This window comes from Catellatospora tritici (assembly GCF_019083965.1).
GTDB lineage: Bacteria > Actinomycetota > Actinomycetes > Mycobacteriales > Micromonosporaceae > Catellatospora > Catellatospora tritici.
Window position 1 is genome coordinate 115,344 of the sequence record NZ_JAHRCY010000019.1, and the last position, 52,413, is coordinate 167,756.

Below are 52,413 nucleotides of genomic sequence, written 5' to 3' on the forward strand. Positions count from 1 at the left end.
GATCGGCGGTGGTGCGCGCGTAGGCGTCAAGGTCGTACAGGTAGCGGGTGGTCGCCTCGCCGAGCAGCGCGTGCGGGTCGGCGTACGGGTCGGCCAGGTGCGCCAGGATCTGCGTGGTCGGCGGGTCGGCGACCACCCCGGTCAGCGTGTCGCCCTCGACCAGTTCCGGCTTGCCCATCGTGGCGATGGCGGTGACCAGGCCGAGCGCGTCGAAAAGGACCGCGCCGCGATTGCGGTTGGGGTCCATGGTCAGCGCCGGTTGCAGGGTGCGGTAGTCCAGGCTCGACGAGTCCAGCGTGGTGTCGTCGGGGGCCCGGGTACCGGCGGTGGTCCGGTTGCCCAGCGCGTCCTCGGTCTCCTGCACGAGCAGCCCGTAACCGTCGTAGCGGACCCGGTGCGCCTGCCCGAACGCGTCGGTGAACCGGGGCGGCCGGAAGAAGTGGGCCTTGGCGTAGGCGAGCTCCTGTGCCGGGGTGTCGGTAGCGGCCGGGCTGTAGCCGCTGCGCCCGGACGGGCTCCACCACTGCCCGGCCGGGTCGGTCACGGGGAACCGACCGTCGGCGATTCGGTCGGCGCCGCGCACGTAACCCGCCTCGGCCGACAGCAGCGCGGCGCGGGCCGCCGGGTCGGTGGGGACCAGGTGTTCCGTGGTGCCGTCGGGGCGCTCGCGACCGAACACGTCGTCGAGCAGGTCGTCGGTCAACGCCAGCCGGTAGCCCTCGTACGGCAGCGCCAGCGGTCCCGCCTGCCCCAACGGCAGCACGGCGGTCAGGTCGTCGGCGCGGTACAGGATGCGGCTGTGGTCCAGCAGCCGCCGCCACGGCTGCCCCGGTGTGGCCCCGGTGCCGTCGACGTCGGGGTAGGGCAGGTCGTGCGCGCCGTCGGCGGCGACGGCCAGCAACGCGGTGAGCTCGGCGAAGCCGAACAGGTTGGTCAGGTGCGGCAGCGCCGCGGCCGGGGCCGCGCCCACGATCTCGTAACTGCGCAGCTGGTACGGCACGGGCCCGCGCCACGCGGTCGCGGTGTCGGCGGGTGCGGTCAAGTCGTACTCGACGGCGCTGATGTGCACCCGGGCCTGCTCGTCGCGCAGCGCGGTGCGGGCGTGTTCGGGCAGTTGCGGGCCGGTGCCGACAGCGAGGCTCTCCGGGGCGCGGTAGCGGCGCGGGTAGGCGACCGCGGCGCTGCGCAGCACGTTGCCGAAGCCGTCCACGGCCAGCGTGAACTCGTGGGCGACACGCGGGTCGGCGCGCAGCACGGTCTCGGCGCCCTGCGCCACCGGGAACAGCGACCGCTCGTAGTGGAACGTGACCGCTTCGCGCGGGTGGGCGAGCAGCACCGCGTGGCGCAGGCCCGGCAGCATCGGCTGCAGCAGCTCGACGGTGAAGTCGCGCTCGGCCACCGTGTACGGCCGGTCCTGCGCGGCGGAGCCGTCGAGGGCGTACACCTCCTGCCGCAGCAGCGAGCCCTTCAGCGCCCGGCACGCCTGCCGGGTCTCCTCGGCGGTCCACGCCCGCGCGGTGCGGCTGCCGTCGGGGTGCAGCACCCCGCCGGACAACACGGTGTCGGGCAGCAGCATCGCGGCGAGCCGAGCGTCGGTCTGGCCGGGCGCCGCGAGCTCGCCGGGGTCGCCCTCGCGCCAGTACTCGCGCGCGTACTGCGCCGAAACCGCCGCGCCCTCGACCCAGCCGCCGGTGTGGTACCAGGTCTTGGTGTAGACGGGCGGCGCGGCGACCACGGGCAGGCCGTCCGGACCCACCACGTCGGTGGTGGACTGCTCGGTGTCCCACTGCTCGACCATCCCGAAGCCGCGGAACTCGCGCTCGACCCCGTCGAAGTGGCCGTGGTGGTAGGCGTAGCGGGTGGTGTAGACCTGCCGCCCGATCAGATCGTGCACCTCGGACCGGTCGACGACCTGCACCGGGAAGGGCAGTCGGGTGACCCACGGCCGTCCGGCGAGTCGGTCGGCCAGGTAGAAGGTGGTCGAGGCGGTGTAGTGCACCCGGGTGACCGCGCCGGTGCTGTTGGCCATCTCCACCAGCAGGTGCGGTTTCACGCCCCCGGTCAGGTCGAGGTGGCGCAGCGGCCGTCGGGCGTCGCCGGGCAGTGCCGAGGTCCAGACCAGGCAGGTGGTGCCGGTGCCGAACAGGTCCATCGCGCCGACGTCCGCGAGGGCGCCGTCGGCGACCGGCAGGGTGGTGAGCGTACGGGCCGGGGCGAAGCCGTTGCCGGACTCGTTGAGGTGCACGCTTACGCCGTCGCGGCCGAGGTAGATGAGGTCGGTGACGCCGGAGCCGTCGACGTCGGCCAGCCGCACCCGGCGGTGGTCGAACAGCTCGGGGTGGTCCAGCAGCGGCGAGCCGTCCATGACGACTCGGGCGCCGAAGCGACCGTAGCCGAGGTTGGGCCAGTAGCTGACCTCGCCGTTGCGGATGCGGACCAGGTCGGTCAGGCCGTCGCCGGACATGTCGGCCAGCAGCACCTGCTGGGTACGGTCGGCGAACACCACCCGCGGGCCCCGGTCCTCGTCCAGTGCCGTGTACGCCCGCCGCGCCGCCCCGAACCCGTCCTCCCCCCGCGCCGGATACCACGTGTACACGTCGGCGTCGGTGATCAGCACGTCGGCGCGGCCGTCGCCGTCGAGGTCGACGAAGCGCAGGTTGGGGTCGTCCCAGTCCAGCCGGGGCAGCTGCCCGAACGGCCGCCAGGCGGCCCAACCGTCACCGTCGCGCTCGAAGAACCCTGGTGTGGGGCCGCCGAACTCGACCACGTCCTGGGTGCCGTCCCCGGCCAGGTCGAGCAGGCGTCGGGTGCGCAGCCCGGACGGGCTGGGCAGGGTCGCGACCGGCACCGGCCGGTCGAAGCGGCCGCCGCCGAGGTTGTGCTTGTACCACCAGCCGCCCGGCGCCTCGGCCAGCAGCCCGGACAGACCCTCGCCGTCCAGGTCGGTCCAGCGCAGCCCGGCCTTCTCCGGCGCCGCCGGGACCCCGGCGAGGCTGTCGGGGTCGGTCTCGCGGATCGGCGCGTCGAGCACGGCCTGGCTGTAGCCGAACGTCACCGGCGGCAGCGAGCGGGTCAGGTACCCGGCGCCGTCGCGGCGGTGTCCGTGCTGGACGGCACGGGCCAGGAAGGTGCCCAGCGGGGCGCCCCGGGTGGCGGCGTCGGCGGGGGCCACGGTCCCGGCCGGGCCCCGGTAGGTCAGCTCGACCGAGCGGACCAGGCAGTCGCGGCCCACGCCGGGCTCGTCGGGGAAGTGGTGGAACATCAGCACCCGACGGCACAGCCGGTACTGCCGCACCTCGAAGCCGGGCCGGTAGGTGGAGAACGGGTCGTGGCGGCAGGTCCAGTCGCCGGTGTCGGCGGGGGTGGGCCGGTCGGGGTCGTGCTCGCCGTAGTCGAACACCACCTCGAACAGCCAGTCCTGTGCGGACAGGTCGGGCTGGACCAGCGTCGACACGCGGTTGCCGTAGCGGACGCTCTTGAGGTGCCGGTGTGCCCCGCGGGCGGCCTCCGTGCGGTGTCGCTCGTGCACCTTGCCGACCGGCGCGCCCGTGCCGTCCTCGGGCAGGTAGGTCCACACCGCGGCGTTGCCCTTGGCGTCCCAGGTCTGGCAGACCAGCCAGGAGTAGATCCGGGACGGGTCGGCGGGGTCGTGCACCCGCGACGCGCTGTCCAGGCCGTACACGGTGGTGACGTTGTCGCGGGTGACGCTGCGCCAGTGCACGTCGCCGGAGTCGGCGGTCCAGCGCTCGATCCGGGCGAACAGCCCCTCGACGCGGGGCCGGAACCGATCGACCGTGTAGCCCGCCCCGGTGCGCGTGATCGGGGCCCAGTCCGCGTCCGGGTCGTGCGCCGGGACCAGGTCCTCGGCGTCGGAGATGAGGAAGACATCCTCGTCGGTGTACGTGGGCAGGCCCTTGTCGGTCTTGCGGGTGATCGCCGGGACGGCCACGCCCCAGCCGAACCCGAACGGGCCGTTGCCGCGCCCGGAGTCGTAGGCCAGCGCCAGGCTGGGGCCGAAGCCGTCGCGGCCGGGGCTCAGCGGCAGCGGGACGGTGAACGTGCCGGTGCCGGTGGCGGGGTTGGCGGCGAACTTCTCGCCCATGCCCCGGATGGCGCCGCCGCCCTTGGGCAGGGTGATCGCGGGCGCGGTCGGCAACGGTGGCAGCGACGGCCCGGCCGGGGCGGCGTGCTCACGCGGCGCGGGGGCGACCTGCGGCGCGGCCACCTGCTTCGACTCCATGCGACCCTTTCCGACACCCGTTCGGACCAGCGCCTAATTGGAATCACGGCAGGTGACCAGCGGCAACGTCGAGAACCTGACAGCACACGGTGACCTGTGCGGACGTGAATGGGACGGGGATCCGTCAACACGTAAGGTGACGGCCGAGCAACGCGAAGTGGATCTCGTGAAGAGAATCTACATCTGACGCTCACGCATCGAAATTTATTGACATTCACGGCCGTCGCACAGTACGGTCGCGCGCAAGGTCCACCCCATACCCCGAGGGGACGCCATGCGCGCCACCACCCTGCGCTTTCTACTGGCCGCGACCCTGGTCGCAGCCGCCTCGATCACCGCGAACCCGATAGCCGCCGGCCGCGCCGACGCCGCCGCGCTCCCCGCCGACAAGGGTCCGGTCGGCTGGGAGATCTACCGCCGTCTCGACCGCCTGCCCTACCTGGCCGCGGGCAGCCAGACGCGGCAGTTCTCCAGCTTCGACCGCGGCGGTTCCAACAACGACGGCTTCGGCGGCAACTGGTCCTGCCTGCGTCAGTCCGGCGGCTGCGTCATCGCCGAGGACAGCGGCCCCGGCGAGGTCCAGTCGATCTGGTTCACCCGCGACAGCGGCGACGTCACCAACACCGGCTGGATCCGCATCGAGCTCGACGGGGTCACCGTCGTCGACACCGGCCTGCAGCACCTGGTCAACGGCGGCCTCGGCGCACCGTTCACATATCCGCTGGTCACCAACGCGACGCAGACCTCCGGCGGCGTCACCGTCAAGGTGCCGATGCCGTACCGGCAGTCGATGCGCATCACCACCCAGAACAATCCGCTGTTCCACCACGTCGGCTACCGGAAGTTCGCCGACGCGAGCGGGATCAGCACCTTCGACCCGGCCGACCAGGCGCAGGACGTGCTGACCACGCTGCGCGCGGCGGGCACCCGCGACCCCAAGCCCGCCCAGGCGGGCGCCACCACCAGCGCGACCACGGTCAACGTCCCCGCGCTGGGCTCGGCCACCCTGGCCACCCTGTCCGGGCCGCGTGCCATCAGCGCGCTGCGCCTGCGCGTGCCCGACGGCACCGCCACCGAGGCGATCCTCAACTCGCTGCGGGTGCGGATCACCTTCGACGGGCGGCAGACCGTGGACGCGCCGGTCGGCGAGTTCTTCGGCTCGGGCCTGGGCGAGCGGCAGGTCCGTTCGCTGATGTCGGCGATGGACACCGCCTCGGGCGGCTGGTACAGCGCCTGGTGGCCGATGCCGTTCCGCTCGTCGGCCACGGTCAGCCTGGCCAGCACCGGCGGCGCGGTCTCCGGGGTGCAGGCCGAGGTCACCTCGGCGCCCGACAGCGCCTGGACCGACCTGCTCACCACCACCGGCAGCGCGGGCTACTTCACCACCCAGTCCCGGCGCGCCGAGACCGTCAACGGCAAGGACTGGATCTTCGCCGACCCGGCGGGCCGGGGCCGGTTCGTGGGCGTGTCGCACACCATGCGCGGCCACATCACCAGCGGCAACACCCGCAACTACCTGGAGGGCGACGAGCGCGCGTACGTCGACGGGTCGGCCGGCCCCGCCTGGTACGGCACCGGCACCGAGGACTTCTACGAGTCGGGCTGGTACTTCAACCGGGGCACCTACAGCGGCGTGTTCACCGGCAACCCGGGTCACCTGCTGCGCAGCGGCACCTGCGCCGACGAGTGCGACGCGACGTACCGGCTGATGATCGGGGACGCGATGCCGTACAGCTCGGCGCTGCGCTTCGGCATCGAGCACGGCCCGTTCGCCGACATGCCCGCCGAGTACAGCTCCACCGCGTTCCTCTACACCCAGCCGACCTACGGCAGCGCCCGCAGCGACACCGTGGTCACCGGCGACGCGGCCAGCCGCTCGGCGCACTCGTACACCGACAGCGGCACCCAGACCACGCTGACCTCGGTGTACGAAGGCGACGACGACGGCACCTCGATCAGCGGGGCGGTGCGCTCCGGCAGCGGCCCGGTCTCGTTCCGGGTCACGATCGACCCGAACAACCAGGGCGTACGGCTGCGCCGCAGCGGTGACCAGCTCCAGGGCTACCAGCAGGCCGCCGTGAAAGTCGACGGCACCGCCGCGGGCACCTGGTCGCAGCCGCTGGCCAACGACCGGCAGCGCTGGCTCGACGACGAGTTCGCGCTGCCGCCGACCCTGACCGCGGGCAAGAGCAGCATCACGGTCACACTCACCCCGGCCGCCGGGTCCCCGGCATGGACCGCCAGCCGCTACACCGCGCTCAGTCTGCTGCCCGGCTTCACCGACGCCAGCACCCCCGGCGCGGTCACCGGCCTGACCTTGGGCGGCTCCCGGGTGCACGCCCTGGCGCTGAGCTGGACCGAGCCGGTCGACAACACCGGCATCGCGGGCTACCGGGTGTACGCGGCGCAGACCTCCGACGTGCCGCTGACCTCGGGCAACCTGCGCGCCACGGTCACCGCCCCGACGTGGCGGCACGGCCCGCTGCGGGCCGGGCAGACGTGGTACTACCGCGTCGTGGCCGTCGACGGGGCGGGCAACGCCGGACCGTCCTCGGCGGTCGCGGGCGGCACCACGAAGGCCCGCACGGTCAGCGACGTCAACGGCGACGGCCGCGACGACGTCGTCGACTTCACCCGGGGCACCCTGGCCGACGTGTACACCGGCCTGTCCACCGGCAGCGCGTTCGGCGCATCCGCGAAGTGGAACGACTTCTTCGCCGTCGACACCGAGCTCCCACTGACCGGTGACTTCGACGGCGACGGCCGCGACGACATCGCCACCTTCACCCGGGGCAGCACCGCCGACGTGTACGTGGCCCTGTCCAGCGGCACCTCGTTCGGCGGCGGCGTCAAGTGGCACGACTGGTTCGCGGCCAACACCGAGGTCCCGGCCGTGGGCGATGTCAACGGCGACGGCCGCGACGACATCATCACGTTCACCCTGGGCTCGACCGGTGACGTGTACGTGGCGCTGTCCACGGGCAGCTCGTTCGGGCCGGGCGTGAAGTGGCACGACAACTTCGGCTACGGCACCGAGGTCCCGTCCGTCGGTGACGTGGACGGTGACGGCCGCGACGACATCCTCACCTTCACCCGGGGCAGCGGCGCCGACGTGTACGCGTCGCTGTCCGACGGTTCCCGGTTCGTGCAGGACGCCTGGAAGTGGCACGACAACATCGCGCCGGGCACCGACCTGCCGGGCCTGGGCGACGCCGACGGCGACGGCCGCGACGACGTCATCACGTTCACCCGGGGCAGCACCGCCGACGTGTACGTCTACCGCTCCGGCGGCGGCAGCTTCGCCAACGCGGTCAAGTGGCACGACGGGTTCGCGATCGGCACCGAGACCCCGGGCGTGGCCGACTTCAACGGCGACGGCCGGGCCGACGTGGCCACGTACACCGGGGGCACCGCCGCCGACGTGTTCGTGTCCCTGTCGGACGGCACGAAGTACGTGCAGTCGGGCTGGAAGTGGTCCGACCAGTTCGCCCCGGACACCGACCTGCCCCGGCCGAGCCTGTACCAGCCCTGACCCAGAGGACGCACTTGTAGTGCGGTTTCGGGGAAAGTGCGGGAATTCAGGCTCGCATTCCTGCACTTTCCCCGAATCTGTCAACCGATGCCGTCGACGGCGGCCTTGAGTGCGTTGATCGACGGGTCCCAGGTGAAGGTCAGGACGGGTATGCCGGAAGCGGCGGCATTGCTGTCACCACCAAGGACCACCGCCTTCGGCTTGCCGGTGCCCTGGGGGACTACGAGGTACCAGTTGCCCTTCACGTTCGCGATGAACACTTCATCTACCTCCTGGTCGGGCGGGTTCGGGGTGACGACGTCTCCGACGTGGGTCTCGAAATCCACCGTCGCGGCGTAATTCGTCGGATTGCCGGTGTTCAGCCAGAGGCTCGTGTGCACATGCGGCCCGACACCGGAGTCGCTGCCGTTCGCCGAGGCGCCGGAGTATGCGATCGTCTGGCCCCGTGACACGCGCTGACCGGTCGAGACGGTGATCCTCGACAGGTGCAGGTACCTGACGTAATTGCCGTCATCAAGGGCCACCCCCACGACGCGGCCGGTCGCGCCGGAGGTGTCGGCCTTCACGAGACGGATCGTGCCGGTCGAGGCGGCCGCGACAGGAGTGCCGGTTCCGACCGCGTAGTCGGTGCCCGGCTCAGCCGAGGGCGGCGTCCGGTTCCGATGGTCCTGCCAGGAGCTCGAAATCCGGACATTGCCGCACGGTCGCTGATAGCTGCCGGCAGCCTGAGCGGAGCCGGGCAGCAGCGCGAAGGCTGCCGACACCCCGGACGCCGCCAACGCGGCGCTGGTGATGAACCCCCGTCTCGACAGTCCCCGCAGGTACGCGATGCCGTCGAGATCCTCGGGCCGCAGACCGTCGTGGCCGACATCCCGTGGCGGGTCGGGCCTTCCTTCACTGAGGATCATCAATGCAACCTAAAGCCGCTCTCGGTCGAGGGCAAGGGTCAATTCAAGACCGTTGACGGGCTGGCGCGGATCGGTCGATCCGGCAGCGGGCGGCGGCACCCGGAGACGGCGCGGCGACCGTCGTACCCAAGCGGGCACGCCGGTCGCCGACATGGTGCCTCAGCCCAGGATCGCGGCGCGCTGGGCGACCGGGGGCAGGTCGAACGGGCGGTGCGGCAGGGTCTGGTACCAGTACGCCGTGGACGAGAAGTCGTCGGAGCGCTTGTTGGGGCTGGCCGTGCTCGATGGTACCCGGATCGACTCGGTGAAGGTCACCAGGTCCTCGATGTGGAAGCGGTACAGCGAGATGTCGCCGCTCCAGTTCTGCCCGCCCGGCAGCGTGATGCCGTGATAGGGCGCGTGGTGCTCCTGCGTCGGGCACCACGCGGTGCCGAAGTAGTCCTCGGTACCGGTCCCGTGCAGGCTCGGCGGCCACTGCTCCCCGTCGATGAAGATCATGTCGTCGCCCTCGCCGTACCAGTTCCAGTCGCTGGTCTGGCGCAGGTTGCGGATGTTGAGCACGCAGCCCACGTAGTGGCCGCGACCCACCGCGTCGAGGATGACGTGCTGGCGATGCTGGTGATGGCGAAGAACGTGCTGGCCGGTGGGGTGCAGGCGACGGGCCGCAGGCTCGGCGCGGTGGGGGCGGAGGCGGTGGCCGCGACGCTCGCGGCCACCAGGGCGACCGTGAGCACGGCCGGCAGGAGCTGGGATTTCAGGCGCATGGCACCCTCCCGGGGACGGTTGTTCGGCGTCCGGAGGCGACCGTCTGCTCAGGACGGTCCAGAAAACACGGTGTGAGCAATCGATTTCTTGCCGGGAACGTACAGCGACCGAATATCATCGTCAAGCCACAGCTGTCGCGCGGTGGAATTCTTCGCAGCGCAGGAATTCGATTTCTCCTGCTAGGCTGCGCACCAGCCCGACAGCCGTAGCGACGCCGTCACCGAGGATGATGTCGACCGGCACAGGTGTTCACGGTCGAGAGCGAGGAACGATGGCGACGATCTACGACGTGGCCAAGCTGGCCGGGGTCTCGGCCGCCACCGTGTCCCGGGTCGTCAACGGCCGGGCCAGCGTCGACGCCATCCTCGCCACCCGGGTCCAGCAGGCCATGCGCGAGCTGGACTACCGCCCCAACGCGCTGGCCCGCAACCTGCGGCGACGCCAGACCAGCATCTGGGCCGTGATCATCTCCGACATCGGCAACCCGTTCTTCACGTCGATGGTGCGCGGTATCGAGGACGTGGCCCAGGGCGCCGGCTACTCGGTGGTGCTCTGCAACAGCGACGAGGACCCGGCCAAGGAGGCCCGTTACGTCGCGGCGGCCCTGGAAGAGCAGATGGCGGGCGTGATCATCTCCTCGGCGGGCAAGGCCGCCAACGTCAACCGGCTGCTGGAGTCCTCGACCCCGGTGGTCGCCATCGACCGCGAGGTGCGCGGCGCCGCGGTCGACACCGTCATGGTCGACAACGAGCACGGTGCCGAGCTGGCCGTGGAGCACCTGATCGAGGCGGGGTACGAGCGCATCGCCTGCATCAGCGGCCCCCGCAAGCTGCCCACCGCCCAGCAGCGTCTGCGCGGCTACCAGCGCGCACTGCGGGCGCACCGGCGCTCGGCCGACGAGGACATGGTCCGCTCCGGCGACTACCGGCAGGAGGGCGGCTACCAGGCCATGGCCGCGCTGCTGGACGAGGGCGGGCGGCCCGACGCGATCTTCGCCGCGAACAACCTGATGACCATCGGGGCGCTGGAGTGCCTGGCCGACCGAGGCATCAGCGTGCCGGACCAGATGGGCGTGGTCGGCTTCGACGACATCCCGTGGGCGCACCTGGTGCGACCGTCGCTGACCACGGTCGCGCAGCCGACCTACGAACTGGGCCGCACCGCGGCACTGCTGCTGGCCGAGCGGATCGCCGAGCCGTCGCGTCCCCCGTCGACGGTCACCCTGCGTACCGAGTTGAAGGTGCGCGCCAGCTCCACCCGGTCGACTGTCTCCTGAGGACGGCCATCGCCGCGATGAGCTGCGGGGATTAAACATCCGGTGATCCGGTCATCGGGTCTATGAAAATCATTTACTTGACGGCGCTTCCGAGTGGTTGATATTTTCGCCAGCACGAAATTCATCGCCATCCATCACGCGCCGCACCGAACGCGTCGGTCCGCGCGCTAGGCACACCTCGAATCACCTGGTCACAGGCCGTCCTAACCGGAGCGGCCAGCCGAACCTGCCCGCACCGTGGCGGGCTTCCCCGAACCAGGAGTGGCCATGCGACGTAAGCTCGCGATCCTCCTCACCCCCGTACTGATCGCCCCCATCCTCGCGGCGGTCGGCCTCGCCTCCCCGGCGTACGCCGCCTGCACGTCCATCCCGGCCACCGCCGACCCGTCGGTCCTCGTGGTCGTCTATCGGGTCGGCAAGGCCAACAACGTCAACGACAAGGTCCTGCTCTCGGGCTTCGAGACCGGCTGGGTCGAGTCGCACATGAACAACCTGCCGTGCGGCGACAAGTCCTCGCTGGGCGTGTTCCAGCAGCGCTGGGACTACGGCTGGGGCACCCCCGAGCAGATCATGGACCCGGTCTACTCGGCCACGCAGTACTACGTCCGCGCGATCGTCTGCGACCGGGACCACCCGGGTTACACCACCGGGCAGGTCGCCCAGTGCGTGCAACGCTCCGGCTTCCCCGACCGCTACGACCAGGTCCAGGGCACCGCGAGCGGCCTGCTGGCCACCGCCCGCCGGGCCGCCGAGATCCACGCCAACTCGCCGACCGACTTCAACGGCGACGGCAAGGACGACATCGTCACGTTCAACCAGGGCACGCTCGCCGACGTGTACGTCTCCCCCTCCACCGGAACCGGTTTCGCCGGCACCTCGGTGAAGTGGAACGACTTCTTCTCCGTCGGCGGCGAGACCCCGCTGACCGGTGACTTCAACGGCGACGGCAAGGACGACATCGTCACGTTCACGCACGGCAGCGGCACCGCCGGTGACGTGTACGTCGGTCTGTCCACGGGCACCGGCTTCCTCGGCGGTGCCAAGTGGAACGACTGGTTCGCCCCCGGCGCCGAGATCCCCGCCGTCGGCGACGTCAACGGCGACGGCAAGGACGACATCATCACGTTCACTCACGACGCCCGCGGCGACGTGTACGTCAGCCTCTCCACCGGCACCGGCTTCGCGCCCGGCGTGAAGTGGCACGAGTTCTACGCCCCGGCGGGCGAGTACCCGGCCGTGGCGGACGCCAACGGCGACGGCAAGGCCGACCTGATCACCTTCACCCAGGGCGCGGCCACCGCCGCCGACGTGTACGTGGCGCTGTCCAACGGCTCGTCCTTCGGGGCGGGCGTGAAGTGGCACGACCTGTTCGCGGTCGGCAACGAGCTGCCGCGCGTGGGCGACGTCAACGGCGACGGCAAGGCCGACATCGTCACGTTCACCTGCAGCGCCGACGCCGATGTCTACGCCGCCGTCTCCAACGGCAGCGCCTTCGTCGGCACCACCGTGAAGTGGAACGACTTCTTCTGCGTAGCAGGCGAGTTCCCGTACCTGGCCGACGTCAACGGCGACGGCAAGGACGACGCGGTGGTCTTCACCAAGGGCGGCACCAACGACGTCTACGTCGGACTGTCCACCGGCACCGGCTTCGTCGGCGGCGCCAAGTGGCACGACTTCTTCGGCCTCAACGGCGAGACCACGCTGTGACCCGCTCCACCCGATCCGCGACCACCCCTCGCGTACTGGAGGAATCCGTGACACCCCTGCCCATCCGGCGGGCCCGAGCGGCCACGCTGCTCAGCGCCGCCCTCACCGGCGCGCTGCTGCTGTCGGCGACCCCCGCCGCCGCCAAACCGGCCCCGGCCACCAGCCTGGACGCCGTGTTCACCGCGACCGCCAAATCCTACGGCGTGCCCCGGGACCTGCTCGTGGCCGTCGGCTACGGCGAGACCCGGCTGATCGACCACGACGGGCTGCCCAGCCAGGACAACGGCTACGGGATCATGCACCTGGCCAGCAATCCGCGCAACCACAGTCTGGAACTTGCGGCCCAGCTCACCGGCCTGGACCAGGCCACGCTCAAGAGCGACGCCAGGGCCAACGTCAAGGGCGCGGCCGCGGTGCTGCGCTCGTATGCGGACAAGGCGGGCCTGACCGCCGCCGACCGGGCCCGCACCGCCGCCTGGTTCTCGGCCGTGGCCGAGTACGCGGGCGCCAGCAGTGACAGCACCGCCAAGCTGTACGCCGACTACGTGTACCAGGTGGTCCAGCAGGGCGTGACCGTCCGCACCGTCGGTGGCATCGTCACCACGGCACCGGACAAGGTCCGCCCGGAGCTCGGCCGCTTCGCCAAGATCCAGATGGCGGGCGAGCAGTCCACCGCCGCCAAACCGCTGAGCGCCCCGCAGGGCGTGGCCGCCCTGGCCGCGCCCGTCCCGCAGTACCCGGGCGCGCACTGGGTGCCCGCCAACGGCGGCAACTACGCCGCCGGGCGCTCGGCGGCGATCACCACCGTCGTCATCCACGTGATGCAGGGCTCCTACGCCGGCGCGATCAGCTGGTTCCAGAACCCGTCGGCCGGTGTCAGCGCGCACTACCTGGTGCGTTCCAGCGACGGCGACATCACGCAGATGGTGCGCGAGGAGGACACCGCCTACCACGCGCGGTCGGCCAACTCGTACGGCATCGGCATCGAGCACGAGGGCTTCATCGACAACCCGTCGTGGTTCACCGACGCGATGTACCGCTCGTCGGCGAACCTGACCCGCTACCTGTGCGACAAGTGGGGCATCCCGAAGTCGCGTACCAACATCAAGGGTCACAGCGAGATGCCGGGCAACGACCACACCGACCCGGGTCCGAACTGGAACTGGAACTACTACATGTCGCTGGTCACCGCCGGTGGCAGCGGGGTGACGCCGGGCGGCTCGCCGACCGACTTCAACGGCGACGGCAAGGACGACATCGTCACGTTCAACCTCGCCAACCTCAACGACGCGTACGTCGCGACCTCCACCGGCTCCGCCTTCGCGGGCACCTCGGTGAAGTGGAACGACTTCTTCGGCCTCACCGGCGAGAAGCTGCTCACCGGCGACTTCAACGGTGACAACAAGGACGACATCATCACCTTCACCGGCGGCACCCTCGGTGACGTCTACGTCGGCCTGTCCACCGGCACCGGCTTCCTCGGCGGCGCCAAGTGGCACGACTGGTTCGCCCCGGGGGCGGAGGTCCCGGCGGTCGGCGACGTCGACGGCGACGGCAAGGACGACATCATCACCTTCACCCACGACAGCCTCGGCGACGTGTACGTGGCCCTGTCCACCGGCACCGGCTTCGGCGCGGGCGTGAAGTGGCACGAGTTCTTCGCCCCGGCCGCGGAGTTCCCGGCCGTCGGCGACTTCAACGGCGACGGCAAGGACGATATCGTCACCTTCACCCAGGGCGCGGCGACCGCCGCCGACGTGTACGTGGCCCTGTCCAACGGCACCTCGTTCGGCGCGGGCGTCAAGTGGCACGACCTGTTCGCGGTCGGTGCCGAGAAGCCGCGCGTCGGCGACTTCAACGGCGACGGCAAGGACGACATCGTCACGTTCACCTGCAACGCCGACGCCGACGTGTACGCGGCCCTGTCCAACGGCGCCGGGTTCGTCGGCACCACGGTGAAGTGGAACGACTTCTTCTGCATCGCCGGGGAGTTCCCGTACACCGGTGACTACAACGGCGACGGCAAGGACGACATCATCGTCTTCTCGAAGGCCGCCACCAACGACGTGTTCGTCGGACTGTCCACCGGCACCGGCTTCCTCGGCGGCACCAAGTGGCACGACTTCTTCGGCCTGAACGGAGAGGTCACGTTGTGAGAACGGCCCGGCTCCCGATCGCCGCGACCATCGCGGCGCTCGTACTGGCCGGACTGGGCGGGGCGGCTTCGGCCGCCCCGCCCGGGGTTTCCGCTCCCGACGCGGCCGCGGCCGCGCTGGCGGTCACCGGCCCGGCCGAGCGGATCGCCAAGCTCACCGGCCCCGGCTCGATCAACGCCACCGACGCGAAATGGCAGCTCAAGGCCACCGACCTGGGCATCATGTGGGACAACGGCAGCGGCCAGATCCTCACCGTCTTCGGCGACACGTTCGGCAACGGCTGGACCGGCCCCGGTGGCGGCGTCGGCAACGGCGCCACCATCGACTGGCGCTGCAACACGCTGGTCCGCAGCGCCGACCACCAGCTCGCCGACGGCATGACCTTCGACAGCGGCGACGTCTACGTGGCCCTGTCCACCGGCACCGGCTTCAGCGGCACCACTGTCAAGTGGAACGACTTCTTCTGCACCACCGGCGAGTTCCCGTACCTGGCCGACGCCAACGGCGACGGCAAGGACGACGGCAAGGACGACATCGTGGTGTTCACCCAGGGCACCACCAACGACGTCTTCGTCGGCCTGTCCAACGGCAGCTCGTTCGGCGGCGGCGTGAAGTGGCACGACTTCTTCGGCCTGACCGGGGAACGGACGTTCTAAAGATCCCTCAACTTGCCGGGCAATCGGGCGTATCTTGCACTCGCATACGCCCGATTGCCCGGCAACTCAGACGACCTTGGTCCAGGCTCGCGGCCGGAATACGCGAGCGAACGGGGACCGCGGTCGACCACCGCAGGCGGGCAATGAGGCCCGCCTGCGGCATCATGCTTTTCCGGGGGTACGACCAGAGGTTAAGGAGCCGGGCATGGACACGGTCGTGGTCGGGGTGGACGGCGGCGGCACCCGCACCAGGTGCGTGGTGGTGGACGGCGACGGCCGGGTGCTGGGCCGGGCCGAGGCCGGAGGCGCCAACCCGAACAGCTCCCCCGACCCCGTCGGCGCGCTGGCCCAGGCCGTAAGCGGCGCCGTCGCGCAGGCCGCCGAGGTCGAACCCGGGGTCGCGAAACGAGTGGCGGCGGGGGTGTTCGGGCTGGCCGGGGCCGGTGGGGCCGGGCACGCCGACGCGCTGGCGCGGGCCACGGCCGCCTGGCACGCGGCCGGGCTGACCGGGGCGCCGGAGGTGGTCGGCGACCTGGTGGTCAACTTCGCGGCCGGTACCCCCGAGCCCGAAGGGCTGGTCCTGGTCGCGGGGACTGGGGCGATCGCGGGGCGGATCGCCGACGGCGCGGTGGTGCGCCGCTGCGACGGGTACGGCTGGCTGGTCGGCGACCGGGGCTCGGGCACGTGGCTGGGTCGCATGGCGGTCACGGCGGCGCTGGACGCCCTCGACGGGCGCGGCCCGGCGACAGCACTCACCCGCACCGTGTCCGCCGCGTTGCTGGGCGACCCCGTGCCCGCCGATCAGGAGGCGGGCACCGCTGAGGCACACGCTCTCGCGCAGCGGCTGGTGCGAGCGGTATACGGATCCCCGCCTGCCGCACTGGCCAGGCTGAGTCCGGTCGTCGACGCCGCCGCCCGAGCCGGTGACCCGGCAGCCCGGATGATCGTCACGGAAGCCGCTGACCACCTGGCCGAATCGGTACATGCCCTGGTGCCGCGCCAAGGCGAAGCGCTCGTCCTCGCCGGGGGCATCCTGACCAGCCCGACTCTGCTCGCCGAACTGGTCACCGCCGCCTTCGCCGAGCCGCGATCGTCCGGAGCCACAGCTACGGCTGGGCCGGGCGAGTTAGGGGCGGCGATGCTGGCGCTGCGGCACACCGGCCTGTCCCCGACAGCCCTCGCCCGAATCCACGCCGACCTGCTCTGAAGCTGGATATCAGGGCCTGGCTGCCGAACGGTTAACCAGTAGAACCCGCACACCGTCAGATTGGAGGACCGCCAAGAGTTGGTGGGCATGCCCGAAACGCCTGCCTGCCGGATCGGTGCGGCCCTCCCCTACTGCTCGCTCGCGGTTGTCGATGCCACGGTGCTCGAGCACGCCGCTGGCACGCCGGTGACGAGCGACAAAAGTACTTGATCGCTTCCGTGTCAAGCAACGATCATGGTTGCTTGACCTTGGTCGGCATGGCCTGCTAGCTGCTAATATTGTCCTCCATCGTTCATTTTGGTTCATGGTCGTACGTCGGCGTAGTCACTCAGTTAGCCACTTACCGTGGTGTCGGTGCCTATCGGTTCGTGCCGCCTCGCCGGTCAGTCATGGACGCGCCGAACCGCTGTCACCGCGTGCGGCACTGCAGATCGCACAATGGCCTCCACCCGGCGCATCTCGATCTCCAGCCCGGACACAAGCGGACCCGTCTTCAAGGACAGTAGCCGTGCGGCCTCAGGCAGCGACAGCTTCAACTCTCCACGCAACCGCTTCACCAAGCGGACTCGATCTTCGTCGGGCACGGTGACGTGCAACTCAAACCATCCGCACTGCTCACGCAGCATGCCGTAGTCATCTACGCACACGGTCATGCCGAAGTTGGTCTCTTCCCCGCCCCCCGCAGCCAGCGCAGCTCACAGAGGCGTCCCAGCGGATACGAACACCATCCAGCAAGCCGGTCAGGTCGTACCTCGCGGTGCCCCCGCAGGCCGGACAAGCGAAGGCACAGGTTGCGCTCTGCTGGTAAGCCATCATGCCCTTGCCTCCTGTGCTGCAAACCCTAGTCCAATGCTGCCGTCCCACCGCTGGTGTGGGCTGCGGGCGCCGAACGCCAGCAGGGAAGGGCCCAGACTCCGGCGTACAGGTCGACTCGTCCGTCGCCCTCCAGATCAGGGCTGACGCTACCCACTCTGAACTGGCAATTCGCCTGGCGGCGTCGGTCGCCAACCGTCGTCGGTGGTCATCGTTTGACGGCCCCGCGACAGCCCAGGACATAGCCCGACGGCCCAAAGGCGGCCCAGCGGGTTGCATAGGACGCGGAACCCAGTGGTGGTAGCCCCATCCAAGTCGCGATGATGTCCGAATGGGACACTCAGACATGAAGCGATTCGGCTTGGCCTGCTGCTTGCTACTTGCGCTGTCGGGCTGCACCAGTCCTACCCCTGCCCCCGGCTTGGCAAGGCCTAGCGCGATGGCGTCGTCCCTCAGCCAGTCACCGTCCTAAAGCCCATCCCCAGTTCAATCTCCGTCCCTGCTGTCCCAGGCGATACAGGTAAACTGCACAAATCCAAGCGGAGCTGGCGAGGGCGCGGTCAATCTGACGAAAGTCTCGCTTAATGCTGCGGGCGATCCCATAGCGGTCACGTTTCAGTGGCGGGGCGACATCCCCACGACGGGCACCGTGCTCTGGTCGATCTCGGCAAGCAGCGCGGATGGGAACAAGATGCGTCAGCTCGGCTACACGACACTCGACGGGCAACAAATCGCGCATTTCATGTTCGATTACACGTCTGCACAACAGACAAATCTCGGTGGTACCGCCCAACTCGGCAAATCGAAGCTCACGGTTTCATTTCCTGCGGATACCGTGCGCGACCTCGGGCCTAGCTGGGAGTGGTATTCCGTGTTGAACATCGACGGGCTGGACGTAAGCGAGTGCCAGCCCTGAGGTTTGCATTGACGGCCAGCAGTTCACGAACTACAGGTAGGCCTGGTCCGACAGAGCTGCCAGGACTGCCCGTCACCCATCGTGAACTGGGCAAGTTCTGGCATCGTCGGTCATCGTTTGTTGGTCTCGGCCGACCTCAGACGGCCTGGGGACGGCCTGGCGGGGACGCCGGTGACGGCCCGACTCGCCAGCGACGACACGAAGAGCACCGTCAATTCATCCTTCACGGTGCTCTTCGCGTTGGACGCGCTCCGCACCTCGATGCGAACTACCCGCAGCCTGGTTGTTTGGGGTCGCATGCGCGGTCAGGACGGTTCTACGGTTCCGGTGCGGGTGGTCTCGGTCGCTGTCGTTGCTGTACTCCGCTGCTGTGTGCGCCACGAGGCGCCGGGATGCCGAGAGGGATCGACCCCTCTACCATTCGTCCTGGCGACTACTGCTGATCGGAAAGGGGTGACGCATATGCAGGTGCTACTTGCGGAGACGAGCGGCGAACTCGAGCTGTCGGGCACTCGCCACGAACTGCTGGCACTGTGTGCCGCCACGCGGTCGGTGAGCTGGGTCGGTGAGCTGGACACCGCTGTCGATCCGTCGCCGTACACCAAGGCGCTCCACCGGATCAGTTCGAACCGGACCGAGGGCAAGGTTGTCATCTCGTTGTCGGCCGATGTCGATGGTCTCGACATCCAAGGCGGTGCCGAAGCGCTGGAGGTACTCATGTTGAACATCGAAGCGCTCGCCACCGCGGATGATCCGGATAGCCATGCACACATCGAGTATCACGATGATCACGTCTATCTCTCGGAGCAGTCGAGCCCACTGGTGGTGGCGCTGCTGAACGCTTGATCGGGAGGCGAGCAGGTATCGTCGCGGCCGCCGGCACGGGAGGAGCCGCAGAACCGGTCACCGCGTCGTAGATCTGGGTGGTCGCCTCCACGGCCGGGACCGCCTACACCCCCTCCTGCCAGATGCCGATCCGATACCGTCCTCGCATGGTCTTTGAGCGGGGGCAGACGATCGTTCGCCGAAACCTCTACCCGGACGGCCGGGTCGGTTCGGTGCTGTGCGGTCGGGTGGTCAGCGACGACGAGCAGGGCTTGGCACTGTGGGTCGAGGCAGGCTCACAGGTCATGCGCAGAGTCAACGGTTCCGGCCAGCCGACCCGACAGCTCTCGCTGCTCGAGTCGCTGCGGATGACGACGACGCTCGGCCCGAGCACCTGGGCGCCCTTCCGGACGCTGATGCTGATGCCACCCGGTGCGGCCCACTCGGTCTGGTGGAGCTGGGAAGCGAACGGCGGGTTCGCGGGCTGGTATGTCAACCTGGAGCGCCCCGTGACCAGGTGGCTCGGCGGCGTCGACGTCTACGACCAGGAACTCGACCTGCTCGTCTATCCCGACGGCCGCTGGTCGTGGAAGGACGAGGAAGCGTTCGCCGAGTACACCGGCCATCCGGCGTTCTGGGACGAGGCCGAGGCCGCCGAGGTCCGGGCGGAGGGGGAACGGCTGCTCGCCCTGGCCCGCGCCGGGGCAGCCCCCTTCGACGGCCGCTGGTTGGACTTCCAGCCGGATCCGGCCTGGCCGCCGACGTCGATTCCGCACTGGTGGGAGCTCCCAGCGGACGCGACCTGCTGGACCCCGGAGTACTTCCGCGCCGGTGAGGGCGAGCACTGACAAACCCGCCCCCACCGGCACCGACCGCTTACTTGTCCTTGACGATCGTCCACGGGCGCATGAGGTCGTCGTCCTCGTGTTCGAGCAGGTGGCAGTGGTGGATGTAGGTCGCCGGGAACTCGGTGCCGCTTCCCGGTATCGACGCGATCTCACCCGTCGGCGGATAGATGTCCGGGATGATGATGCGGGTGACCGTCTCCGGATAGGACTTGACCGTGTCCTTGAATGACCCCGCCTCGTCCGGGTCCGGCGGAATCGGCGGGCCGGTGAGGTAGTTCGCCAGCACCGGCAGGTCCGCCGGTTTGCGGCCACCGGCGATCCATTTCTCGTACGCCGCCTGATAGCCCGCCGCGTCGATCGGCTGCCTGTTCAGCACCTGGAAGTTGACCAGGTGGACGTGCATCGGGTGGGCGTCGTGATTGGGGTTGATGTACTCCCAGATCTCGGTCGAGCCCGCCTTGATGAAGTCCTGCGACGGCTCCATGAACGGCACCGCGTTGAACGTCATGGTGGTGAAGATCTTGTCCTGGTACACCACCCATTGCCGCCGCCGGGTGTTCGGCTTCGGGTCGATGGGCGCGACCTTCGGCAGGTCGAGCTTCTCCGCGGGTCTGGTCCCGTCCCCGCCCGCGGACAACCGCTTGGTGACCTGGAACTGCATGATCTCGGAGATCTCGGGCCCGAGGCCGGGTACGCCGGGGTAGTGCACCGGCGCGTGGTAGTTCGTCAACGTGATCTTCGTGCCCATGGGCAGCCCGCTGAAGTCGACGAGCAGGTCATAGCGTTCGGCCGGACCGATCAGGAAGTCCAGCATCCGCAGCGGGGCACGGAAGCCGCCGTCGGTGCCGATCAGCCAGAACGGCAGCTGGGGCTGGTCCAGCACGTCCCGGGGGCCGTCGAACCGCAGTCGCCAGAAGCGCTCGTTCGAGGCGTTGAGCAGGCGCAGTCGGTACCGTCGCGGCTCGACGGCCAGGAACGGATACGCCTTCCCGTTGACGACCGGGGTGTCCTCGCCCTCCCGTTCGGTCATCGTGTAGGCCAGCGAGCCGTCCCGGTGGAACGTCCGGTCCTGCAGGATCAGCGGGACCTCGAACTCACCCTCCGGCAGCCCCAGCCGCTCGTCGGCGCGGTCCCGGACCAGGTAGAGACCGGCGAGCCCCGCATAGACGTTGAGGCTGGTCATCCCCATACCGTGATCGTGGTACCACAGCGTGGTCGGGCGTTCGTGGTTGGTGTAGGCGAAGATCGCTTCGTTGCGCTTGACCCGGCCCGGGTCGAGGGTGGAGTAGCTCGCGGCGTGGATGCCGTCCGGGCTGAACGACTGCAGCGGCATCCCGTCGGACTGCGGCGCCGTGAATCCGCCGTGCTGGTGCACGACGTTCCACACGTTGACGTTCTCGGGAAAAGGCGGCTCGGCCTGGTACGGAGGCGGAGGGGTCGGGGTGAGCTGGGGGTCTCCGCCGCGAATGGCGTCGATCACGCTCTGGAAGATGTGGGTCGTCGGCAGCTCGTTGCGGTATTTGACGACCGTCGGATGGTCTCTCAGCACGCTGATGGTCGGCCCGAGGTAGCCCATGCCGATCGGCTTGTGCCGATCATGCGGGTTCGTGGCCCAGTAGCCCCACACCTTCGCCGGACCGAGGTCCCGATGGAACCGCCACCAGCCCGGCCGCATCGTGAACTCGTAGTAGTCGGCGCCCGGATAGACGGAAGGATCCGGAATGGCCGTCAGCGGAACAGGCAGCGGGTCGACGAACTTCTTCAGCCGTGGGGTCTGCGGCACCGCCGTGTCGGACCCCGTCCCGTGACCGTGACCCGGCGGATGCCCCTGCGCGGGCAGAGCCCCCGCTGGCAGCATGGCCGCACCACCGACGGCACCGGCGGCGAGGAACTGCCTTCGTCCAACCATCTTCTCCAGCTCTCACTCGGCTCGGTCGACTCCAGCCGCGCCGTGTGTCGGTCGACAACCGCGGTTGGCGCCGGTGTGAGCCTATGGGCCGTTGAGCTGCGGTTTCAGCTGCGCCACGCTGGCAAACGCCGAGTTTGTGCTGGTCGCGGCGGTATCTCGACGCGACCCGTGCGAGTGTGCCGCGCCCGCCTCGTCGGCTGCGAAAATCGCTGTCTGTTGGCGGATCATGGTGATAGACAGCCCGAGTGCAAAACATCCTGCAGTTTCCCGATCTACTGCGGTTGATCGACGAACGGTCTTCCGCCTTCCGTGCCGCGATCGCCGCCGCGCCCAGCCTCGACGTACAGGTGCCGACCTGCCCCGAGTGGACGCTGTTCGATCTGGCTCGGCACATCGGCGAGGGGCGCCGCTCCTGGGCCGCCACCGTCGCCGCAGGGCCTGCCGCCCTGGCCAAGGTCACGGCGGCAGGTGCCCCGGCCGCACCGCGCGAGCGCGAGGCCCTGGTGGCGTGGCTGGCCGAGTCGACGCGGCAGCTGCTGGACGCACTGCGCGAGGCCGGGCCGGACCGCGGTTGCTGGACCTGGTGGGACACGTCCCAGTCGCCGCAGACCTGCGGCGCCGTCGCCCGGCACCAGCTCCAGGAGATCGCCGTACACACCTACGACGCTCAGCTCACCGTAGGCGACCCGCGGCCACTGCCCACCGAGGTGGCACTCGACGGTGTCGAGGACTTCCTGTTCACCTGCTGCGCGACGACGAGCGCCTGGCCGCACGAGCCCGCCACCGTCGACTACCACGCCGCCGAGGGCCGCTCCTGGCGTCAGCGGCTCTCCGCCGACGGTTCCCGGACCACCCGCCTACCCGAACCAGGCACACCGCCCGCCACCGCCACTGACGAGGCCCCGGACGCGGCCACCGTCTCCGCCCTCGGCACGGCCAGTGAACTGGTCCTGGCCATGTATGGCCGCAACCCGATGGACTCCCTGAAGCTCGACGGCGACCCACGCCTGTTCGACCTGCTCATAGCCTGGGAGCCGGAGTAACCAGAACGCCCGCTGTCCTATTGCTGAGGGTCGAACAGTCGCCAGTGCCCTTCGGAGACGACCTCGACCTTTCCGTCGGTCACCTTGAGGGCCGTCTCATTGTCTATCGCGTACGCCCGCGTGGGCATGGTGGCGGCCCACTTCTCGGCGTTGGCCATGGAGTTCTTGGGCATGCCCGGGTAGTCCAGGTGCGGGAAGATCGAGAAGTCGACCATGCCCAGCGTCTTGTCGCCGCCCCCGGGTGGGCTCCAGCGGACGAAGTCGGCCCCGATGCTCGGGGTCATCACCATGCTTCCGGCGCTCAGTCCGACATAGACCGTGTCGCGGAGCGTGGGCAGCAGCGCCGCCAGGCCGGACTCGCGCATCCAATGGCACAGATACATGGGGTCGCCGCCATCGACCAGCAGGGCGTCAGTCTCCCGGACCATGGGGACCCACAGTTCCTCGCCGATGGTGGGCAGCGCCGTGAGTTCGAGGACCCCCAGCGACTTCCAGCCCAGCTGAGCCATGGGTGCCCGGTCTTCCAGCCCGCTGATCACGCGGCGTGCCTGGACGGCGCCGCCCGCCTGGGCGTGCAGCGCGGTCGGAACGATCAGGGCACTGGAATCGGCGATCGGCTTGCCGAGCAGGTCGACCAACGCATCGCGGATCTTGCCGTTCTTGATACCCGAGTCTGTGAGAAGAAGCTTCATCGCATCCCTTTCCACCCATCTCGTCACCCTGCCCGGCGAGGCTACCCACCACCCCCGACATCCACATCCGCCCGTTCTCACCGGCCCGAAGATCGCCCCGTACGGTCGGATCGTCGGCTGAGAGCGTGGGTTTCGGCCGCGGACGACGAGCAACGATCGAACCAGCCCCGAAGATCACTGTCTGTGGACACGTCACCGCACAGCCGTCCGCGTTGCCGAAAGTTCTCCAGGTCCGGGTGCAACCGCCGCACCGGTCCAGGCGTCAGTGGTGCGCTCATGACGGCACCGGCCGACCTCAGGAGGACATGGACATGGCAGGCATGGGGAAACCCCCGATCGCAGGGCTGTGGCTCGGCGCGATGACCACGGCGATGCTCACCGGCTGCGCCGGGCAGGCCGCTGACGGGCCCGGCGCGGCACCGTCGAACACCGCGTCCGGCGTCGCGGCGGGCCCGACCGCCGCCCCGCCCAGTGCGGCCGTCAGCCCGTCCGCCGGACCGGCGGCGAGCCACGGCGTCCCTCAGCCGAACCAGGCGTTCCAGCTCCAGGCCGTCGACCGGGTCGAGGATCCCGTGCTGACGGTCACCGCGAGCGGCCGGATCGGCACCTACCCGGGCGGCGCGGACACCGGCGAACGCGAGCAGTTCACCCTCTCCCCACTCTCGCCCGGCGCGACCACGTACCTGCTGAAGACGGCCAGGCTGCGGGTCGGCGGCGAGCCGCTGTGCGTCGGGGTGGACGGCGGCCGGCCGCACACCACGGCGTGCGACGCCGCCGACCGGGACCAGCGGGTGACCCTCGTCCCGGGGCCGGGCGGCACGACGTTCGATCTGGTCGTCGGCGGCTTCAACGTCGAGGTCGGGCAGGCTGGCAAGATCTCGCTGGTACGGCGGGACGGCACCGGCGCGCGGACGGTCTTCCGGTTCGTGCCGACGGGCACCGTGGGCCAGTGGCCGTAGCGCGGACCGGAATGGACGACGCCGAGCAGTTCGACGCCTTCTACGCCGACACGTCGTGGCGGGTGCTCGGGCAGTTGTGGGCGATGACCGGCAGCCGGGTCGAGGCCGAGGACGCGGTCGCGGAGGCGTACGCCAGGGCCTGGCAGCGTTGGCGCGAGGTCCGTGCCTGCGACAGCCCGGAGGCGTGGGTACGCCGTACCGCGTCGCGCATCGCGGTCAGTTCCTGGCGCAAGGCCGTCAACCGCCTCCGCGCGCACCACCGCGCCACGCCCGCGCAGGACCTGGCCGGGCTCGGGCCCGACCACGTGGCCCTGGTCCATGCCCTGCGGCAGATCCCGGCCGACCAACGGCGGGCGGTGGTGCTGCACCACCTGGTCGGCCTGAGCGTCGCCGAGATCGCGGCCGAGGTCGGCTCCCCACCCGGCACGGTCAAGGCATGGCTGCTGCGGGGGCGTCGTGCCCTGGCCGCCTGGCTGACCGACCCGGCCGAGCACGACGACACCGAACCCCGGCGACAGCCCCGAGGAAAGGAGAGCAGAGATGGCTGAGCAGCGCGGCGAGGATGAGGCGGGGCTCGGCCAGAGTCTGGCGGCCCTCGCCGAGCACGGCGCCCGGATCGGACGACTGAGCCCGGCCGAGCAGGTCCGCCACCGGGGCGAGCGGCGACGACGCAACGCCCGGCTGGGCACCGTGGCGGCCGGTGTCGCCGTGACCGCCGTGACGGTCGGGGTGTTCGCGCTGCGGGGGCAGCCCGGCGGGCAGGGCGTTCCGGTGGCGACGGCGCCCCCGCGGAGCTCGCCGTCGGCCGGGCCGTCGCCTTCGGTCACCCCGAGGGTCGACCCGTCGGCGGTGCCCGGATCCGGCGTTCCGACCCGCGATCGGGCCGTCTGGCTGCAGGCGACCGCGACCGACGGCTATCCCCTGCTCACCGCCCTGCCGGACGGCACGGTGGCGACGGTCACGATGGACGAGGCGACCGATGGCGCCCTGTTCGCACTCGTCCCGATCTCCCCCGGCGCCGACGAGTACGTCCTGAAGACCGGCACCGTGGCGACCTGGGGTGAGCCGGGCTGCGCGGCGCTGGCGGCGACCAGCGTGACCATCGTCGCCTGCGACGTGGCACGCGACGAGCAGCGGGTGACCCTCGGCCGGGGCGGGCCGCCGTTCGAGGTGCTGCTCGGCGGCCGGGCGTTGGCGGTGACCCGGACCGGTGTGACCGCTGTCGCGCCGGGTCAGGGCACGCCGCTGACGTTCATCGTGCGGGGCAAGGCCCAGGACCCGTTCGACTAGGTCTGCCGGGCTTCGGTCCCGCCTCGCGCGGGGCGGGGCCGTCACCCGGGCGCCGGTTTCGTCGAGGTGATCCTTCGGTCCCGCCTCGCGCGGGGCGGGGCCGAAGCCTCAGGGTGGTCAGCGCGGGTCCGGGTCGGCGAGCCTGAGCAGGCGCTGCTTGCCGGGTCCGGCGACGATCTCCGTGGCCAGGGCGTCGGCCCAGGACCAGGTGCCGTGGGTGTCGATGATCCAGTGCACCCGGAACTGCCGGACCAGCTCCCGGCGGCGGGCCTCCGGGGTGCCGGGCGCGGTCAGCTCGGCCAGCGCCGCGTCGCGTTCCAGCAGGTCGGTGAGCTGGCCGGGCAGCGGGTGGGGCCACGGCGGCGTGACGAACCGCACGCCGTGGGCGAGCAGGTTCCGGTCCAGCCCCACGGAGTCGGTGACGACCACATCCCCTGGGCTGAGGCGGTCGGTGAGCCAGGAGGTGCGGTCGGCGAACCGGACACTCTTGCCGTCCGGGACCATGACGACGGCGTTGAACTGGTAGTGCGCGCCCAGGGCGCAGCCCACCACGACTGCGGTGGCCCACGCGTAAAGCGCGATGGTGCGCGGGGACCGGGCGGGACCACCGCGGGTCGAGAGGGCGTCGGTCAGCTCGACCGCGAGGGCGACCTGGGCCGCCACCATCACCAGCGGCCAGGCGCGGCCGGTGGACCAGTGGCCGGTCAGCCCGCCCACCGCGACCACCGTCACGGCGAGGACGAACACGCACGCCAGCGGGTCCAGCAGTCGGCGGCGCACCCGGAGGGCGAGCGCGGGCAGGCAGAGGGCCAGCGGGAGGGCGTACACCGACCACAGGTGCTGGTAGAGCGGTCGGTGCACGTCGTCGAACCCGCCGACCGCACCCCCGACCTCGAGCATCGAGTAGTACGGCCAGGCCAGGATCAGGGCCGCGGCGGCGGTGATCGCGGTGGCGACGCGGGCCGCCCGCAGGCCCCGCAGCCGGTGCAGCATGAGCCCCACGGCGGCGATGGCGGCTTCGAAGCCGGTGAACTGGTGGATCAGCGCGATGGTGCCGAAGAGCAGGCCGATCAGGGCCCAGCGGCCGAACCGGGCATCGTCGGGCGTGCGCACCAGCAGGGCGAGCCAGAGGAGTGTCAGACCGAGGGCGACCGTGCTCGGGTACGGCATGATGTACGGCAGCCCGCGCAGGTTGAGGAAGCCGCTCCACGACGGCGTGCCCGCCCCCCAGAGCAGCAGCAGGACGGCGACCGCCAGCACCGGCGCCCACCTGCTCGGGGTGAACGCCCGGACGAAGCAGCGGATGCCGTAGAGCAGGAACGCCACGCAGGCCGGCGCGGCGACGGTGAGCACCGTGACGGCCGTCGCGCCGGTGAGCCGGGCCACCAGACCGAGCAGCACGGTGTACGGGGAGTAGTACGGGCTGCCCAGGTCCGCGTCGATCATCGGGTCGCCGGGGTTGAGCAGGTCCTGCCGGAGCCGTTCGACGACCGCCGCGTGCAGGCCGAAGTCGCCGATCCACGGCTGCCGCCAGGCGATCAGCGCGGCGTAGGCGACGAGCACGGCGGAGACGATCAGATACGGCGAGACCCGGACCCGCCGTGGCGGGCGGGGTGCCGCGGCCCGTTGCGGTGCGGCGACGGGTGGTGCTGCGTCAATGGCGGACATCTGGCTCTCCGGGGGCGAGGGGGTCGCCGCTCGGTGCGAGAGACCCGTACCGCGCCGCGAACGATCACCCTACCTAAGTGCCGAGCTTCGCGGAGGCCAGCGCCGCGTCCACGATGACCTGCGCCTGCGCCGGGGTGACCGCGCCAAGGAGCAGCGGCCCCTGCAGGCCGCTGACCACGGCGTACAGCCCGATCGCGGCCTCCCGGTCGAAGGCTCGCTCGAAGAACGTGTACGCCCCGGCGTACGCGGCGCGCATGATCTCGGCCGCGGGCGGTTCGGTCGCGCTGTAGGCGAGCAGGGCCGTGGTGGCCGCGGAGGTCAGCCGCCGATCGTCGTCGAACGGAAGCATCTCGTCGATGATCACCCGGAGCCCGACGGCCCGGTCGGTGGGGTCGGGGGTGCGGGCCATGCGGGTCCGCAGCCTGACCGCGCTGATGAGCATGCCCGCCTCGGCCAGTCTGCTGGCCCTGCGGCACATCAGGTTCGGGTCGGTGCTGAAGATGGGCCGCCTGGGGCACGGCGTCGACCGGGCGGGCCAGGAGTAGCGGATCGTCGACCTGCTGCGGATGCTCGCCTCACCTCGTGGCGCCTTCGACGAGGCATGGGCGCGTGACGTGGCCCGCCGTGGCTACGACCGGCGGCCGTTCGACCCGAGAGCCGAGCGGCGGCAGCTGGCGGCGGGGCGCGGCAGCCGGAAGACGCTCGACCTGAGCCGGATCACCGCCCCGACGCTGATCGTCTACGGCGAGGACGATCCGCTGGTGCGGCCGAGCGGGCCGAAGGCCCTGGCGCGGGCGATCCCCGGGTCACGGCTGGTCGAATACCCGGGAATGGGTCACGACCTGCCGGAACCGCTGTGGGCGGACCTCGTCGGCGAGATGTCGCGGCACCTGCCCGGGAGGTGACGCGCCCACCGGCCCTCAGCCGACGAAGTTGTTCTGGACGAAGGTCACCACCATGACGCCCTGCAGGCCGATCGCGGCGACCGGGTAGATCCGGTCGAAGGTCCGGCTGCCGCCCATCCGGGCCAGCACCAGGAACGCGGGAACGCACTCCAGGAAGTATCGCCAGACCGAGGCCAGCGGGTAGTAGTTGTGGACCGGGTTCACCACCGGCAGCAGCATCGCGGGCAGCGCGAACGCGATCAGGTAGTGCCCACCCCGCCCGAGCTTCCACGGCCCGACGACGGCCAGCGCCAGCAGCACCAGCGAGCCGACCGAGGTCACCAGGTTCACCGTGTTGCGGACGGTGTCCGGGTGGGACATCGTGCCCTCGGAGATCAGCCGGACGACCTCGCGGTAGGTCGTCCACGGTGCCTGGTAGCCATCGCGGAACCAGTGCTTCTGCGCGTCCAGGAAGGCCGTCGCGTTGCCGAGCACCCGGTGCAGGTGCAGGGCGAACAGGACGACGCCCGCGGGCACGAGCAGCGCCGCCAGCACGTCCCACCGCACGCGCCGCACCGACCAGTCGCGCCGGCGCAGATACTCGTACCCGAAGGCCAGGCCCAGCAGCAGGCCGGTCAGCCGGGTCGCCCCCGCCAGGCCGCACAGCAGTCCCGCGTACCACCACCGGCCGCGCCGCATGCAGTAGAGCGCACCCACCGACAGCGCCAGGAACAGCGATTCGTTGTACGCCGCGACCAGGTACAGCCCTGTCGGGAAGGCCAGCAGGTAGAACGCGGCCCGGCGACCGTGCTCGGCGTCGAGCAGCTCGGTGGCGAGCCGGTGCAGCAGGATGAGCGCGGCCAGGCACGCGAGCACCGACACCAGCATCGCGGCGTGGAAGGTGGTCAGCGTGGTGACCGTCCGCACGGCGCGCACCAGCATCGGATACAGCGGGAAGAACGCGGCCCGCAGCGGATCGGGCTGGTAGCCGGTGTCGGCGATGGGCAGATACCAGGCGACGTCCCACCGGTTCCAGGCGTCGAGGGCGCCGCCGAGTCCGGTCGGCGGGTTGCCCGCCTTGGCCGGGAGGTCCTGTACGGGCAGCCAGGCGACATAGGTGGTGACGGCGTACAGCAGCAGGCCTGCCGCCCAGGTCACGAGTCCGGCGCGGGCCGACTCCCGCCAGCCCGACGCCACCGAGCGCGCCGGTTCGGTGGCGTCGGGCCGCTCGTCGGCCGCGGCCGCGCTCGCATCGACCTCTGTCGCTTCAGGCATGTCCGCGACGATAGCGGCGACCATCTTTTTTGGACAGATACGAACGGCTGAGCGCGACGTCAGTGGTGATGGTCGTGCTCGTGGTGGTCGTGGTGCTCGTGACCCGCGTGCTCGTGACCCGCGTGCTCGTGACCCGCGTGCTCGTGACCCGCGTGCGCGAGGGGCTTGGCGGCGACCCACGCGCGGGCGGACTCGGTGGCGTCGCGCAGCTCGGCCAGCAGCACCGCCAGCTCCTCGTGCCGCATGTAGTTGGTCTCGGTGATCGAGTTGACGTGCTCACCCAGCCGGTCGGCCAGGGCGCGGATGCCGGTGAGCGCGTCGACGACGGTGGCGGTCTCCTGCTCGTTGAGATCACACATGCCGTCAACCGTACGCGCCATCGACAGCCGTGGAATCCTTCTAATGGTTATAAATCATGGCATTCTGGTGTCAGTGACCCAGCAGGGCCAGCGCGATCGTGATGGCGCCGGAGCTGATCAGCGCCACCGCCCACACCCGGTCCAGATCCAGCCACGACGACACCCGCAGCGCCCGCACCGCCAGCACCTGCAGCACGACCAGCGCGATCGCGGCCGCCACGACCACCATCGCGGCGGTGTGCACCGCCGTCGCGGCCAACCCGGTCAGCGCCGACACCTGGCCGCCCGCCGCCACGGCACCGTGGTGGTGTCCCCCGGCCGCGGTCACCGGCACCGCGACCAGCACCGGCAGCAGCGCGAGCCCGGCGCCGTGCACCGACGACATCAGGAACGACCAGCCCACCAGCTGCCGCCCGGTCGGCCGCAGCGCGCGCCAGTGCAGATGGCCCCCGGCCCGCAGCTGCCACAGCCCGAACCCGACCAGCAGCGCACCGCCGACGATCGCCACCAGCTGGGCGCCGCCGACCGACACCGCCAGGCCAACCAGGGTCGCCACCGCGAACACCGACAGCGCGTGTCCACCCGCGACCGGCAACAGCACCCGCAGCGCCGCGGTCCGGCTGCTCTCGCGCAACCCGGCCGCGACCGCGATCAACCACCCCATGCCCGGGTTGAGGCCGTGGAAAGCGCCCAGCCCGGCCAGGAGGATGTACTGCCACGCGCTCATCACACCCCCGTCCCGCAGTGACATCGTCACCGGCTGGTCGGCGTCCTGTCACGGGTAGTCGCCCCATCGATACCGCTGGTTCCCGGCATTCTGTCGGCGGCCGGGCCTACGATCTGCGGCCATGTACCTGGTCTACCGGTCGCACTACCACGGCCCGCTCAGCAAGCACGTCCGGCGGCTGCCCGACGACACCGTGCTGGACTGGTTCCGCCGCGGCTGGCACACCGAGGACCCCGAGAGGTGGACCGAGGAGGAACTGGACGACGACGTCTACGGCCTGACCTCGATCTTCGAGGCCGCCGCCGAGCACGACCTGCCCGAACCCCGCACCTGGGAGGAACTGTTCGCCCAGCTCTACGAGCACCTGTGGCTGGAGGAGGACATGCCGGCGGCGCTGCGCTTCGACGGCCACGCCCTGCGCGCCAAGACCAACGACGACGAGGCACAGCTCGCCTACTTCTTCGTCGACGACGCGGCCGTGGCCGCCGACCCGCGCCGGTGGGCGTACCCGCTGCACGAGGCCTGGCCGCTGCCCGCGCACACCCTCGAGAACCCGGACCCCGTCTTCGAGGCGGGCGCCCTGGCCCGCATCGTCGCGCTGCCAGGCGCCGACGGAACCGGCCGCACCTACGCGGTCGTGCTGGCCGACAACGACGACGTATCGGGCGACAGCATGCGGTGCCCCCAACCGCTGATCTTCCCCGGCGTACGCCTGCCCGACCTGGCCCGGTGCCTGCGCCAGACCCCGCCGCAGGACTGCCGCGACTGGCCAGACCAGCTGCGGCTGCTGCGCACGCTGACCGTCGACGGCGAGCAGACCCTCCGACCGGCGCTGGAACGCGCCAACCGCTGGTGGCGAGCGGGCGCCGACGCCCTGCTCGACGGCACCACCGCCGGTCAGCCCGTACCCGACCGGCCCGACCGGGCGCCACACCGGCGCGACCCGGAGCAGACGCTGATTGAGGTTGACGAGCATCTCGCGCAGATGGCGCTGCACGCCGACGAGTTCTTCGGCTTCGAGCAGTGGTTCCTGTTCGACGACGTGTGGGCGGACAGCCACCCGGAACTGGCCGAATCGCTACTGCGCTACGCCACGCACTGGGACCCGCGGCAAGACGTCGGCATCCTGCCCTCACCCACCGGCGCCTCCACCGCGCTGCGCGAGGCGACCGCCCGCGTCCAACAGGTGTTCGCGCCCTACCGTGGCACCGATCCGGCCGAAGCCCCGACCGTCGAACCGCTCTGCGCCGCCGCCACGGCACCGACGCCCGCAGCGCTCAAGCGGCTGCTGCCCGCGCTGTTCAGACCGGTGACCACGTCCGCCGACCCGGCCGCCGCCACGGCCCTCTATGGCAGCCTCGACCGGCACGGCGCCCGGAGCTGGCCACCGGCGGAGCTCGCCGCCGTACGCTCGTTCGCCCGAGCCCACTGGGCGGCAGTCCTGTACGGCGTGCTGCCCGGCGACCCCGGCCGGCTACTGGCCGCCCTCACCCGGCTCGAACCGGACGTCTGCGACTACCTCTCCGCCTGGGAGAACTCCGACGACGTCGGCGCGATGACGCACCTGGCCGCCTTCATCGACGCCAACGCGGCTGCCATCGTCGCGACCGAGCAACTGGCCGAACCGCTGCTTCACGACGGCTGCCCGACCGGCCTACGCCAGATCGTGGCATGGCTCGCACTCGGCGAGTACCGCCGCCGCCATCACGATCACCTCGCCGCGCACCCCGGCGACCCCACCGCACCCGCCCGGGTCCGGATCATCGACAGCTGGACCGCGATGCACTCGAGCACCTGGGCGAAACTCGCAGCGGCCGCCCGCACAGCGACCCCAGACGGCGATCACCGCGACTCGAACTCAGCTTGATCGCCGTCTGCGGTCACGACGTAGGTCCGAACCGTCCAATCTGACCGCACACGGCGATCAGGCCGGCAGCCCCACAGCGCGCCACCCGCGACCACGATCGCGGGTGGCGCGCCGGGTCAGCCCTTGACGGCGCCCGCGGTGAGGCCGTGGGCCAGGTTGCGCTGGGCGAGGGCGAAGCAGATCGCCACCGGCAGCGCGATCAGCGTCGACCCGGCCATCAGCGGCCCGAACTCGGCGCCCTCCGAGGTGATGAAGTGCGTCAGCCACAGCGGCAGCGTGTACCGGTCCGGACTGCTCGTCAGGAAGTACGCGACCAGGTACTCGTTCCAAGACAGGATCATCGTGAAGATCGACGTGGCGATGAGGCCGGGCAGCACCAGCGGCAGCGTCACCCGCCGGAACGCCTCCAGCGGCGTGCAGCCGTCGATCATCGCGGCCTCCTCCAGCTCGCGGGGCACGCCGGAGACGAAGCCGCGCATGGTCCACACCGCGAACGGCAGCGCGAACGCCAGGTACGCCACGACCAAGCCGGTCAGGCTGTCGGCGAAGCCGAGCCCGCTCAGGGTCAGGAACAGCGGGATGATCAGCGCCACGTGCGGCACCAGCTGCACGACCAGCACCGAGGCGAGGAACGCCTTGCGGCCGCGGAAGTTGAACCGCGCCACCGCCACCGCCGACAGGAACGCCACCGCCATCGCGAACACGACCGTGATCGCGGTGACCGTGGCGCTGTTGCGCAGCGCCTGCCAGAACGCCGGGTCGTCAAGCACCCGGTTGATGTGCTGCATGGTGGGGTGCAGGGGAATGAGCTGCGGCTCGGCGGCGTACATGTCGCGGCCGGGTTTGATCGCGGTGGTGGCCATCCAGTACACCGGGAACAGCCACACGACGGCCACCACGAGCCCGAGGAGGGCGTAGACGCCCCGCAGCACCCGCCTCACGCGAGATCTCCCATCCGGATGAGCTGGCGGACGTACACGACCAGCACGACGGCCAGCAGCAGCACCGTCACCAGCGCGACCGCGCCCGCGTAGCCGTAGTCGTGGCCCTGGTAGGCCTGCATGTAGGCGTAGATGCCCAGCGTCTGGTACTCCGGTTCCGGCGAGGCGTTGCGCAGCAGCCAGATCTGGTTGAAGACCTGGAAGTCCCAGATCACCGACAGCACGATCTGGATGCCGAGCACCGGCTTCAGCAGCGGCAGCGTGACCCGGCGCAGCACCTGCCACCCCGACGCCCCGTCCATCCGGGCCGACTCGACCAACTCCCCCGGCACCTGGGTGAGCCCGGCGTACGTGGTGACGGCGATGAACGGGACGGCGCCCCAGACGACCACCGCGGTGGCCACCGACAGGCCCTCGACCGGGTTGACGTACCAGTTGTGCTGCCCGAGGCCGAACAGGTGGTTGAAGATGCCGAAGTTCTGCTGGGTCATCCAGGCGAACACCTGGGTCGAGACGAACGTGGGCACCGCCCAGGCCAGCACCAGCACCGACATGACCACGCGGCGCAGCCAGGCGGGCAGGCGCTCCATCAGCAGCGCGATACCGACGCCGAACAGCATGGTGAGGGTCACCATCGCGGCGGTGAGCACCAGCGTGCGGCGCAGCGCGGCCCAGAAGACCGGGTCGGTCAGGATGCGTTCGAAGTTGTCCAGGCCTACGAAGGGGGCGGCCTCGTCGGAGAAGATCTGGGCCAGGCCCCAGCCCTGGAACGACAGGGCGGCCACGCGGGCCAGCGGGTATGCCTGCACCAGCAGCAGGATGGCCGCGGCGGGCGCGATGAGCAGGAACGGCAGCCGGGGGCGGCGCGGTCGGCGCGGCGCGGGCACCGGACCTGCGGCGTGGGTGGCGACGGTGACGGCCACGGCTTCCTTTCGTACGGGATGCGGCGGGCACGGAAAGTCCGCGCCCGCCGCACCGGGTGGATCAGCCGGCGTTCAGCAACGCCTCGATGGCCTTGTCGCCCGCGTCGGTGGCGGCTTCGACGGTCTGCTTGCCCGTGGCGATGTCCACGAGCATGTTAAGCACGATCTTGTTCTTTTCCACCTGGGCCCAGTTCTTGGCCGGTGGCAGCGTCCAGGTATCGGCGAGGCTGTCGACGTAACCCTTCATCTGCGGGTCGCTGGGGACGATGCCCTTGGTGTTGGCCAGGAAGCCGGCGTCGACGAACGCCTGCTGCGAGCCGCTGCCGAGGTACGCGGCGATCCAGGCCCGCGCCCACTCCTGGTGCTTGCTCTTGGCGGTCACGGCGACGTCGGAGCCGCCCATGAAGGCCGGCACGAAACCGTCGGCCTTGGTGGGGCTGGGCAGCCGGAAGGTGCCGATCTGCTCCTTGAGCTTGGCGTCGCCGTCGGCGCCGAAGACCTTCTTCATCTGGCCGGCCGAGTCGTAGAACATGGCGGCCTTGCCCGCGACCATGGTGCTGAACGCGGTGAGGTCGTTGATGGTGCGGTCGCCCTTGTAGCCGGCGTCCATCAGCGACTTCCAGTTCTTCAGGCCCGCGATGCCCTCGGGGCTGCTGAAGGTGGCGTCCCACTTGCCGTCGGCGCCGAGCTTGGCGGCCTGGCCGCCGGCGTCGTAGACGAACGGCATCGCCGCGTACTGGTGCTGGCCCGGCAGGAAGAACGAGCTGAACGTCGGGTCCTTGGCGTGCTTGGCGTTGAGCTTGTTGACCAGGTCCATGAGCCCGGCCCAGGTGGTCGGCGGCTCGGTGACGCCCACCTCGGCCAGCAGGTCCTTGCGGTAGATCACCGCGCGGTCGCCGCCGTAGTACGGGATGCCGTAGAGCTTGCCCTGGTAGGTCGCCGAGTCCTCCAGCGCCTTGACCCAGGTGGTGTTGTTGTCGAACTCCCCGCGGTGGGCGGTGAGGTCGCTGAACGCCCCTGCGGCCATGTAGAGGCCCATTTCGGTGGAGCCGAGCTCGATCACGTCCGGAGCGGAGCCCGCCTGCGCCGCGGCGTCGAATTTGGCCAGGTGCTCCGGCCAGGTCTGGTACGCCACGGTCACCTTGACGTTGGGGTACTTCTCCTTGAGCTTCGCGTTGGTGGCCTCGACGGTCTTGGGCCACAGGTTCTGTGCCTCGACCTGAAGCCAGACGGTCAGTTCACCGCCGGCGTTGGGGTCGTCCGATCCGGCGTCGTCGCCACAGGCCGCAACGCCCAGGAGCAGGGCGGCAGCCGCAGCGGCGGCGAGGAGTCGTGCCTTCATTCCATCAACTCCTAACAGCGTCTATAGACGAAATAGAATCAAGCCGACCAGCGTAGGATCCGCCAGGCGGACAGCGCCACGATGGCAGGAATCTCCCTATCCGTCAATCTCCATGAAGGAATTATTCGGCCGCTGATTGTGGCCAGGGCTCCCGTCAGCGAAGATGGGTCGCTGGCCGAAGTTCGCCGAGGAGATGACCGCATGACCGAGACCCAGCCCGACCACCTTGTCGCCAGCGTGCGCGCGGTGCTGCCCTCGCTGACGCCGTCGGCGCAGGTCATCGCGAGGCTGATCCTGGACGACCCCGCCACGGTGGCGCGCAGCACCATCACGGAGCTGAGCGCCAACTCCGGCGTCAGCGAGGCGACGATCGTGCGCACCGCCCGCATGCTCGGCTTCTCCGGGTACGCCCCACTGCGCCTGGCTCTGGCCGCCGCCGCGGCACGGGCCGAACCGGACCGCCTGGTCCCCGGCGACCTCGGCCTGACCGACCCGCTGTCCGACGTGATCGCCAAGGTGACCCGCTCCGAGATCGAGGCGCTGTCGGACACGGCCGCCCAGCTCAATCCGGACCTGCTGGACACGGTCGTCACCGCGGCGATCGGCGCCCGCCGCATCGACATCTACGGGGTGAGCGCGTCCGGCCTGGTCGCCGCCGACATGGCGCAGAAGCTGCTGCGCATCGGCATGTCCGGGCATGCCTTCACCGACGTGCACCAGGCGTTGACCAGTGCCCCGCTGCTGCGCAAGGGCGACCTGGCGATCGGCATCTCCACCTCCGGCGAGACGCCCGACATCATCGAGCCGCTGCGCCAGGCCGGGCTGGCCGGGGCCACGACCGTGGCGATCACCAACAACCCGTGGTCCAACCTGGCCCGCACCGCCGACCACACGCTGGTGTCGGCGGGCCGGGAGACCTCGTTCCGGCCGGGCGCGATGGCCTCTCGGATCAGCCAGCTGCTGCTGGTCGACTGCCTGTTCGTCGGCATCACCCAGCGCACCTTCGCCACCTCCGAGCAGGCACTGAAGCTGACCCGGGAGGCCGTCAGCGACTACATGGCCGAGCACCGGCCACGGCCGAGGAGCTGAGCGCTCACATTGCGAACCGACATGTCATTGGTCTGACATGTCCTGGCAATGAAAGAATTCTTCACGCATACAAACATCTGTATTGCTTTTCTCCACCCCCTCGGGGGACGATGCCAGTCGGAACCCGGGCGCCGCGCGGCAGCGGCGCCTACCAGTGCATGAACTTGGGGGACTGATGACCGACGGTCAAGCGATGACGATGCCGGTCACCGAACGGCGCCTCGCCGGGACGGAAGACCTGGACCTGCTGTCCACGCCCGACCTCGTCCGGCTCATGACGGCCCAGGACCGGACGGTGCCGGACGCCATGGCCGAGGTCGCGACCGAGATCGCCGCGGCCGTGGACGCCATCTCCGACCGGATGCGTCGCGGGGGGCGGCTCATCTACCTGGGCGCGGGCAGCGCCGGCCGGATCGGCACGCTGGACGCGAGCGAGATCCCGCCGACCTTCGGAGTGGGGCCCGGCCTGGTCCGGGCCCTCATCGCGGGCGGACCGGGCGCGCTGATCTCGGCGGTGGAGGCGGCCGAGGACTCGGTCGAGATGGCCGTGGCGGACCTGACCGGCATCGACCTCACCGAACTCGACAGTGTGGTCGGCCTGTCGGCGAGCGGGACCACGCCGTACACGGTGGGCGGGGTGCGGCACGCGCGGGCACTCGGGGCGCTGACCGTGGGCGTGGCGTGCAACTCCGGCACGCCGCTGGCGGCCGACGCCGAGATCGGCATCGAGGTCGTGGTGGGGCCGGAGCTGCTGGCCGGGTCGACCCGGCTGAAGGCGGGCACCGCGCAGAAGCTGGTCTGCAACACGCTGTCGACGCTGGTGATGATCCGGCTGCACCGGACGTACGGCAACCTGATGGTCCACATGAACGCGACCAACCAGAAGCTCTACGCGCGGGCGCACCGCCTGGTGGAGCTGATCACCGGCCGGGGCGAGTTGGAGGTCGACACGGCGCTGCGGGCCGCCCAGGGCTCGGTGCCGGTGGCAGTGCTGGTGCTGCAACTCGGCGTCGACGCCGCGACCGCCAGGCGTCGTCTCGCCGCGGCCGACGGTAGCCTGCGCGACGCGCTCAGCGCGTCCGCGTGAGGTTCTGAACAGCCTTCCTGAAACCGTCCGGCCGCATGCCAGAGCCATGCGGCCGGGCCCACCCCACGGGGCGGGGTGCGGTGCGGGGGTGGTCGACGGGACGCCGCCGACCACCCCCGCATCATTTCGCGATCAGGACTTCACGTACGCGTCCACGAAGGCCGGGTACCCGAAGATGCTGGAGACGAAGATGCCGCCGGCCTTGGAGCCGTGCAGGTAGTACGCCACGTCGACGTACAGCGGCACCGCCGGGGCGTCGTCCTCCATCAGCTTCTTGTCGAGCTTGGCCCACTCGGGCGCCTGCGCGGACGGGTCCATCGCCAGCACCCGGTCGAACTCGGCGTTGATCTTGTCGTCGTTGAGGAACGACCGGTTGTTGTTGCCCTCGTCCTTGACGGTGCGGCCGTCGAAGAGCACGGGCAGGATCGAGGCACCGCTGGGCCAGTCGGCGGCCCAGGAGTCGATGTAGAGGTCCCACGGGTTGTTCTTCTTGCTGGTCTCGTCGAGCTTGGCGTCGGCCGGGATCAGCTTGACCGTGATCTTGAAGCCCGCCTTCTCCAGGTTGGCCTCGAGCTGCGCCCCGGTCTCGGCGTCGGTGTCGAGCACGCCCAGCACCAGCTCCGGCGTCTTACCCGCCAGCAGCTCCTTGGCCTTCTCGACGTTGCCGGTCGGGCCCGCCGGGTAGGCGTCGTAGTTGACGAAACCGAGCGTCGAGGACGGCATCAGCGTGGTCATCGGCGCGGCCACGGTGTCACCGCCCAGCGACTTGATCAGGCCGTCACGGTCGATGGCGTAGTTCAGCGCGCGGCGAACGTTGATGTCGGTGACCCGCAGCGTGTTGATGGTGAGGCGGTTGGCCGACGGGGTCGGCGACAGGATCGAGCGCGACTTCAGCGACGCGTCGGAGATGGTCTTGCCGACCAGCGAGGCCGGCACGCCACCCCAGCCCAGCGCGGACTGGTCGTCGCCACTGTCGGCGATGATCCGGTTGGCCTGGGCGTCGGGGTCGGCGCCGAACGACCACACGAACTTGTCCGGGTACTGGTGGCGCACCGGGTCGGTGGCCGGGTCCCAGTTCGTGTTGCGCTCCAGCACGATCTCGGTGCCGACGGTGTTCTTGGTGACCTTGTACGGCCCGGACGAGAACGGCTGCGTGTCCAGCCCCAGACCGGTGTCCTTGGCCTGCGGCACCGGCGCCGTGTACGGCAGCGACACCGCGAAGGGCAGGTCGCAGTGGCTCTTGGCGAAGGTGAACCGCAGCGTCTTGTCGTCGGGAGCGGTCAGACCCGGCGGGAACGAGCCCTTGTTGGCCTTGAAGTCCCAGGCCTTGTCGAACTGGGGCGAGTCGGCCAGCCACTCCTGGACGTAGGTCGGGCCGCCGCTGTAGTCGGGGCTGAAGGCGCGGGAGATGCCGTAGGCGATGTCCTTGGCGGAGATCGCGCTGCCGTCCTCGTACTTCACCCCGTCCTTGATCTTGAATTCCCAGACCTTGCAGTCCTTGTTGACGTCGGTGCCGGGCGTCTCGGCCAGGTCGCCGACCAGCGTCAGGTGCCCCTTGCCGTCGTCCTTCCAGGTGGTCAGGAACCGCGCGTACAGCGGCGAGGTCATCAGACCGACGAACGAGTAGATGCGCTGCGGGTCCAGGTGCGAGATCGCCGACTGGCGCAGGATGTGGAAGGTGCCGCCCTTGACGGCGCCGGCGACCTCGGCCGCCGGGCCCTTGGACTGGGCCGGGTCGGTGGCGATGACGCCGGTGCTCTGCCGGTTGACGTCGACCGCCGGGCCCTCGCCCTTATTCTCGGTGCACGCCGCGAGCAGGAGCAGCGCCAGCGCTGCGCCCGCGGCGGATGCCGCTCGTGTCCTCATCTGAAGTTCCCCTTCGGTGTGCATGAGAGGTGACGGGCGGCCCGGTATTGCGGACCGGGCCGCCCGGATCGTCAACGCAGCCGTACTCGCGGATCGATGACCGCGTACAGCAGGTCGACGACGATGTTGGCGACCACCACGAACACCGCCGACAGGATCACGGTGCCCATCACGGTCGGCAGGTCCCCGGCGTGCACGGCGTCGACCGTCGTGCGGCCCAGCCCCTGCAGGCCGAAGGTGGTCTCGGTGATGAAGGTGCCGCCCAGCGCCGAGCCGACGTCCAGGCCCGCGATGGTGACGAGCGGGGTGATCGCCGCCCGCAGCGCGTGCCGCCCGTTGACCTGCCACGGCGACAGGCCCTTGGCGCGGGCGGTACGCACGAAGTCCTCCGACAGCGTCTCCAGCATCTGCGCCCGCGACAGCCGTGCGTAGATCGCCGAGAACAGGAAGGCCAGCGCCACCCACGCCAGCACCAGTCCGGAGGCCCAGTCCAGCGGATTCTCCAGCAGCGGCGTGTAGTGCGGCACCGGAATCCAGTGCAGCGTGTACGTGAACACCAGCAGCAGCACCGCGCCGACGAAGTACAGCTGCAACGACGCCCCGGTCAGCGCGAACCCGACCGACAGCCGGTCCAGCAGGGTCCCCCGACGCAACGCCGAGATCATGCCGAGCCCGACGCCGAGCACCAGCCACAGCACCGCCGCCGGGATCACGATGCTCAGCGTCACCGGCAGCACCCGCTTGAAGGTGTCGGTGACCGCCTCGCTGCGGATGTAGGAGAAGCCCAGGCAGGGCGCGTCGCAGTGGCCGCCCTGGGCGGTGCCCAGGTCCCGGCCGACGAAGATGCCTTTCACATAGCCGACGTACTGCACCAGCTTCGGGTCGCGCAGGCCCAGCTCGACCCGCACCCGCTCCAGGCGCTCGGCGTTGCAGTTCTTCGGGCACATGCCGCTGACCGGGTCGCCGGGCAGCGCGAAGAACATCAGGAAGCTCAGCATGCTGACCGCGAACAGGACCAGCACCGCCGACAGCAGTCGCTTGACCACGAAACGGAACATGCCTACCTCGACGATCGGGGGTCGAGCGCGTCGCGCAGCGCATCACCGAACAGGTTGAAGGCCAGCACCATCACGAAGATGGTGATGCCCGGGAAGAAGACGTACGCCGGGTCGGTCTGCAGGTAGTCGATGCTGCGGTCGATCATGCGGCCGAAGTCGGGGATGGGCTCGACCATGCCGACGTCCAGGAACGACAGTGCCGCCTCGGCGGTGACGTAGTTGGGCAGGGCCAGCGAGAACGAGATCAGGATCGGCGCCCACAGGTTCGGCAGCAGCTGCTTGAACAGCATGTGCCCCAGTCCCGCCCCGGCGGCGCGGGCCGCCTCGACGAACTCCCGCTCGCGCAGCGACATCACCTGGCCGCGCACCAGCCGGGCGGTGCCCGTCCAGCCGAACACGGCGAAGATCCCGACCAGCACGACGCCTCGGAACAGCGGCGGGATGTCGTCGCGCGGCCCATAGAAGCGCAGCGCCACCGTCGGCACCACGGCCAGCGCGAACACCATGAACGGCATCGCCAGCGCGAAGTCCATCACCCAGCCCAGCACCGCGTCGGCCCAGCGCCCCAGATAGCCCGCGGCCAGGCCGACGAGCACACCGATGACGCTGGTCAACGTGGCGGCCGCGGTCGCGATCAGCAGTGACGTCCGTATGCCGTAGACCATGCGGATGAAGATGTCGCGGCCCAGGCCCGGCTCCAGGCCGAACCAGTGGTCGCCGTCGACCCCGCCCGCGTAGCCCAGCGGCATGCCGAACCGGTCCAGCCGGTCCTGGAACTGCGCGTTCGGGCTGATCCCGTACGCCCACTCGATCAGCGGCGCCGCCAGGGCGATGAGCAGCATCAGCACGATCGCGACCGCCCCGGCCACGGCGACCTTGTCCTGCTTCAGCCGCGCCCAGGCCAGCTGACCGGGCGACCGCCCGGCGACCTCCGGCGCGGCCGCCGCGACGGGGTCGGTCGGGGGTGGGGCGAGGTTCAGGTCGACCTCAGTCGGCATCGCCATGGGCGGCCTCGCCTTCTGCGAGTGCGGACTCGGGCTCCGGGAAGTGACAGGCGACCGCCTGGCGGCTGCCCTCGCGCGGGATCAGCTCGGGTTCGGCGGTGGCGCACAGGTCCTGCGCCTTCCAGCACCGGGTCCGGAACCGGCAGCCCGACGGCGGGTCGGTGGGCGCGGGCACCTCGCCGGTCAGCCGGATGCGCCCCTGGCCGCTCTCGCCGAGCTCCGGCACGGCCGACAGCAGCGCCCGGGTGTACGGGTGCCGCGGCGCGGCGTAGATGTCCTCCCGGTCGCCGGACTCGACGACCTTGCCCAGGTACATCACCGCGACCCGCTGGCAGAAGTGCCGCACCACGGCCAGGTCGTGCGCGATCAGCACGAACGTCAGCCCCAGGTCACGCTGCAGACCGCGCAGCAGGTTGACCACCTGCGCCTGCACCGACACGTCCAGGGCGCTGACCGGCTCGTCGGCCACGATCAGGCGCGGGTTGAGCGCGAGCGCGCGGGCGATGCCGATGCGCTGGCGCTGGCCGCCGGAGAACTCGTGCGGGTAGCGGTTGTAGTGCTCGGGGTTGAGCCCGACCAGTTCCAGCAGCTCCTGCACGCGGCGGCGGGTGCCGCCGGACACCTTGATCCCGTTGACCTCCAGCGGCATCGCCACGATCTGGCCCACGGTGTGGCGCGGGTTGAGCGAGCCGTACGGGTCCTGGAACACGATCTGCACGTCCCTGCGCAGCGGACGCAGCGCCCGTCCGCGCAGGTGCGTGATGTCCCGGCCGTCGAAGGTGATCTTCCCGGCGGTCGGTTCCAGCAGCCGCACCAGCATCCGGCCGGTGGTGGTCTTCCCGCAGCCGGACTCCCCCACCAGGCCCAGCGCCTCACCGGGCGCGACTTCCAGGTCCACCCCGGACACGGCCTGCACCGGCGGTCCGCCGCGTGCGGCGAACTCCTTGGTCAGCCCCTCGACCCGCAACAACGGCGCGGTCATGCCGACACCCCCGTCTCGGTGCGGGCCGCGCGCCGGTCGGCGGCGGGCAGGTGGCAGGCGGCCAGGTGCCCGGCCTCGCCGGACGGCAGCAGTTCGGGCACGCGCTCCCGGCTGGCGCCGCCGGTGCGGTCGGCGAACCGGCAGCGCGGGTGGAAGGCGCACCCGGCGGGCAGGTGGACCAGGCTGGGCGGGTTGCCCGGGATCGGCACCAGGTCGTCGGTGACCCGGCCGTGCAGGCTGGGCACGCTGGCCAGCAGGCCCCACGTGTACGGGTGCTGCGGGTCGCCGAGCACCTGCGCGGCACTGCCCTGCTCGACGGCGCGGCCGCCGTACATGACCAGCACGTCGTGGGCGACCTGCCGCACCACGCCCAGGTCATGGGTGATCATGATGATCGCGGACTGGTACTCGCGTTGCAGGTCGGCCAGCAGGTCGAGGATCTGCGCCTGCACGGTCACGTCCAGCGCGGTGGTCGGCTCGTCGGCGATCAGCACCTTCGGGTTGTTGACCAGCGCCATCGCGATCATCGCGCGCTGGCGCATGCCGCCGGAGAACTCGTGCGGGTACTGGTCGACGCGCCGCTGCGGCTGCGGGATGCCGACCCGGCCGAGCAGGTCGATCGCGTGCCTGCGCGCGGCGGCTCGGCCGACCCCCGGCTGGTGCACCCGGTGCGCCTCGGTGATCTGGCGCCCCACGGTGTAGTACGGGTGCAGCGCCGACAGCGGGTCCTGGAAGATCATCGCCAGGTCACCGCCGCGCAGCCTGCGCCGCTGCGACTCGGGCAGTGCCTGCAGGTCCACGCCGTCGACCAGGATCCGGCCGCCGACCTCACTGCGACGGGCGTCGTGCAGGCCCATCACGGCCAGCCCGGTCACGGTCTTGCCGGAGCCGGACTCGCCGACGATGCCGAGGGTGCGGCCCCGCGCCACGGAGAACGACAGGTCGTTGACCGCGCGCACCACTCCGTCGGAGCTGCGCAGACGCACGGTCAGGTTCTCGACCCGCAGGTACGGCACGCTCACCAGTTCGCCTGCGCCGGTGCGGCGGGCAGCGGAGCGGTCGCCGGGCGCATCACGTAGACCACGCCCCGGCTGCTGTCGAGCCAGGCCGACTCGAACGCGGCCCGGCCCGCGGTCTTGCGGACCCCGGCGTCGGTGGTGGCGTGCGGGTCGTTGAGCACCGGGTCGCCCGTCGCGCTGAAGCCGACCAGCACCAGCAGATGCCCGTTGGTGCCGTAGTCCAGGCCCGGGACCTCGCTCTTCTTGAACGACACCGACAGCACCAGCGGAATGCCGGCGGCGATGAACGCCTCGGCCTCGTTGAGGCTGCGCAGCCGGGTGATGAAACCGTCCAGGCCGCGCGTGGCGGCGTAGGCGGGGTTGAACGGCCAGTTGCCGGTGCCGTCGTAGGCGTAGTCGAAGGTCTGCCGCGCGGCGTGGTCGACCCAGGGCGCCGGATCGGCGTCGTCGACCCAGGCGTAGTCGGCCGGGCCCGGCAGCGCGTTCCACCAGGCCAGGACCATCGAGGTGGAGGTGGGGCTGCACCACGCCTCGCCGCCGCCGTTGAACTCCGGGTAGTGCCCGTCGTGCACGTTCTGGGAGTACTGCGGCACGGCCAGCACGGTGCCCTGGGCCTGCGCGGGGGTGCTGGCGGTGAGCTTGCCGGGTGCGGGCAGCCGCGAGGCCATCGCCCCGGCCGAACGCAGGGCCGGGGTGAGGGTGCCGCCCGCCGGGCGCAGCAGCGTGATCCGCAGCTGCCAGGAGGTCCAGCCGCGGCCCGCGGCCGCGATGAAGGTGTCGACCGAGACGTTGCCGTCGGCGTCGGCCTGGCCGGGCACGGAGGTGCGCCGGATGCCGGAGTCGGCGTCGGCCCAGCGGCCGAGCAGGTACCACTTGGTGGTGGTGCCCACCTCGGTGGTGCCGCGCAGTTCGATCTGGACCCAGGTCCCGGCCGGTGCGGCCGCGTTCCAGGACGGGATCGCCTCGGTGGCCGCGAACCCGGGCGCGGTCCAGGGCGAGGTCCAGGTGGCGTAATCGAACTCGGCGCCGGCGCCGGTGTGCGGGTCCTGGTAGGTCAGCTGCCCGACCGGGGTACCGACGACGAGGGTGTCGCCGGTGACGGCGGTGCCCGCGCCGGTGCCCGCGGCGAATCCGGCCGCGCCGGACCAGCGGTGCAGTCTGATGTCGCGGGTGTTCGGCTGCGGCTTGCCCGCTGCCATGGCGTCCTCCCCCAGTGGGAGCCCCGCCGCGCCACCCGCGATGACCGCGGCGCGCAGTACGGTGCGTCGATCCATGCTCCCGGCTCCATCCCCGACAGGTTGATGAAGGAATATGGTCAGGAAGCCTGGCACAGGCGGAGATTCTTTACAAGAGCCAGATGGCGCCGTATGGACACGGCTCGGTCACAGCTCCGCGGCACTACCGCGCGTACTGTCCGAACCCTTCAGTAGTAGCCGATCTGTCCGTCCGCGAGTTCCCGGATGGCGTCGGCGTGCCCCGCGTGCCGGGCGGTCTCCTCGATCATGTGCAGCAGGATCCAGCGCACCGACGCGGCGGAGGCCTTGTAGTCGGAGTGGCGTCCGGTGTCGTCGAGCGAGTGCGCGGCGATGATCTCGTCGGAGGCGGCGCACTGGGCCCGGTAGTCGGCGACCAGCTGCGACAGCGGGACGCCCTCGACCTTCATGTCGAGGTCCTCGCCGTCCTGGTCGAACTGCGGGTTGAGCTCGGCCCCGCGCCCCAGCAGGATCACCTCGAACCAGCAGTGCTCGGTCCAGCGCAGGTGGGCCAGCAGGCCCGCCATGGTCATCAGTGGCGACGCGGGCAGCACCGGCCGGTAGGCGTCGACATCGGACAGGCCCTCGCACTTCCAGGCGATGATGTCGCGCTGCATCTGCAGCCAGCCGAGCAACTGGGTGCGTTCGTCGGCGGTGTAGTCGGGGCGGATACGCGCTTGGCTCACGTTGGCCGACCGTACCCGAACGGCCGAACTCTCGCAGCCCCATTCGGCCGGAGCGGGCCGCCGCCCGATGGAGCGGCGGCCCGCGACGCTCGGCCGGTCAGGCCACGGCTTCGAACTGCACCTGCGGGTCGCCGTGGGCGGCGGTGCCCCACACGGCGTCGTACGACCACGAAGCCCCAGGAGGCCAGGTGCGGCATGGTGCCGTAGTACTTGCTGACCGACCGCAGGAAGCCGTGTCCGAACGCGATGGCCGGAAAGCGGCCCGTCGCGACGGCGGCGTTCTGCCCGGCGGTCGTGGCCGGGTAGTAGATGCGGGCACTGAAGGAACGGCCGGACGCGCTCACCGACGCGTCGACGTAGCCGACCGCGTACGAGCCGGGCACGGACGTGTCGGCTGCCGCCGCCGGGGACGCCGTGCCCACGGCAGCGCCGGTGAGCAGCGTGTGGACGAGGATCGCTCGCCCGAACATGGATGCTCCTCTGTTGGGACACCGGTTCCCACAGTGGAACACTGTTTCCACCAGAGAAACAATGCCATCTATGTGCCAACGTCAGGCGGCAGCCGCCAGCCGTTTCAGCGCGTCGGCCAGGTCCACCACGTCGGCATACTTGGCGTCCAGGTCGAACAGGTTCGACTCGTGCGGGCCCGGGTCGCGATCGGCGCACGCCTGGCGCACCACCATCGGCCGGAACCCGTGCTGCAGCGCGTCCACGGCGGTCGCCCGCACGCACCCGCTGGTCGAGAAGCCGCCGACCACGACGGTGTCCACTCCGTTGGCGGTCAGCCACGCCGCCAGCGCGGTCCCGGCGAAGGCGCTGGCGTAGTGCTTGAGCACCACGTGCTCGCCGGGCGCGGGCGCGAGCTCGGCGGGGAACTCCCCCAGCGGGCCGCCCGCCGCGAACACCGACAGCACCGGCACCTTCGCGGCGAACAGCGGCGCCTCGGCGCAGCTGCTGTCGGCGTACCGGACGCCGGTCAGCACCACCGGGACGCCCGCCGCGCGCGCGGCCGCGAGCAGCTCGGACATCACGCCCACCGCGGCCGTCCCGGTGCTCAAGTGCAGGGGCGAACCCTCGACCGTGTACGCGACCACCGGGTCGACCAGCAGCAGCGCGGGCCGCCGCCCCCAGCCCAGCCGCCGGGCGAACCCGGCGGCGGCGTAGTCGGCGTCCAGCTCCATCAGATGACCCCCTGCTCGCGCAGGTCACTTCGCTCGGCCTCGGACAGCCCGAGCAGCTGCCCGTAGACCTCGTCGTTGTGGCTGCCCAGGGTCGGTCCGGCCCAGCGGACCGAGCCCGGGTCGGCCGACAGCCGGGGCGCGACGTTCTGCATGGGCAGCTCGCCGAAGTCCGGGTGCGGCACCTTCACGATCGCCTCGCGCGCGGCGAAGTGCGGGTCGGCGAGCATGTCCTTGGCGGTGTACACGCCGCCCGCGGGCACGCCCGCCTCGTGCAGCGCCGCCAGCAGCTTGTCCGACTGCTGGGTGCGCGTCCACGCGCTGATCAGATCGTCGAGCTCGGCCTGGTGGGCGCCGCGCGAGCCGTGCGTGGCGTAGCGCGGATCGGCCGACAGCTCCGGCGTCCCCATGACCTCGCACAGCCGCCCGAAGACGGTGTCCTGGTTGGCGGCGATCAGCACCTCGCTGCCGTCGGCGGTCGGGTAGGCATTGCTGGGGGCGACGTTGGGCAGGATCGCACCGGTGCGCTCGCGCTGGTATCCGGCCACGGCCCACTCGGTGACCAGCGACTCCATCATCGCCAGCACCGCCTCGTAGATCGCTGAGTCGACGACCTGGCCCCGCCCGGTGCGGGTGCGGGCGTGCAGCGCGGCGAGCGTGCCGTACGCGGCGTAGGTGGCGGCCAGCGAGTCGCCCAGCGAGATGCCCGAGCGCGACGGCGGCCGGTCGGCCTCGCCGGTGACGTACCGGATGCCGCCCATGGCCTCGCCGATCGAGCCGAACCCGGCCCGGGGCGAGTACGGGCCGGTCTGCCCGTAGCCGGTGACGCGCACCAGGATCAGCCTCGGGTTGATCTCCGACAGCTGCTCGTAGCCCAGGCCCCAGCGTTCGAGAGTGCCGGGGCGGAAGTTCTCCAGCAGCACGTCGGACCGCTCGACCAGGCGTCGCAGCAGGTCCTGGCCCGCCTGCGTACGCAGGTTGCAGGTCACCGACTTCTTGTTGCGGGCGACCACCGGCCACCACAGCGACTGCCCGTGCGGTTTCTCGCGCCCCCACTGGCGCATCGGATCGCCCTTGCCCGGGTCCTCCAGTTTGATCACTTCTGCGCCGAAGTCGCCCAGCAGCTGCCCGCAGAACGGACCTGCCAGCAGCGTGCCGGTCTCGATGACCCTGATGTCGGATAGTGCCCCTGTCACCGCCGCATCCTATGCTTTGGAAACACCGTTTCGCCAGAGGAACCAACTGAAGGAGCACCCGTGTCGGAGATCGTCGAGGTCGGGCCCCGCGACGGGCTGCAGAACGAGAAGACGCTGCTGCCCACCGACGTGAAGGTCGACTACATCACCCGGGCGATCGCCGCGGGCGTACGCCGCGTCGAGGCGGTCGCCTTCGCCCACCCGGCCCGCGTACCGCAGCTGGCCGACGCCGAAGCGGTGCTGGCCGCGCTCCCCCGCCCCGCCGAGGTCTCCTACATCGGCCTGGTCCTCAACCGGCGCGGCCTCGACCGCGCCCTGGCCAGCGCCGGAGTCGACGAGATCAACTACGTGGTGGTCGCCACCGACGAGTTCTCCCAGCGCAACCAGGGCATGGACACCCGTGCCTCGCTGGCGCAGTGGGCCGACGTCGGCGTCGCCGCTCGGCAGGCCGGACTGCGCACCACGCTGACCATCGCCGCCGCGTTCGGCTGCCCGTTCACCGGCGAGGTCACCACCGAACGGGTACGCGAGATCGCCGAGCTCGGCCTGGCCGGGCAGCCCGACGAGATCTGCCTGGCCGACACCATCGGCGCCGGGGTCCCGCGCCAGGTCGCGGCACTGGCCTCGGCGGTGCGCTCGGTGACGTACGGCGTCACGCTGCGGGCGCACTTCCACAACACCCGCAACACCGGCTACGCCAACGCGATGGCGGCCCTGGAGCACGGATTCGGGGCGCTGGACGCCAGCACCGGCGGCATCGGCGGCTGCCCGTTCGCGCCCGCCGCGACCGGCAACATCGCCACCGAGGACCTGGCCTGGCTGCTGGAACGCTCCGGTGTCGACACCGGCACCGACCCGGGGCGCCTGGCCGACACCGGCACCTGGATCGCCGACCAGCTGGCCATCACCGCCCCGGCGATGCTCGGCCGCGCGGGCCTCTTCCCCTCACGCTGACCCCACCCCACCCCGGCGGGGCGGGGCGGCGGGTTCTCGTGCAGTTTCGGGCAAAGTGCAGGAATCATGAGCCGGATTCCCGCACTTTCCCCGAAACTGCAGCCTCCTGTCAGCGGGGGCGGGCGGCGAAATCGGCCAGATCGGACATCAGCTGATCTCGGGCCGCGAACAGCGCGTCGGTGCAGGAGCGTGTCCGAGGGGGAACCCGAATCAGAACCCAACCGGGTCCGACGCCGTCGACGTCGATCCCATTGGTGTAGCGGCTGATCGTTGGCGGTGTTCCGCTCTCGACACCTGGGTGGTGGAGGCAGTTCTCGCTGTCGGCCGCACGCGGCAGGTGCGCATGCGGCTAGTATCCCGGCGTGACACCCGAGGAACTTGTCGCTCTGGCACTCGACGTTTCCGAGGAGGGCATGCGGGCCGGCGAGTTGCCCGTCGGTGCGGTCATCGCGATGGGTGACGAAATCATCGCACGCGCGTACACCCAGGAGCGGACACAGGGCCGACGGTTGGTGCACGCCGACCTGAGCGCGATGGAAGCGGCCGACCGGCGACTTGGCTGGAAGCCCCGCGAGCATCCGCTGACTCTTGCGATCACGTTGGAGCCCTGTCTCATGTGCCTTGGGGCGGCGATGGCACTCGGCGTCTCCCAGGTCTACTACGGCCTGGAAGCGCCGGATGACGGTGCCGCCGGTATCCCAGCCGTCTGGCAGCCGGCCCGGCAGACCATGTCGTTCTCTCAACTACCCGTCGTCACCGGCGGCTACCTTCGACGGGAGTGCCGCGACCAGTTCCGGCGCTACGCCCTCACCGCCGCCAAGGCGTCATTACGCCAGTACGCCGAGAGCATGGCGGCCCTGCCAGACCACCTCTGAGCGATGAGTCCGCGTGCTCTGGTCCGATGTGGGCTCGACGAATACGGGACGGGACCCTGCTGGTGGTCACGCCGTGCGGTGGGCGCACCTCGTCGCGCCCGTCGTGGTGATGGCGCGCGTCACAGATGCGGGCCGATGACACGTCATCCCCGCGGTGACATTCTCACGGCATGGCTGATCAACGACCTCCCCGGCTCGTCACCGATGAGCGCGCCACCTTGCTCGCGCTGCTGCAGTATCACCGCGAGTCCTTCGTTCGCAAGGTCGTCGGCATCGACGACGCCGCCGCGGCACAATCGCCGGTGGTCAGCGGGACGAGCCTGCTGTGGCTCACCAAGCATCTGGCGGGCGCCGAGTCCGCGTGGTTTCTCATCCGGTTCGCCGGACAGGACGTGGAGTTGCCCGACGAGAAAGTCCAGCCCGGCGACACGGTCGAGGCGGCCGTGGAGAACTACCGTCAGGTGTGGTCTCGGGTCGCGCCCATCGTGGAGCACGCGGACCTCGACGAGGTGTGCCGACGGCCAGGCGACCAGCCGCAGTGCAACCTGCGCTGGATCATCAGCCACATGCTGGAGGAAACCGCGCGGCACGCCGGGCATGCTGACATCCTGCGTGAACTCATCGACGGATCGACCGGTCGGTAACCGTTTGGACCGTACCCGCCAGAGTGCCCCGGCCCAGGGCGCCCCGGCGATCGCGGCACGCAGTGGCAGCCTCCGACAACCCGGCACCAACGAGTGCCACAAGAGGTACCTCGGGCGCGTGAGCCGATGGCATGCAGCCCGCGACCAGTGCTGGGTTCTATCCTCGTTGGCCACTCGGGTTCCGGTTGCGACAACGATCCCGCCGGGCGACCGCAGTGCTCGCACGATCGCTGTGCGGCCCGTCACTCGTACCGGTACTTCAGCGAGTCCGCCTCCGCCTGCTCGATGTCAGCGATCGTCAGCTCCGGCATCCGCAGCTGGGCCAGCGTCACCTCGGCCGAGGTCGGCTGGGCGTCCGCCGGCAGCCACTGCTCCGGCGTCCAAGCCCCGCTGCGCAGCAGCGCCTTGGGGCAGTGCGGGTAGACCTCCTCGATCCCCAGCACCAGCGCGCTGGCCGGCGGCTTGCCCACGGCGGTCAGCTGCGACAGCAGCTCGGGGCGGGTGGAGACGCAGGCCCGGCCGTTCACCCTCAGCGTCGTGGTGCGCCCCGGGATGACGAACAGCAGCCCGGCCCGCCCGGTGGCGATGACGTTCTGCAGGGTGTCCAGACGCTTGTTGCCAGTCGCGTCCGGTATCGCCACCGTCCGTGCGTCCAGGACGGCGACGAACCCGGCGGGGCCGCCGCGCGGGGTGACGTCACAGTTGCCCTCGGCGTCCACGCTGGCGACCAGGACCAGCGACGAGCAGCCGATCAACCGCCGGGTCTGCTCGGTGAGTTCGGTCATCTGCTTCCGCACGGCCGCGTCACTGGGCAGTTCATAGGCCCGGCGCAGCGTCTCCTGGTCGGGCACGGCGTCGAGGCGCAGCGAGTCGAAGGCACTGGCGGCAGAGGCTGACGTCATACCGCCGACCCTAGTGGACCGACCCGGCCGACGAGGTGACCAGACCACTGACCTGCCAGAATCTTGGCGCAGGTGGCGACGCGGTGGTGTCGAAACTCGTGGACACGACGTTCACCGTCGATCAAGCGGTGTCAGACGCCACGGTCAAACCGTGTCCAGAAGCACAGAAATTGTCCGACTTCCCGTGGTCTCGGCACGGCAACGACTTGGCGCCGGGAATGCCGTTGCCCGGCCATCTTCGCCGGGGTTTTCAACTGCTGGTGGTTAGGTGAGCTTTGGTGTGTTCCAGTGGTCGTTGGTGTGCTCGGCCGGGGTGGTGCCTGGCTGGTGGTGGCCGGTGTTGTCGTACCCGGTGTCTAGCGTGTGCCGTGTGTCTGATGTGGCCGGTGCTGTGGTGGTGCAGGCGTACCGTTTCGCCCTGGACCCGAGCCCGGCTCAGGACCGTGACCTGTACCGGCATGCCGGTGCCGGCCGGTTCGCGTTCAACTGGGCCCTGGCCACAGTACGCGCCAACCTCGGCCAGCGCGCCGCCGAGCGCACCTACGGCCTGACCGGCCCGCAGCTGACCCCCGCACTGGGCTGGACCCTGCCCGCCCTGCGCCGCGCCTGGAACGCGGCCAAGCCGCAGGTCGCGCCCTGGGTGGGCGCAGTGCTCGAAAGAGGCGTACAACACCGGATTGGACGGTCTGGCGCGGGCGTTGGGCAACTGGTCGGCCTCGCGCAGTGGCCGCCGCGCCGGGCCCAGGGTCGGGTTTCCCCGGTTTCGGTCGCGGCGGCGGGTGGTGCCGTCGGTGCGGTTCACCACCGGCACGATCCGGGTCGAGGACAGCCGCCACCATGTGACCCTGCCGAGGTTGGGTCGGATCCGTACCCATGAGTCGACCCGCAAACT

The 52,413-nt window shown here is 70.6% G+C and carries 49 protein-coding genes (1 of these 49 cut by a window edge); 24 read left to right on the forward strand and 25 right to left on the reverse strand.

Annotation, left to right across the window (positions count from 1 at the left end; all coding sequences use genetic code 11):
• A protein-coding gene (locus KUA19_RS32440) for a SpvB/TcaC N-terminal domain-containing protein (RefSeq protein ID WP_217402217.1) crosses the window boundary here: on the reverse strand, positions 1-4,240 show its 5' portion. 3,740 nt of this gene lie to the left of the window's left edge; the window shows 4,240 of its 7,980 coding nt (coding positions 1-4,240); it begins with the start codon at positions 4,238-4,240; the stop codon falls past the left edge of the window.
• Positions 4,241-4,292: 52 nt separating this feature from the next.
• On the opposite strand from KUA19_RS32440, the gene KUA19_RS44185 reads away from it, so the two are divergent.
• The gene (locus tag KUA19_RS44185) at positions 4,293-4,427 is read left to right on the forward strand and encodes a hypothetical protein (protein ID WP_302563311.1); all 135 of its coding nucleotides are present in this window, start codon (positions 4,293-4,295) and stop codon (positions 4,425-4,427) included.
• 87 nt (positions 4,428-4,514) lie between these two features.
• Positions 4,515-7,772, forward strand: coding sequence for a glycoside hydrolase family 172 protein (locus KUA19_RS32445; protein ID WP_217402219.1), 3,258 nt, complete (start codon positions 4,515-4,517; stop codon positions 7,770-7,772).
• Positions 7,773-7,852: 80 nt separating this feature from the next.
• Here KUA19_RS32445 and KUA19_RS32450 read toward each other — a convergent pair whose 3' ends face one another.
• Entirely contained in the window at positions 7,853-8,680 is an 828-nt protein-coding gene (locus KUA19_RS32450) for a M23 family metallopeptidase (RefSeq protein WP_217402221.1), read from the reverse strand.
• 159 nt (positions 8,681-8,839) lie between these two features.
• A complete protein-coding gene (locus KUA19_RS32455; RefSeq protein WP_254550460.1) occupies positions 8,840-9,334 on the reverse strand; it encodes a DUF2961 domain-containing protein in 495 nt (164 codons plus the stop codon).
• Between KUA19_RS32455 and KUA19_RS43355 the strand changes: the two genes are divergently transcribed.
• From KUA19_RS43355 to KUA19_RS32485, 6 genes are all read left to right on the forward strand, one after another.
• Positions 9,254-9,520: a hypothetical protein gene (locus tag KUA19_RS43355; protein ID WP_254550443.1), complete on the forward strand. Its 267-nt coding sequence runs from the start codon at positions 9,254-9,256 to the stop codon at positions 9,518-9,520. The genes KUA19_RS32455 and KUA19_RS43355 overlap by 81 nt on opposite strands.
• A 196-nt stretch (positions 9,521-9,716) precedes the next feature.
• The gene (locus KUA19_RS32460) at positions 9,717-10,721 is read left to right on the forward strand and encodes a LacI family DNA-binding transcriptional regulator (RefSeq protein ID WP_217402223.1); all 1,005 of its coding nucleotides are present in this window, start codon (positions 9,717-9,719) and stop codon (positions 10,719-10,721) included.
• 267 nt (positions 10,722-10,988) lie between these two features.
• A complete protein-coding gene (locus KUA19_RS32465) occupies positions 10,989-12,428 on the forward strand; it encodes an FG-GAP repeat domain-containing protein (RefSeq protein ID WP_217402225.1) in 1,440 nt (479 codons plus the stop codon).
• A gap of 47 nt (positions 12,429-12,475) precedes the next feature.
• Positions 12,476-14,584 (forward strand): N-acetylmuramoyl-L-alanine amidase, encoded by a 2,109-nt coding sequence (locus KUA19_RS32470; protein WP_217402227.1) that lies wholly within the window; start codon positions 12,476-12,478, stop codon positions 14,582-14,584.
• The gene (locus tag KUA19_RS43360; protein WP_308167775.1) at positions 14,581-15,240 is read left to right on the forward strand and encodes a DUF4185 domain-containing protein; all 660 of its coding nucleotides are present in this window, start codon (positions 14,581-14,583) and stop codon (positions 15,238-15,240) included. Before KUA19_RS32470 ends, KUA19_RS43360 begins: the two co-directional genes overlap by 4 nt.
• Before the next feature lie 205 nt (positions 15,241-15,445).
• On the forward strand, positions 15,446-16,447 hold the full coding sequence (locus KUA19_RS32485) for an N-acetylglucosamine kinase (protein WP_217402228.1): 1,002 nt from the start codon (positions 15,446-15,448) through the stop codon (positions 16,445-16,447).
• Between the two features lie 383 nt (positions 16,448-16,830).
• Here KUA19_RS32485 and KUA19_RS32490 read toward each other — a convergent pair whose 3' ends face one another.
• Positions 16,831-17,073, reverse strand: coding sequence for a hypothetical protein (locus KUA19_RS32490; protein WP_217402230.1), 243 nt, complete (start codon positions 17,071-17,073; stop codon positions 16,831-16,833).
• Positions 17,074-17,909: 836 nt separating this feature from the next.
• On the opposite strand from KUA19_RS32490, the gene KUA19_RS32495 reads away from it, so the two are divergent.
• The 3 genes from KUA19_RS32495 (at position 17,910) to KUA19_RS32505 (ending at position 19,849) form a co-directional block, all read left to right on the forward strand.
• Positions 17,910-18,176 (forward strand): hypothetical protein, encoded by a 267-nt coding sequence (locus KUA19_RS32495; protein ID WP_217402232.1) that lies wholly within the window; start codon positions 17,910-17,912, stop codon positions 18,174-18,176.
• A 462-nt stretch (positions 18,177-18,638) separates the two neighbouring features.
• The gene (locus KUA19_RS32500; protein WP_217402234.1) at positions 18,639-19,022 is read left to right on the forward strand and encodes an Imm32 family immunity protein; all 384 of its coding nucleotides are present in this window, start codon (positions 18,639-18,641) and stop codon (positions 19,020-19,022) included.
• A gap of 146 nt (positions 19,023-19,168) precedes the next feature.
• Positions 19,169-19,849, forward strand: coding sequence for a ribonuclease FAU-1 family protein (locus KUA19_RS32505; RefSeq protein WP_217402236.1), 681 nt, complete (start codon positions 19,169-19,171; stop codon positions 19,847-19,849).
• Positions 19,850-19,877: 28 nt separating this feature from the next.
• On the opposite strand, the gene KUA19_RS32510 is transcribed toward KUA19_RS32505, so the two are convergent.
• On the reverse strand, positions 19,878-21,758 hold the full coding sequence (locus KUA19_RS32510) for a multicopper oxidase family protein (protein ID WP_217402238.1): 1,881 nt from the start codon (positions 21,756-21,758) through the stop codon (positions 19,878-19,880).
• A gap of 245 nt (positions 21,759-22,003) precedes the next feature.
• On the opposite strand from KUA19_RS32510, the gene KUA19_RS32515 reads away from it, so the two are divergent.
• Positions 22,004-22,801, forward strand: coding sequence for a maleylpyruvate isomerase N-terminal domain-containing protein (locus tag KUA19_RS32515; protein WP_217402240.1), 798 nt, complete (start codon positions 22,004-22,006; stop codon positions 22,799-22,801).
• A 17-nt stretch (positions 22,802-22,818) separates the two neighbouring features.
• Here KUA19_RS32515 and KUA19_RS32520 read toward each other — a convergent pair whose 3' ends face one another.
• The gene (locus KUA19_RS32520; RefSeq protein ID WP_217402242.1) at positions 22,819-23,493 is read right to left on the reverse strand and encodes a Type 1 glutamine amidotransferase-like domain-containing protein; all 675 of its coding nucleotides are present in this window, start codon (positions 23,491-23,493) and stop codon (positions 22,819-22,821) included.
• Positions 23,494-23,804: 311 nt separating this feature from the next.
• Here KUA19_RS32520 and KUA19_RS32525 point away from each other — a divergent pair, with 311 nt between their 5' ends.
• The 3 genes from KUA19_RS32525 to KUA19_RS32535 are packed head-to-tail and all read left to right on the forward strand — an operon-like array spanning position 23,805 to position 25,742.
• Positions 23,805-24,452: a hypothetical protein gene (locus KUA19_RS32525; protein WP_217402244.1), complete on the forward strand. Its 648-nt coding sequence runs from the start codon at positions 23,805-23,807 to the stop codon at positions 24,450-24,452.
• Positions 24,453-24,463: 11 nt separating this feature from the next.
• Positions 24,464-25,000, forward strand: a complete 537-nt coding sequence (locus tag KUA19_RS32530; RefSeq protein WP_217402308.1) for a SigE family RNA polymerase sigma factor — start codon at positions 24,464-24,466, stop codon at positions 24,998-25,000.
• Complete coding sequence (locus KUA19_RS32535) at positions 24,993-25,742, forward strand: hypothetical protein (protein ID WP_217402246.1); 750 nt, start codon at positions 24,993-24,995, stop codon at positions 25,740-25,742. The genes KUA19_RS32530 and KUA19_RS32535 overlap by 8 nt, the downstream gene beginning before the upstream one ends.
• A gap of 117 nt (positions 25,743-25,859) precedes the next feature.
• On the opposite strand, the gene KUA19_RS32540 is transcribed toward KUA19_RS32535, so the two are convergent.
• Both KUA19_RS32540 and KUA19_RS32545 read right to left on the reverse strand, forming a co-directional pair.
• Positions 25,860-27,410 (reverse strand): hypothetical protein, encoded by a 1,551-nt coding sequence (locus tag KUA19_RS32540; RefSeq protein WP_217402248.1) that lies wholly within the window; start codon positions 27,408-27,410, stop codon positions 25,860-25,862.
• A 73-nt stretch (positions 27,411-27,483) separates the two neighbouring features.
• On the reverse strand, positions 27,484-27,819 hold the full coding sequence (locus KUA19_RS32545) for a TetR family transcriptional regulator C-terminal domain-containing protein (protein ID WP_217402249.1): 336 nt from the start codon (positions 27,817-27,819) through the stop codon (positions 27,484-27,486).
• Here KUA19_RS32545 and KUA19_RS32550 point away from each other — a divergent pair.
• Positions 27,818-27,955, forward strand: coding sequence for a hypothetical protein (locus KUA19_RS32550; RefSeq protein WP_217402251.1), 138 nt, complete (start codon positions 27,818-27,820; stop codon positions 27,953-27,955). The two genes, KUA19_RS32545 and KUA19_RS32550, sit on opposite strands and share 2 nt — an antisense overlap.
• A 21-nt stretch (positions 27,956-27,976) precedes the next feature.
• Positions 27,977-28,315, forward strand: coding sequence for an alpha/beta fold hydrolase (locus KUA19_RS32555; protein ID WP_217402254.1), 339 nt, complete (start codon positions 27,977-27,979; stop codon positions 28,313-28,315).
• A gap of 15 nt (positions 28,316-28,330) precedes the next feature.
• Here the strand turns inward: KUA19_RS32555 and KUA19_RS32560 are convergent, their stop codons facing one another.
• The 3 genes from KUA19_RS32560 to KUA19_RS32570 all read right to left on the reverse strand — a co-directional run bounded on the left by KUA19_RS32560 (position 28,331) and on the right by KUA19_RS32570 (position 30,655).
• Positions 28,331-29,569, reverse strand: coding sequence for a mannosyltransferase family protein (locus KUA19_RS32560; RefSeq protein ID WP_217402256.1), 1,239 nt, complete (start codon positions 29,567-29,569; stop codon positions 28,331-28,333).
• A 59-nt stretch (positions 29,570-29,628) separates the two neighbouring features.
• Complete coding sequence (locus tag KUA19_RS32565) at positions 29,629-29,928, reverse strand: hypothetical protein (protein WP_217402258.1); 300 nt, start codon at positions 29,926-29,928, stop codon at positions 29,629-29,631.
• A gap of 70 nt (positions 29,929-29,998) precedes the next feature.
• On the reverse strand, positions 29,999-30,655 hold the full coding sequence (locus KUA19_RS32570) for a hypothetical protein (protein ID WP_217402260.1): 657 nt from the start codon (positions 30,653-30,655) through the stop codon (positions 29,999-30,001).
• A gap of 121 nt (positions 30,656-30,776) precedes the next feature.
• Between KUA19_RS32570 and KUA19_RS32575 the strand changes: the two genes are divergently transcribed.
• Entirely contained in the window at positions 30,777-32,522 is a 1,746-nt protein-coding gene (locus tag KUA19_RS32575; protein WP_217402263.1) for a hypothetical protein, read from the forward strand.
• A 116-nt stretch (positions 32,523-32,638) separates the two neighbouring features.
• Here KUA19_RS32575 and KUA19_RS32580 read toward each other — a convergent pair whose 3' ends face one another.
• The 3 genes from KUA19_RS32580 to KUA19_RS32590 form a co-directional block, all read right to left on the reverse strand.
• Positions 32,639-33,463: a carbohydrate ABC transporter permease gene (locus KUA19_RS32580; protein WP_308167776.1), complete on the reverse strand. Its 825-nt coding sequence runs from the start codon at positions 33,461-33,463 to the stop codon at positions 32,639-32,641.
• The gene (locus tag KUA19_RS43365) at positions 33,460-34,386 is read right to left on the reverse strand and encodes a carbohydrate ABC transporter permease (RefSeq protein WP_217402264.1); all 927 of its coding nucleotides are present in this window, start codon (positions 34,384-34,386) and stop codon (positions 33,460-33,462) included. Before KUA19_RS43365 ends, KUA19_RS32580 begins: the two co-directional genes overlap by 4 nt.
• Before the next feature lie 61 nt (positions 34,387-34,447).
• Positions 34,448-35,728, reverse strand: a complete 1,281-nt coding sequence (locus tag KUA19_RS32590; protein ID WP_217402265.1) for an extracellular solute-binding protein — start codon at positions 35,726-35,728, stop codon at positions 34,448-34,450.
• Between the two features lie 201 nt (positions 35,729-35,929).
• Here KUA19_RS32590 and KUA19_RS32595 point away from each other — a divergent pair, with 201 nt between their 5' ends.
• Both KUA19_RS32595 and murQ read left to right on the forward strand, forming a co-directional pair.
• Positions 35,930-36,817 (forward strand): MurR/RpiR family transcriptional regulator, encoded by an 888-nt coding sequence (locus KUA19_RS32595; protein WP_217402266.1) that lies wholly within the window; start codon positions 35,930-35,932, stop codon positions 36,815-36,817.
• A 175-nt stretch (positions 36,818-36,992) separates the two neighbouring features.
• Entirely contained in the window at positions 36,993-37,904 is a 912-nt protein-coding gene (murQ, locus tag KUA19_RS32600; protein ID WP_217402267.1) for an N-acetylmuramic acid 6-phosphate etherase, read from the forward strand.
• A 132-nt stretch (positions 37,905-38,036) separates the two neighbouring features.
• Here the strand turns inward: murQ and KUA19_RS32605 are convergent, their stop codons facing one another.
• The 10 genes from KUA19_RS32605 to KUA19_RS32650 all read right to left on the reverse strand — a co-directional run bounded on the left by KUA19_RS32605 (position 38,037) and on the right by KUA19_RS32650 (position 48,146).
• Positions 38,037-39,770 carry an ABC transporter substrate-binding protein gene (locus tag KUA19_RS32605; RefSeq protein WP_217402268.1) on the reverse strand — a complete coding sequence of 578 codons (1,734 nt, stop codon included), beginning with the start codon at positions 39,768-39,770 and terminating at the stop codon, positions 38,037-38,039.
• Positions 39,771-39,841: 71 nt separating this feature from the next.
• A complete protein-coding gene (locus KUA19_RS32610; protein ID WP_217402269.1) occupies positions 39,842-40,828 on the reverse strand; it encodes an ABC transporter permease in 987 nt (328 codons plus the stop codon).
• Between the two features lie 2 nt (positions 40,829-40,830).
• Positions 40,831-41,832 carry an ABC transporter permease gene (locus KUA19_RS32615; protein WP_217402270.1) on the reverse strand — a complete coding sequence of 334 codons (1,002 nt, stop codon included), beginning with the start codon at positions 41,830-41,832 and terminating at the stop codon, positions 40,831-40,833.
• Positions 41,816-42,814 carry an ABC transporter ATP-binding protein gene (locus KUA19_RS32620; RefSeq protein ID WP_217402271.1) on the reverse strand — a complete coding sequence of 333 codons (999 nt, stop codon included), beginning with the start codon at positions 42,812-42,814 and terminating at the stop codon, positions 41,816-41,818. The genes KUA19_RS32615 and KUA19_RS32620 overlap by 17 nt, the downstream gene beginning before the upstream one ends.
• The gene (locus KUA19_RS32625; protein ID WP_308167777.1) at positions 42,811-43,836 is read right to left on the reverse strand and encodes an ABC transporter ATP-binding protein; all 1,026 of its coding nucleotides are present in this window, start codon (positions 43,834-43,836) and stop codon (positions 42,811-42,813) included. The genes KUA19_RS32620 and KUA19_RS32625 overlap by 4 nt, the downstream gene beginning before the upstream one ends.
• Complete coding sequence (locus KUA19_RS32630; RefSeq protein ID WP_217402273.1) at positions 43,833-45,107, reverse strand: C39 family peptidase; 1,275 nt, start codon at positions 45,105-45,107, stop codon at positions 43,833-43,835. The genes KUA19_RS32625 and KUA19_RS32630 overlap by 4 nt, the downstream gene beginning before the upstream one ends.
• 149 nt (positions 45,108-45,256) lie before the next feature.
• Complete coding sequence (locus tag KUA19_RS32635; protein ID WP_217402275.1) at positions 45,257-45,772, reverse strand: DinB family protein; 516 nt, start codon at positions 45,770-45,772, stop codon at positions 45,257-45,259.
• Positions 45,769-46,242, reverse strand: coding sequence for an alpha/beta hydrolase (locus KUA19_RS32640; protein WP_217402277.1), 474 nt, complete (start codon positions 46,240-46,242; stop codon positions 45,769-45,771). Before KUA19_RS32640 ends, KUA19_RS32635 begins: the two co-directional genes overlap by 4 nt.
• 81 nt (positions 46,243-46,323) lie before the next feature.
• On the reverse strand, positions 46,324-46,953 hold the full coding sequence (locus KUA19_RS32645; RefSeq protein ID WP_254550444.1) for an isochorismatase family protein: 630 nt from the start codon (positions 46,951-46,953) through the stop codon (positions 46,324-46,326).
• Positions 46,953-48,146 carry a CaiB/BaiF CoA transferase family protein gene (locus KUA19_RS32650; protein ID WP_217402279.1) on the reverse strand — a complete coding sequence of 398 codons (1,194 nt, stop codon included), beginning with the start codon at positions 48,144-48,146 and terminating at the stop codon, positions 46,953-46,955. The genes KUA19_RS32645 and KUA19_RS32650 overlap by 1 nt, the downstream gene beginning before the upstream one ends.
• 60 nt (positions 48,147-48,206) lie before the next feature.
• Between KUA19_RS32650 and KUA19_RS32655 the strand changes: the two genes are divergently transcribed.
• The 3 genes from KUA19_RS32655 (at position 48,207) to KUA19_RS32665 (ending at position 50,619) form a co-directional block, all read left to right on the forward strand.
• The gene (locus KUA19_RS32655) at positions 48,207-49,100 is read left to right on the forward strand and encodes a hydroxymethylglutaryl-CoA lyase (protein WP_217402281.1); all 894 of its coding nucleotides are present in this window, start codon (positions 48,207-48,209) and stop codon (positions 49,098-49,100) included.
• A 362-nt stretch (positions 49,101-49,462) separates the two neighbouring features.
• The gene (locus KUA19_RS32660) at positions 49,463-49,975 is read left to right on the forward strand and encodes a nucleoside deaminase (RefSeq protein ID WP_217402283.1); all 513 of its coding nucleotides are present in this window, start codon (positions 49,463-49,465) and stop codon (positions 49,973-49,975) included.
• A gap of 170 nt (positions 49,976-50,145) precedes the next feature.
• Positions 50,146-50,619 (forward strand): DinB family protein, encoded by a 474-nt coding sequence (locus KUA19_RS32665; RefSeq protein ID WP_217402285.1) that lies wholly within the window; start codon positions 50,146-50,148, stop codon positions 50,617-50,619.
• A 242-nt stretch (positions 50,620-50,861) separates the two neighbouring features.
• On the opposite strand, the gene KUA19_RS32670 is transcribed toward KUA19_RS32665, so the two are convergent.
• Positions 50,862-51,521, reverse strand: a complete 660-nt coding sequence (locus KUA19_RS32670) for an MSMEG_1061 family FMN-dependent PPOX-type flavoprotein (protein WP_217402287.1) — start codon at positions 51,519-51,521, stop codon at positions 50,862-50,864.
• A gap of 370 nt (positions 51,522-51,891) precedes the next feature.
• On the opposite strand from KUA19_RS32670, the gene KUA19_RS32675 reads away from it, so the two are divergent.
• Positions 51,892-52,398, forward strand: coding sequence for a helix-turn-helix domain-containing protein (locus tag KUA19_RS32675; protein ID WP_217402289.1), 507 nt, complete (start codon positions 51,892-51,894; stop codon positions 52,396-52,398).
• Positions 52,399-52,413: the final 15 nt, after the last annotated feature.

Coding starts and splice junctions, on each gene's coding strand:
- KUA19_RS32490 (WP_217402230.1), bottom strand. CDS start 17,073: ATGCTGCGTGAGCAGTGCGGATGGTTTGAGTTGCACGTCACCGTGCCC.
- KUA19_RS32590 (WP_217402265.1), bottom strand. CDS start 35,728: ATGAAGGCACGACTCCTCGCCGCCGCTGCGGCTGCCGCCCTGCTCCTG.
- KUA19_RS32530 (WP_217402308.1), top strand. CDS start 24,464: ATGGACGACGCCGAGCAGTTCGACGCCTTCTACGCCGACACGTCGTGG.
- KUA19_RS32555 (WP_217402254.1), top strand. CDS start 27,977: ATGCTCGCCTCACCTCGTGGCGCCTTCGACGAGGCATGGGCGCGTGAC.
- KUA19_RS32630 (WP_217402273.1), bottom strand. CDS start 45,107: ATGGATCGACGCACCGTACTGCGCGCCGCGGTCATCGCGGGTGGCGCG.
- KUA19_RS32505 (WP_217402236.1), top strand. CDS start 19,169: ATGGTCTTTGAGCGGGGGCAGACGATCGTTCGCCGAAACCTCTACCCG.
- KUA19_RS32485 (WP_217402228.1), top strand. CDS start 15,446: ATGGACACGGTCGTGGTCGGGGTGGACGGCGGCGGCACCCGCACCAGG.
- KUA19_RS32540 (WP_217402248.1), bottom strand. CDS start 27,410: ATGTCCGCCATTGACGCAGCACCACCCGTCGCCGCACCGCAACGGGCC.
- KUA19_RS32610 (WP_217402269.1), bottom strand. CDS start 40,828: ATGTTCCGTTTCGTGGTCAAGCGACTGCTGTCGGCGGTGCTGGTCCTG.
- KUA19_RS32520 (WP_217402242.1), bottom strand. CDS start 23,493: ATGAAGCTTCTTCTCACAGACTCGGGTATCAAGAACGGCAAGATCCGC.
- KUA19_RS32565 (WP_217402258.1), bottom strand. CDS start 29,928: ATGTGTGATCTCAACGAGCAGGAGACCGCCACCGTCGTCGACGCGCTC.
- KUA19_RS32525 (WP_217402244.1), top strand. CDS start 23,805: ATGGCAGGCATGGGGAAACCCCCGATCGCAGGGCTGTGGCTCGGCGCG.
- KUA19_RS32670 (WP_217402287.1), bottom strand. CDS start 51,521: ATGACGTCAGCCTCTGCCGCCAGTGCCTTCGACTCGCTGCGCCTCGAC.
- KUA19_RS32605 (WP_217402268.1), bottom strand. CDS start 39,770: ATGAGGACACGAGCGGCATCCGCCGCGGGCGCAGCGCTGGCGCTGCTC.
- KUA19_RS32665 (WP_217402285.1), top strand. CDS start 50,146: ATGGCTGATCAACGACCTCCCCGGCTCGTCACCGATGAGCGCGCCACC.
- KUA19_RS32535 (WP_217402246.1), top strand. CDS start 24,993: ATGGCTGAGCAGCGCGGCGAGGATGAGGCGGGGCTCGGCCAGAGTCTG.
- KUA19_RS32500 (WP_217402234.1), top strand. CDS start 18,639: ATGCAGGTGCTACTTGCGGAGACGAGCGGCGAACTCGAGCTGTCGGGC.
- KUA19_RS32570 (WP_217402260.1), bottom strand. CDS start 30,655: ATGAGCGCGTGGCAGTACATCCTCCTGGCCGGGCTGGGCGCTTTCCAC.
- KUA19_RS32645 (WP_254550444.1), bottom strand. CDS start 46,953: ATGGAGCTGGACGCCGACTACGCCGCCGCCGGGTTCGCCCGGCGGCTG.
- KUA19_RS32595 (WP_217402266.1), top strand. CDS start 35,930: ATGACCGAGACCCAGCCCGACCACCTTGTCGCCAGCGTGCGCGCGGTG.
- KUA19_RS32545 (WP_217402249.1), bottom strand. CDS start 27,819: ATGGCCCGCACCCCCGACCCCACCGACCGGGCCGTCGGGCTCCGGGTG.
- KUA19_RS32510 (WP_217402238.1), bottom strand. CDS start 21,758: ATGGTTGGACGAAGGCAGTTCCTCGCCGCCGGTGCCGTCGGTGGTGCG.
- KUA19_RS32615 (WP_217402270.1), bottom strand. CDS start 41,832: ATGGCGATGCCGACTGAGGTCGACCTGAACCTCGCCCCACCCCCGACC.
- KUA19_RS32620 (WP_217402271.1), bottom strand. CDS start 42,814: ATGACCGCGCCGTTGTTGCGGGTCGAGGGGCTGACCAAGGAGTTCGCC.
- KUA19_RS32460 (WP_217402223.1), top strand. CDS start 9,717: ATGGCGACGATCTACGACGTGGCCAAGCTGGCCGGGGTCTCGGCCGCC.
- KUA19_RS32450 (WP_217402221.1), bottom strand. CDS start 8,680: ATGATCCTCAGTGAAGGAAGGCCCGACCCGCCACGGGATGTCGGCCAC.
- KUA19_RS32560 (WP_217402256.1), bottom strand. CDS start 29,569: ATGCCTGAAGCGACAGAGGTCGATGCGAGCGCGGCCGCGGCCGACGAG.
- murQ (WP_217402267.1), top strand. CDS start 36,993: ATGACCGACGGTCAAGCGATGACGATGCCGGTCACCGAACGGCGCCTC.
- KUA19_RS32575 (WP_217402263.1), top strand. CDS start 30,777: ATGTACCTGGTCTACCGGTCGCACTACCACGGCCCGCTCAGCAAGCAC.
- KUA19_RS32550 (WP_217402251.1), top strand. CDS start 27,818: ATGCGGGTCCGCAGCCTGACCGCGCTGATGAGCATGCCCGCCTCGGCC.
- KUA19_RS32465 (WP_217402225.1), top strand. CDS start 10,989: ATGCGACGTAAGCTCGCGATCCTCCTCACCCCCGTACTGATCGCCCCC.
- KUA19_RS32445 (WP_217402219.1), top strand. CDS start 4,515: ATGCGCGCCACCACCCTGCGCTTTCTACTGGCCGCGACCCTGGTCGCA.
- KUA19_RS32640 (WP_217402277.1), bottom strand. CDS start 46,242: ATGTTCGGGCGAGCGATCCTCGTCCACACGCTGCTCACCGGCGCTGCC.